General features: G+C 54.3%; 46 protein-coding genes, 1 tRNA gene and 2 pseudogenes (2 of these 49 cut by a window edge). 26 read left to right on the top strand and 23 right to left on the bottom strand.

The features are described 5' to 3' along the window. Positions 1–158, top strand: the final stretch of a protein-coding gene (locus DDZ13_RS05460) for an NACHT domain-containing protein (protein ID WP_110130426.1). It extends 4,177 nt beyond the left edge of the window; only the last 158 of its 4,335 coding nucleotides appear in the window; its start codon lies off the left edge, out of view; its stop codon occupies positions 156–158. A gap of 148 nt (positions 159–306) precedes the next feature. On the opposite strand, the gene DDZ13_RS05455 is transcribed toward DDZ13_RS05460, so the two are convergent. The 4 genes and pseudogenes from DDZ13_RS05455 to DDZ13_RS15915 all read right to left on the bottom strand — a co-directional run. Next, the gene (locus DDZ13_RS05455) at positions 307–936 is read right to left on the bottom strand and encodes a hypothetical protein (RefSeq protein ID WP_110130425.1); all 630 of its coding nucleotides are present in this window, start codon (positions 934–936) and stop codon (positions 307–309) included. A gap of 188 nt (positions 937–1,124) precedes the next feature. Further along, positions 1,125–1,472: a hypothetical protein gene (locus DDZ13_RS05450; RefSeq protein WP_110130424.1), complete on the bottom strand. Its 348-nt coding sequence runs from the start codon at positions 1,470–1,472 to the stop codon at positions 1,125–1,127. A gap of 432 nt (positions 1,473–1,904) precedes the next feature. Continuing rightward, complete coding sequence (locus DDZ13_RS05445; protein ID WP_110130423.1) at positions 1,905–3,821, bottom strand: hypothetical protein; 1,917 nt, start codon at positions 3,819–3,821, stop codon at positions 1,905–1,907. A 543-nt stretch (positions 3,822–4,364) separates the two neighbouring features. Beyond that, positions 4,365–4,553, bottom strand: a pseudogene (locus DDZ13_RS15915) (NAD(P)/FAD-dependent oxidoreductase); the annotation flags it as partial. 595 nt (positions 4,554–5,148) lie between these two features. On the opposite strand from DDZ13_RS15915, the gene DDZ13_RS05435 reads away from it, so the two are divergent. The 5 genes from DDZ13_RS05435 to DDZ13_RS05415 all read left to right on the top strand — a co-directional run bounded on the left by DDZ13_RS05435 (position 5,149) and on the right by DDZ13_RS05415 (position 9,283). Further along, complete coding sequence (locus DDZ13_RS05435) at positions 5,149–5,454, top strand: hypothetical protein (RefSeq protein WP_146209248.1); 306 nt, start codon at positions 5,149–5,151, stop codon at positions 5,452–5,454. Positions 5,455–5,511: 57 nt separating this feature from the next. Beyond that, positions 5,512–6,135, top strand: a complete 624-nt coding sequence (locus DDZ13_RS05430) for a hypothetical protein (protein ID WP_110130420.1) — start codon at positions 5,512–5,514, stop codon at positions 6,133–6,135. 13 nt (positions 6,136–6,148) lie between these two features. Further along, positions 6,149–7,264, top strand: a complete 1,116-nt coding sequence (locus DDZ13_RS05425) for a hypothetical protein (protein WP_110130419.1) — start codon at positions 6,149–6,151, stop codon at positions 7,262–7,264. Between the two features lie 75 nt (positions 7,265–7,339). Further along, positions 7,340–8,557: a HEAT repeat domain-containing protein gene (locus DDZ13_RS05420; protein WP_110130418.1), complete on the top strand. Its 1,218-nt coding sequence runs from the start codon at positions 7,340–7,342 to the stop codon at positions 8,555–8,557. Positions 8,558–8,590: 33 nt separating this feature from the next. Then, entirely contained in the window at positions 8,591–9,283 is a 693-nt protein-coding gene (locus DDZ13_RS05415) for a hypothetical protein (protein ID WP_146209247.1), read from the top strand. Positions 9,284–9,303: 20 nt separating this feature from the next. Here the strand turns inward: DDZ13_RS05415 and DDZ13_RS05410 are convergent. The 4 genes and pseudogenes from DDZ13_RS05410 to DDZ13_RS05395 all read right to left on the bottom strand — a co-directional run. Then, positions 9,304–9,567, bottom strand: a pseudogene (locus DDZ13_RS05410) (NAD(P)/FAD-dependent oxidoreductase); the annotation flags it as partial. Continuing rightward, positions 9,566–9,988 carry a PIN domain-containing protein gene (locus DDZ13_RS05405; RefSeq protein ID WP_110130415.1) on the bottom strand — a complete coding sequence of 141 codons (423 nt, stop codon included), beginning with the start codon at positions 9,986–9,988 and terminating at the stop codon, positions 9,566–9,568. The pseudogene DDZ13_RS05410 and the gene DDZ13_RS05405, both read right to left, overlap by 2 nt. Further along, positions 9,988–10,233 carry an AbrB/MazE/SpoVT family DNA-binding domain-containing protein gene (locus tag DDZ13_RS05400; protein ID WP_110130414.1) on the bottom strand — a complete coding sequence of 82 codons (246 nt, stop codon included), beginning with the start codon at positions 10,231–10,233 and terminating at the stop codon, positions 9,988–9,990. The genes DDZ13_RS05405 and DDZ13_RS05400 overlap by 1 nt, the downstream gene beginning before the upstream one ends. A 53-nt stretch (positions 10,234–10,286) precedes the next feature. Further along, on the bottom strand, positions 10,287–11,570 hold the full coding sequence (locus tag DDZ13_RS05395; protein ID WP_110130413.1) for an aminoacetone oxidase family FAD-binding enzyme: 1,284 nt from the start codon (positions 11,568–11,570) through the stop codon (positions 10,287–10,289). 175 nt (positions 11,571–11,745) lie between these two features. Between DDZ13_RS05395 and DDZ13_RS05390 the strand changes: the two genes are divergently transcribed. The 3 genes from DDZ13_RS05390 (at position 11,746) to DDZ13_RS05380 (ending at position 14,879) form a co-directional block, all read left to right on the top strand. Then, positions 11,746–11,836, top strand: a tRNA-Ser gene (locus DDZ13_RS05390). Positions 11,837–12,127: 291 nt separating this feature from the next. Then, on the top strand, positions 12,128–13,708 hold the full coding sequence (gene cimA, locus DDZ13_RS05385; RefSeq protein WP_110130412.1) for a citramalate synthase: 1,581 nt from the start codon (positions 12,128–12,130) through the stop codon (positions 13,706–13,708). 391 nt (positions 13,709–14,099) lie between these two features. Then, entirely contained in the window at positions 14,100–14,879 is a 780-nt protein-coding gene (locus tag DDZ13_RS05380; protein ID WP_233246087.1) for a YqjF family protein, read from the top strand. Between the two features lie 170 nt (positions 14,880–15,049). Here the strand turns inward: DDZ13_RS05380 and DDZ13_RS05375 are convergent, their stop codons facing one another. The 3 genes from DDZ13_RS05375 to lexA all read right to left on the bottom strand — a co-directional run bounded on the left by DDZ13_RS05375 (position 15,050) and on the right by lexA (position 17,726). After that, positions 15,050–16,306 (bottom strand): MgtC/SapB family protein, encoded by a 1,257-nt coding sequence (locus DDZ13_RS05375; RefSeq protein WP_110130410.1) that lies wholly within the window; start codon positions 16,304–16,306, stop codon positions 15,050–15,052. A gap of 305 nt (positions 16,307–16,611) precedes the next feature. Next, positions 16,612–17,001 (bottom strand): VOC family protein, encoded by a 390-nt coding sequence (locus DDZ13_RS05370; RefSeq protein WP_110130409.1) that lies wholly within the window; start codon positions 16,999–17,001, stop codon positions 16,612–16,614. An 83-nt stretch (positions 17,002–17,084) separates the two neighbouring features. Further along, positions 17,085–17,726: a transcriptional repressor LexA gene (gene lexA / locus DDZ13_RS05365; RefSeq protein ID WP_110130408.1), complete on the bottom strand. Its 642-nt coding sequence runs from the start codon at positions 17,724–17,726 to the stop codon at positions 17,085–17,087. A 163-nt stretch (positions 17,727–17,889) separates the two neighbouring features. Here lexA and DDZ13_RS05360 point away from each other — a divergent pair, with 163 nt between their 5' ends. The 3 genes from DDZ13_RS05360 (at position 17,890) to DDZ13_RS05350 (ending at position 23,395) form a co-directional block, all read left to right on the top strand. Beyond that, positions 17,890–19,677, top strand: coding sequence for an ABC transporter substrate-binding protein (locus DDZ13_RS05360; RefSeq protein WP_158279803.1), 1,788 nt, complete (start codon positions 17,890–17,892; stop codon positions 19,675–19,677). Positions 19,678–20,139: 462 nt separating this feature from the next. Beyond that, positions 20,140–22,449 (top strand): ABC transporter permease subunit, encoded by a 2,310-nt coding sequence (locus tag DDZ13_RS15600; protein WP_199221054.1) that lies wholly within the window; start codon positions 20,140–20,142, stop codon positions 22,447–22,449. 103 nt (positions 22,450–22,552) lie between these two features. After that, positions 22,553–23,395, top strand: a complete 843-nt coding sequence (locus DDZ13_RS05350) for an ABC transporter ATP-binding protein (RefSeq protein ID WP_110130649.1) — start codon at positions 22,553–22,555, stop codon at positions 23,393–23,395. 30 nt (positions 23,396–23,425) lie between these two features. Here the strand turns inward: DDZ13_RS05350 and DDZ13_RS05345 are convergent, their stop codons facing one another. Next, positions 23,426–25,222, bottom strand: coding sequence for a DUF4153 domain-containing protein (locus tag DDZ13_RS05345; RefSeq protein ID WP_110130406.1), 1,797 nt, complete (start codon positions 25,220–25,222; stop codon positions 23,426–23,428). A gap of 329 nt (positions 25,223–25,551) precedes the next feature. Here DDZ13_RS05345 and menB point away from each other — a divergent pair, with 329 nt between their 5' ends. The 3 genes from menB to metG all read left to right on the top strand — a co-directional run bounded on the left by menB (position 25,552) and on the right by metG (position 30,060). Beyond that, positions 25,552–26,385 carry a 1,4-dihydroxy-2-naphthoyl-CoA synthase gene (menB, locus tag DDZ13_RS05340; RefSeq protein ID WP_110130405.1) on the top strand — a complete coding sequence of 278 codons (834 nt, stop codon included), beginning with the start codon at positions 25,552–25,554 and terminating at the stop codon, positions 26,383–26,385. Positions 26,386–26,853: 468 nt separating this feature from the next. After that, positions 26,854–28,314, top strand: a complete 1,461-nt coding sequence (locus DDZ13_RS05335; protein ID WP_110130404.1) for an endonuclease/exonuclease/phosphatase family protein — start codon at positions 26,854–26,856, stop codon at positions 28,312–28,314. Between the two features lie 210 nt (positions 28,315–28,524). Further along, a complete protein-coding gene (gene metG / locus DDZ13_RS05330) occupies positions 28,525–30,060 on the top strand; it encodes a methionine--tRNA ligase (RefSeq protein ID WP_110130403.1) in 1,536 nt (511 codons plus the stop codon). A gap of 296 nt (positions 30,061–30,356) precedes the next feature. Here metG and DDZ13_RS05325 read toward each other — a convergent pair whose 3' ends face one another. Beyond that, the gene (locus DDZ13_RS05325; protein ID WP_110130402.1) at positions 30,357–30,605 is read right to left on the bottom strand and encodes a DUF4032 domain-containing protein; all 249 of its coding nucleotides are present in this window, start codon (positions 30,603–30,605) and stop codon (positions 30,357–30,359) included. 80 nt (positions 30,606–30,685) lie between these two features. Next, positions 30,686–31,765: an Mrp/NBP35 family ATP-binding protein gene (locus DDZ13_RS05320; RefSeq protein WP_110130648.1), complete on the bottom strand. Its 1,080-nt coding sequence runs from the start codon at positions 31,763–31,765 to the stop codon at positions 30,686–30,688. 486 nt (positions 31,766–32,251) lie between these two features. Here DDZ13_RS05320 and DDZ13_RS05315 point away from each other — a divergent pair, with 486 nt between their 5' ends. From DDZ13_RS05315 to DDZ13_RS05275, 10 genes are all read left to right on the top strand, one after another. Then, positions 32,252–33,445: a PD40 domain-containing protein gene (locus DDZ13_RS05315; protein WP_110130401.1), complete on the top strand. Its 1,194-nt coding sequence runs from the start codon at positions 32,252–32,254 to the stop codon at positions 33,443–33,445. A gap of 63 nt (positions 33,446–33,508) precedes the next feature. Continuing rightward, on the top strand, positions 33,509–33,814 hold the full coding sequence (locus DDZ13_RS05310) for a hypothetical protein (protein ID WP_110130400.1): 306 nt from the start codon (positions 33,509–33,511) through the stop codon (positions 33,812–33,814). Positions 33,815–34,298: 484 nt separating this feature from the next. Next, a complete protein-coding gene (locus DDZ13_RS15315; protein ID WP_146209245.1) occupies positions 34,299–34,550 on the top strand; it encodes a hypothetical protein in 252 nt (83 codons plus the stop codon). 159 nt (positions 34,551–34,709) lie between these two features. Further along, entirely contained in the window at positions 34,710–35,543 is an 834-nt protein-coding gene (locus DDZ13_RS05305) for a hypothetical protein (RefSeq protein WP_110130399.1), read from the top strand. 67 nt (positions 35,544–35,610) lie between these two features. After that, a complete protein-coding gene (locus DDZ13_RS05300) occupies positions 35,611–35,904 on the top strand; it encodes a hypothetical protein (protein ID WP_110130398.1) in 294 nt (97 codons plus the stop codon). Positions 35,905–35,962: 58 nt separating this feature from the next. Continuing rightward, on the top strand, positions 35,963–36,763 hold the full coding sequence (locus DDZ13_RS05295) for a glycerophosphodiester phosphodiesterase (RefSeq protein WP_110130397.1): 801 nt from the start codon (positions 35,963–35,965) through the stop codon (positions 36,761–36,763). A gap of 68 nt (positions 36,764–36,831) precedes the next feature. Beyond that, positions 36,832–37,257 (top strand): Fur family transcriptional regulator, encoded by a 426-nt coding sequence (locus DDZ13_RS05290; protein WP_110130396.1) that lies wholly within the window; start codon positions 36,832–36,834, stop codon positions 37,255–37,257. Positions 37,258–37,341: 84 nt separating this feature from the next. Beyond that, on the top strand, positions 37,342–39,501 hold the full coding sequence (katG, locus tag DDZ13_RS05285) for a catalase/peroxidase HPI (protein WP_110130647.1): 2,160 nt from the start codon (positions 37,342–37,344) through the stop codon (positions 39,499–39,501). 167 nt (positions 39,502–39,668) lie between these two features. Continuing rightward, on the top strand, positions 39,669–40,988 hold the full coding sequence (locus tag DDZ13_RS05280) for a Gfo/Idh/MocA family protein (RefSeq protein ID WP_110130395.1): 1,320 nt from the start codon (positions 39,669–39,671) through the stop codon (positions 40,986–40,988). After that, positions 40,981–41,934, top strand: coding sequence for a ThuA domain-containing protein (locus tag DDZ13_RS05275; RefSeq protein ID WP_158279801.1), 954 nt, complete (start codon positions 40,981–40,983; stop codon positions 41,932–41,934). The genes DDZ13_RS05280 and DDZ13_RS05275 overlap by 8 nt, the downstream gene beginning before the upstream one ends. Before the next feature lie 441 nt (positions 41,935–42,375). On the opposite strand, the gene DDZ13_RS05270 is transcribed toward DDZ13_RS05275, so the two are convergent. The 7 genes from DDZ13_RS05270 to DDZ13_RS05240 form a co-directional block, all read right to left on the bottom strand. Further along, positions 42,376–44,859: a ribonuclease R family protein gene (locus tag DDZ13_RS05270; RefSeq protein ID WP_110130393.1), complete on the bottom strand. Its 2,484-nt coding sequence runs from the start codon at positions 44,857–44,859 to the stop codon at positions 42,376–42,378. A gap of 81 nt (positions 44,860–44,940) precedes the next feature. Further along, entirely contained in the window at positions 44,941–45,279 is a 339-nt protein-coding gene (locus DDZ13_RS05265; RefSeq protein ID WP_110130392.1) for a Sec-independent protein translocase subunit TatA/TatB, read from the bottom strand. Between the two features lie 42 nt (positions 45,280–45,321). Further along, a complete protein-coding gene (locus DDZ13_RS05260) occupies positions 45,322–45,729 on the bottom strand; it encodes a hypothetical protein (RefSeq protein WP_146209244.1) in 408 nt (135 codons plus the stop codon). Between the two features lie 4 nt (positions 45,730–45,733). After that, a complete protein-coding gene (gene rpoD / locus DDZ13_RS15875; RefSeq protein ID WP_110130390.1) occupies positions 45,734–47,815 on the bottom strand; it encodes an RNA polymerase sigma factor RpoD in 2,082 nt (693 codons plus the stop codon). Between the two features lie 47 nt (positions 47,816–47,862). Then, positions 47,863–49,683, bottom strand: coding sequence for a DNA primase (dnaG, locus tag DDZ13_RS05250; RefSeq protein ID WP_158279800.1), 1,821 nt, complete (start codon positions 49,681–49,683; stop codon positions 47,863–47,865). Between the two features lie 49 nt (positions 49,684–49,732). Continuing rightward, complete coding sequence (locus tag DDZ13_RS05245; RefSeq protein ID WP_110130388.1) at positions 49,733–50,083, bottom strand: four helix bundle protein; 351 nt, start codon at positions 50,081–50,083, stop codon at positions 49,733–49,735. A 39-nt stretch (positions 50,084–50,122) separates the two neighbouring features. Further along, the gene (locus DDZ13_RS05240; RefSeq protein ID WP_110130387.1) at positions 50,123–51,856 is read right to left on the bottom strand and encodes a tetratricopeptide repeat protein; all 1,734 of its coding nucleotides are present in this window, start codon (positions 51,854–51,856) and stop codon (positions 50,123–50,125) included. Here DDZ13_RS05240 and DDZ13_RS05235 point away from each other — a divergent pair. Continuing rightward, positions 51,855–53,069: a DUF362 domain-containing protein gene (locus tag DDZ13_RS05235; RefSeq protein WP_158279799.1), complete on the top strand. Its 1,215-nt coding sequence runs from the start codon at positions 51,855–51,857 to the stop codon at positions 53,067–53,069. The genes DDZ13_RS05240 and DDZ13_RS05235 overlap by 2 nt on opposite strands. Before the next feature lie 237 nt (positions 53,070–53,306). Here the strand turns inward: DDZ13_RS05235 and DDZ13_RS05230 are convergent, their stop codons facing one another. Together DDZ13_RS05230 and DDZ13_RS05225 are read right to left on the bottom strand one after the other, a co-directional pair. After that, positions 53,307–56,546: an efflux RND transporter permease subunit gene (locus DDZ13_RS05230; protein ID WP_110130386.1), complete on the bottom strand. Its 3,240-nt coding sequence runs from the start codon at positions 56,544–56,546 to the stop codon at positions 53,307–53,309. Positions 56,547–56,639: 93 nt separating this feature from the next. Further along, a protein-coding gene (locus DDZ13_RS05225) for an efflux RND transporter periplasmic adaptor subunit (RefSeq protein ID WP_110130385.1) crosses the window boundary here: on the bottom strand, positions 56,640–57,671 show its 3' portion. Its footprint extends 84 nt past the window's final position; only the last 1,032 of its 1,116 coding nucleotides appear in the window; its start codon lies off the right edge, out of view — the gene reads right to left on this strand; its stop codon occupies positions 56,640–56,642.

Raw genomic sequence — 57,671 nt, 5'->3', positions numbered from 1 at the left:
GCACTGCTAACAGGTCGTGGCAAAGCCCTGATGGCGGGGCAGCCTTAAACTTTGATGAAGTCATTGAGCGATTATCTCTACGAGCTCAAGAAATCTATACAGATTCACCAGGAGTAGAGGGGTTGGAGGTCATCGGGGTCGATTTTAGGCAGGGTTGATTGAGTGAGGTTAAACTTTCGGTTCTAGCCATCCGAGGGTGGTGAATCGCTCCTCGTCCACATCTATAGATCGGTTTGCAAGGGCCGGTGTGGATGGAATTCATCGGGTTTGCTGCCGTATAACGTCCAGAGTGGGGGACTCATCAGATTAGGGAATAAACATGCCCTCAACGGATGTGGTTAACAGGACACGGCCGCAGACCAATTCGCTGGCGCAAAATGGTCCGAATTCACTATGCAAGTGATGAGTCTTTTTCGACCCAGTATCCTGGTTGCGCTCGAACTCGCTCCAGAGCTGTTGAAAAACCCCTTTACAGTCTCCTTCGAGGTAGGCGGCCAATTTGATGGCGAGATGCCTTGAGATTAGGATTCGGTCATTTGGCGAGACTGGTTCGAGCGCCCATTCGTCTACCGGCGATATTGCATTGTCGCCAAATGCGTCAACCAATTCAAGCGGCTGGAGCTGCGTTATATTTCCGTAGCTGTCGACTGAATATGCCACACCGTCTTCGCTCATGACTTTGACTTCAAAAAGACCATCAGTGTCTTGGTTTACACAAGAAGACTCAAGAACCACAAAATCACAGATGGTCGAGGATATCGAATTCAAGATCATCGAGAAATCAAATGACTGGAAGGCGAATACAGCTCCCTCATACGGCGGCAATGTGACCGCGTAAGAGTCTAAATCAAAACGAAGAAGACGGTTTTTAAATTGATCCTCGGCGACGTAGAAGGCCGCTGAAAGATCGAGGTTTGAGGTATTTAACTTTTTCATATTGTGTTGTATTAAGCACAAAAGGCCGCCCCGTATGGGGCGGCCTTTTGTAATCGTTTATGCTTTTGGTGGCTGCAGTGGGCACGTCAAAGGCGTCGCCAATAGTTAGCATTAATAGCACTTAGTAGGGCTAAAAGCTGGCGGATCGTAGCTTTGGGCAAGTCCAATGAGTCGATTAGCTGGGGAGTTTAATCAACAATACTAATGTTGATAAGCATAGTGAGTTCCGCAGATTCAGATATCTGGTATTTGTTTCCTTCTTTTGTCGAGATGGTCAGTACTATTTCCTCAGACACGCAGTCGCAGCACAGACATATATGCTCGTGAGCTTTAATATCCACGATCGGACTGGGTGGATTTTTCACAAACTTCGTGAAGGCCTCAGACTCAAAGCCAATTGCAGGAACAGCGATGTCAGTGTTGAAGGCTATGGCGTATTTGTGTGCAGAAAGGTGAATGATTTTGGCAACTTCACAGTGAGGCGTCATGTCACGCCCAATCTTCATTTCGGATTCTCTTACTTCTATTAGTTTCATGATTTTTAGGTGTTAATAAGAAAGGACAGCCCGCCGCGGGCTGTCCTCTAAACGGCAATGCCGTCCCTGGTTAAAACCAGTCGCCAAAAGAAAAATTATAACGGCCTTGCGACGGAACGTCGCGGGGAAGGCCGTAAACCAATTTATTTGCACCCTCTAGTCACATATCACCCGAGAAATGAGCTGAACTGAGTTGAACCCCGGTCGTTTTTAGTGCGGATCGGCTGACTCATGAGAGATGCTTTCATTGCGCAGTTGATTCAAAGTCAACATTAGCGCATTTTAGGATTAGTGAAGTGTTGATAATCAACAAATCTAATTCGCGGAATCTCGCTAAAAAGTCGCTGAAGTCGTAATAAATTACTGGAGCCAATCTGGAGTGAAAAAGGGTTACCTTACTTTGATTTCTATATCAGCTCATCTCGGCAATTTTTATGGTTCAGTTGGTATGGGAGTATATCTGGCCTCATCAACAATGTAAAACATCTTAGGCTGAACATTAGCTTTCGGGTCTATTGTAAATTCAACAAGAGGGCCTTCAGCTGAAACTGTTTCAAGGACTTTAAAGTTTTCCAAACTCTCGCTGAATAGTAGGTGATAAAATGCACCAACCGTTGCTTCTAAATTCAGTGTCATGACTGTATCGGCATTCTGAGTTAGTTGCATTTCCAGTTTCTCAGATTGCGTTGTAATCAAATTCTCAAGCCCAATGACATATACGCCTTGGCGGCCTCCTTCGAAAACAACTGAAACGGCAATCTGATCAGCATCGAGTGCATAGCGTGACAGTGAAATCGAGTTTATACGGTCGTGATCGAGTAAATCGCCTGGGCTTAGAATCCTGTAAATTAGACCATTCCTTAAAAGAAAAACTGAATATCCAAGTTCACTCTGAGCATTGAACAGTAGGGAGTCGCGATCCAAACTTTTCGCGCTAGGATTGCCGTTAAGCATGGTTCCATCATGTGCTTTGACGCCTGTTGTATTCAATTCAAACCATCGGTTACCTGACCATCCCAGAATCATGCCGCCATAGGGTAGAAAGCGAACTCCTACATAGGCCCACCTGCCGTTGGCCATCAAGGAACTGATTTGAATTAACGCGCCTTCAGGAATCATCGCACTGAAACCAGACTCGAATTCTTCCAGGACTCCAAGATGGTCTCTGCGAAATAGTTTAGTTTGATCGCTATCCTTCACTATTGCAAAACCTTCACTATAAACCTCGTAGTCGTCATAGTAAGCGATTTCTGATGGCGACAGTGGGCTAGGTGAGTTGATCAATGATAACTCGCTGTCATAAGCGATAAGCCATTTTTGGCGTGGATTGCTGGTGTCGACCATACGAACGATGCGTTCGTCATCTGTCATTCGAATTTCATGTCCAGCATACCAGTTCGTATCCGATCCAACTAGTTGCTCGACATCAAATTCATCAAAGGCCAATGACAGATTGTCTTCCGAAGACTTTAAAACGCCATGATGACTGCCAAATAATACCTCAAGGTAGACTTCGCCGTTAGAATTCACAAGAGGTGTAGACTCTGAGCTGACCCCAAAAGTACCGTTATTCGGAATGCTTGTAGAAAATTCGGTAGCGACATGCTTTAATTCGCCTGCATGCGATGCGTAGATTGACTTTCTAGTGAAGCCATATTCGTAGCTTTGAAAAGCAACTGTTTCACCTTTGAGAGATGCCTTGCTCAGAGAAATAAGCTCTTCCTGTTGAAGTGGTAGCTGGCTGTTCGTATCAGCGATCTTTTCGACCACTAGGTCAACCGAGCTTCCCCTGATCACATTCAATAAGAGGTCGTCCATAGAAAAGCCCCCTGATTCATTGCTTAATTTGAGCGCCCTTAGGTTCGTAAATTCGGGCGGGAAATTGAATATTTCAAAGTCAGTTAAGTTCTCGCCTATTAGCCCATCTGTAGTGAATGTTGTTGTGACTGTGGAACCGTCAGCCAGCTCTCCTGTCGCGGTGATCACTTGCGGTGTCGCAAACGAAGTCGAGTATTCTGATAAACTTACTGCATTCGCATCGAATCGCTGGTTGGTGAGTGATTGTATCTCAATTTCAGCAATAATGCCTGTTAGGTGTGCGCTTCCGCTATCGCTTTGGTTAGTGACTCCAGACCCGCTGAGTCCCATTAAATATGGCGGTTCTTCTGAAAAAGCCCCAACGGGCTTGATATGGATGCCGTCTTCTTCGTAGACGGAAATTAATCTGGTAGAACCATATGGTTGGCTCCCATCAAAGTTAATCGTTATGGCTTCTCCATTTGCGACGCTCGATATCGTCACAACTAAACAAAGAATTTGAACCGTTGCTTTGATGAGGTTATTTTGCATGGAAAGCGTATGTTATGGTTATCATCAGTTCCTAGTCCTGGCGCCTTCGCTTATACGATCTGTTCAGTATTGATGCGCCTTGACGGCCTTTTCTCAAGATTCTAATCTTCGTGCGCTTGAATAAACAAGTCCAGATCTCTATTCAGCGGTTTTGGCGGGCTGGATGAACTGCAAACAACAGAAGGCGATTGAGTATCTTTTGGAAGAGAACCAAATTTTGCAACAGCAGTTTGAATCGACTGGTTAGAAGCTCTGTTTGGACAACCATCAGCGCCGTGAATTTGCCAAGCGAGGCAAAGCCATGGGTTGGGCACAGTTACAGAAATACGCGACTTTGATTCGACCAGAAACGATTCTTGGATGGCCCCGGAAGTTAATTGCCCTCAAATATACGGGTAAACGCGTGGTTAGAACTGATCGTCAGGAGCAGCTAGAATGCTGATACGAATAATTCGGCTATTTTCCGGTATAGCCTTCATTTAAATCAATAAATTCAGGTGGCGCTGACGTTTCTGAAATATATAGACTGTGAATTATTTCAATTTATGGGTGAGCCATAGAAACGCCGGCGATACGCCCAGTTGTCCAAGCTCCCTGGAAGTTAAAGCCGCCAGTGATGCCGTCGTAGTCGATACACTCTCCTGCGAAGTATAGTCCGGGCACTATTTTCGACTCCATTGTTCTCCAGTCGATTTCCTTTCTGCAGATGCCACCACAGGTCACAAACTCACTGGGAACGACCTTCGGAAGGCCATTTGATCTTACCAGTGAAATATTGACATTTTCTTTGGATGAGCCGTTTCCCGTTGCCTCAGATCAATCCCTGCTCTCGGAGTTCCATGAGCCATTCACCGGGAGTCCGAATAGCGATGCCATAGAATTGTGCTCCAAGTCGTTCGTGGAAATCTGCACGGTCCAAAGTAACTAGAACATCCGGTTTGCAGGCGAGGGCACTGATAAGGACAGGGCGGTCTTTTGCTTTCTCAAAAACGATGATATCGTCTGTGGTGAGAGCGTTAAGTTGCCAGTCAATCTTTCTGTCGAGTGACTTTGAGAAGTAAGCTACGGAACTGGCTCCGGGTTGGTTTCAATTAATAGATGGTGAAAGTCGGCTTTTGGTCAGCATTGACATGTTACGGAAATCTCGCGGAGTCAGACTGCTAGGTGGGATAAGTGAATGTCGAAGTGCCCACATCCTTTGAGGCTTCCATTATGGCCGAGCTTGCAAACGCAGAGGACGGATGGATTAGGGAATTTTACAGCGACGAACTCGCTCTTGCAATACTGATCAAAACCAGCTGCTTTGATCAGTGTGCGGTAAATGAAAATGCAATATCTAACTGTTTTTGTAGTATTGATCCTCTTGGGTGGCTGTGCCTCTCATCAACTATCAACTGACGAGAATGCCATTGCCGAAAAATCCGTAAAGATTGGGATGGCACCATCTCAGGTTATTAGTATCAAGGGGACTCATTATAAGAAAGTTAACCACGCATTGGAAGGTCATTATACCATGGTTTACCCAGATATCGCTGTCAGGATTCGAGGTGGTCACGTGTATGGGATTGAACAGAGCAGTTCGGGTTGGTTGCAGCAATTGAAGGATGTTCCTTATGGCGGAGAATACCCCTAATCCAAGACAGATGTGGCATCGACATAGATGCACCTGTCTCGGCATACATTGAAAGAAATGAAAATATCTGTTTATAGTTTGTTGCTCCTATCTCTTACCTTGGTATCATGTTCACAAGAGAAGTCTGGAGATGAAGCTCCGCAGGACCCAGTCTTGGCATACATCCAAGCAGAGAAAGAGTATTTAAAATCACTGCCAGATGAAGTATACGTTCCTTTGATCAAAGAATTAGCGAAGAACAATGAATATGTGCTAGAGTTTTTAGCCCGTTTCCCGAATGCTTATCAGGTGTCCAGCAGAAGTTTAATGAGGGCTGGGATGTTGGTTCCTAATTTATCGCGATCAGGCATCCCCGAAGATGATTTCATATTTGTTGCGGAATTACACGGAAGATACCGATTCCGATGCTTTGTGCCGTTTTATCTCTGGAAGGACTTCAAAAGAGTAGAATGTTATGGAAAACCCAGCTTTGACTTAATCGAAACGGTAAGCGTTGAGCGAATTAACGGCATCCAAGATCGGATACGCTCAAGAAGAGTAGAGCTTCCGGACGGGAGCCAGCGTTTTGAATTTAAACATTGGGAGTTACTAAAGGAATCAGATTTTGACTGGAGCCGATTAGGGATACGGCTCACAACCGAGGAGCCTATTGATGGCTTTGGGCCCGAAAATCGTATTTAAAGAATAGTCACTTATGAAAAATAAATTCATTCCAGCAACTCTGGTAATTCTACTCAGCACAATCCATGGAGAGATATTCATTAAAATGGATGCCATGAGAACGCTGGATCCTCAGCGCGAATTTGCTGAATGCGTCGCGATGGTAATGACCAATGAATTTGAAGAAGAACTTCTCGGAGAATTCGCGGATAAAACAGGGACGAGAGAATTTGAACAGATCGGCGATATTTTAGCGCTTTCATTTGATCCACTGGAATATCAGATCGTTTGCACCGGAATACCCAACTTTGAGAAGGAGGCAGAGCTTAGCTTTTGGACTGTATTTTTAAACAATCGCAGGGAAATTCTAAGGGCGAGATTTGACGATAAGATGAGGCATATTACAGAGTTAGTGGAGGCTAAGAATTCATCTTATCGGGATGCTATATCTGATGTATCCGATGAAGATCGGCTCGAAGCTATAAGAGAAGCGCACAGGAAAGAAAGCGTGCAAATAATAGAGGCCAAGCGTGCTTTTTGGAGATCTGGCTATCATTTGGCACATTGGACTTTCAAAAGGGTTTCAGGGGACGAGGAGGAGCATCTAGAAGCAGTGACGCAAAGCGATCCCATACATTTTATGCATTATCCCTTTAAAATGACAGAACACTATCAAAAACTTCTGGGTGCATCAGACAAGCAGGTCTCAGAGTTTAACCGCTTGTCCCAAGAGTTATCGGAAGAGATTTCTGAGTATGAAAAGAAATCTAAAAGAGTACAAAAAATAGATGGGGGTGTGCAGGTGTATGTACCAACGAATGAGGAGTACATTGATAAACTTAGAGACGATTTTTTAAGAGCGTCCAGGGAAATATTTGATCGGCAGATTGTTGAAGCTAAATATACCCGGACATTCTTAAAAAACTTAAAAGAGCCATTTTGGGTTTACAAAAAAGATCGTGTGATTTCGATGAAGAATTACACTGGTAAAAGGGGTCGTCCTGGTTCGGTATCGTTTAAAGCACATTGGATAAACGACAGGGGCGGCTGGAATACTTACAGCACTACAGATGGGCACAAGGTCCCTGAAGAGTATTCTCATCTTTTTGACGGAATACAGGTGGATAGTGAGGCCGGAAAGAGTGAGTAAAATACGCCGTCTCTCTTCATGTTCAACTAATGGAAATATCTTCTTCCTTTAAAGTAGTTAAAACCACCTATACTTATGCGCTATTTCTTACTCTACGCTAGTTGTCTTGTCGTGGTTCTGGGGCACGCTTCCGATGAGGCAAAAAAGTATCCTCTCTTGAGCAATAGAGCGGCTATAGCCGTATTGATTGAATCGTTAAAGAGTGAAGATTTCGATACACGTCATCGTGCAGTTGAATTTATTGGTGGACGCGGGGCAGAGGCTAAAGTAGCGGTTCCTTCGCTCATTGAACTGATGGAAGGCGACGTGATGGCTGACTCGGCGGCGCGTGCTTTGGGCCGGATCGGTCCAAAGGCGGAGGCTGCGATACCCACACTTATTAAAGGACTGGAAAAGCGGAAGACGCGCTGGAACTCCATTCATGCGTTAGCGAGAATAGGGGATGCATCCATACCAAGCCTCGAGGCGAGCTTGCAGCACGAACGAGTGGCAGTGCGATTTGCTTCACATACTGCTCTCGCATTGCTGCGAGGTAAAGACACGGAGCACTTTCAATTTTTACTGGATGGACTTTTGTCGGAAAGTCCGGCTACTGTTGAGTCTGCGGTGAGGGGATTAAATGCTGTGGGCCCATTGCCACAAACAGTGTTGCCGAACTTATTGGAAGCCTTGGAGAGCCCAGCAGTTGATGCATATTCATTGCGTGAGTTGATCAGCATTATTGCAGTTATGGAAGGCAATGCTGCCGCTGCTGTTCCGAAAATTATCGAATACCTGGAGCATTCCCATCGCATGACTCGTCTGAGGGCGCTTCAAGCGATTGATACCATGGGTGGAGAGCAATTCGCCTCAGCGGTTCCGGTTCTAATTGAGATTCTAGGAGATGAGCAGGAATTTTTCCGTGAATCTGCTGCTGATGCTTTGGGTGCTATCGGCCCAAAGGCATCGTCCGCAGTTCCATACTTGATCGAGCAAGTGAAAGCAGTCAATCCGTCCATGAAAAGGGCACAGACTAGGGCTGTGCAGGCTTTACTTGAGATCAACTCTTCCGATCCAGAAGTAATAAGCGCATTGGTGGATCAGATCCGAGGGCCGGATAAGCAATTTGCGTATACGGTGTCACGGCTAGTTGCACACGAATCTACCGCGCCGGAGAAATGGCTCTTGCACTATAATCTACTCTACGAAGAGGGTCTAATTATCGAAGAAACACTGCGGGTGCTGGAGCTGCGATCAAATCCGGGAAACCAAAGCGTTTTTGAAGAAGGACGTTTGATTTTTGATAATGGCTGATCTGTACCAATATTAACCTGACTTTCAAAGGGTATGAAATTTCTGATATCCATCTCATGCTTGTTTTTTGTAGCTTTAGGTTGCAGTTCAGAGAATTCGCGTGTGGACGATCAGCGTAAAGAAACAGTGAACTCATCACTTAGTTTAGTTGCTGACCTTGAGAGTGCCAGAGACATAGACCTCAATCTCATAGAACGGCACCATAAGCTTCGCATTAGAACTCTTGATAAAAGCCTGGTTCGGGCGGCATCCGCTAAGACTTTTTTTGAGTCCAGTGAAAGTCCCGATGTTATTCTTCTGAAAGTAAGATTTTCTGGCGGGACAAAGTCTACAGGCGCTTCAGGAGGCTTCCCTATTCTAAAAGATTGGTATAGGGATAATTATTTCAATGGATGGCGAATATTCGAAGTAATTAAAAAATATTCGGGTGAGTGCCCGCCTATGATTGTCATTGATGTCAAACAATCGCCTTCTTTTTTTGAGCATAATTACAAATTTTTGAAATTCCGTTCAACAGAATGGGTAGTGGCTCTTAAGCCTAAGCCAAAGGGGGAACTTGGTTCAGCTCCGGAGGATATGGTTTACGACTTTTATGGTCATTCATTATTCAGCGCAATCCCGGTTGCGTGGCCGGACGGACTCAGTGTGGGGCCTTACTTTGGGGGGATATTCTCGCTAGAGGAGGCCGAGAGATTAATCGAAATTATTCTAGCCTCCAAATTGTAAAATTCATCTATGGCTGTGACCTAAAGCCTGCATATTGCGGTCCCTGCTATACGAGCTGTTGTCCACGCTCCCTGGAAATTGAAGCCCCCAGTAATGCCGTCGTAGTCGATGCATTCTCCGGCGAAGTGGAGCCCGGGGACAATTTTCGATTCCATCGTGCGCCAGTCGATTTCCTTCCTAGATACTCCACCACATGTCACAAACTCAGGGTAATACTTAGCTTCTTTTCCTACAAGTGAAATATTGAACTTTTCCTTAGTGCAGGATTTTACATCCATTTGACTACAGCAAGCCCGTATCACGTTGCTCCATTAGCCACTCGCCGGGTGTTCGAATGGCGATGCCATAGAATTGTCGCCCGAGTCGGTTATGGAAGTCGGCTCTGTCCAAGGTGAGTAGCGCATCCGGCTTGCTGGCCAGCGCGCTGATCAACACGGGGCGATCCTTGGCTTTCTCAAATACAATGATGTCGTCTGCGGTAAGGGCGTTGAGTTGCCAATCAATGAGTCTGTCCAAGTGCTTGTCGAAGTAGTCTTGCGCACTCTCGCCGAGTTTGCACAAGTTACGGGAAGTTTCCTCTCGGCAGTAGTGGGCACTGATTAGGTTCCAGTCGTAATCATTCGCCGATTCGAGAATGTAACGACTTGCTCCTTTGTCGGACCCGCAGGCAGAAAGAAGCACACTTGTGTCCAGAAAGAGATCCACTACTTGCCCTTCTGGGTGCTACGAAAAGCGGCCATTTCTTTTTCGTCCTCTTTGATCCAGCTCCGAAGCGTTGACTTTGGAATGTCTCGAACTGGAATTGCTGCGGCTGGCTCCAGATAGAGTTTTCCGTCGCGTTCTTCAATCAGAAGCATCGGGTTTCGTAACTGGTCGACTCCGAGACGTTTCCGCATCTCTGGTGGTATCGTTACGGTGCCGCGCTTGCTGATAGGTATTGCTGTTGCCATGCTGTAACACTGCAATGCGGTAAAGCGAAAGTCAAGCCGTTCGGGCTTAATAGCTATTCAGTTATCGCCAGTCCGGCAATCCGCCCAGTCGTCCAAGCCCCTTGGAAGTTGAAGCCTCCTGTAATCCCATCGTAGTCGATGCATTCACCGGCAAAGTGGAGCCCGGGCACGATTTTCGACTCCATTGTTCTCCAGTCGATTTCCTTTCTGCAGATGCCACCACAGGTCACAAACTCACTGGGAACGACCTTCGGAAGGCCATTTGATCTTACAAGTGAAATATTAACATTTTCTTTGTTGGTGGTCTTCCCCTGGACGGAATAGCAGCCCTGGATCAGTTCCCCGACAAGGGCACTTTCCTTATCCTTGGGCAGCTGGGCCCATTTCTGCTCCTCGCCGACTCCGCAGGTTTCGACCAGTCGCTCCCAGAAGCGGCGGGGGAGTGCCTCAAAGACCTTGCTCTTGACCTGGGTTTTGCCTTTTCGCAACTGACTGAAACGTTCGCGCACCTGGTTTTCGGAAGTATCGCCCAGCCAATTGATCCAAATCTGGAAATGATAGTTTTGGGCCTGCAGCTCGCGGGCTTCCCATGCCGACAATTTCAGGATTGCGGGGCCGCTCAGGCCGCGATGGGTCATGAGGACGGGGCCTTTCTGGTCGGAGCCCTTGCGGGCGGTCTTGACGGAAGCATTCTGGACGGAGAGCCCTGCAAGCCCGTGGGTGCGTTTGTCGGCCAGATTGAAGGCGAACAGGGAGGGGGCGAGCGGTTCGATGTGGTGGCCGAGGCTCTCCAGTGAGCGACTCAGCTTCGATCCCTTGAGGGAGCCCGTCGCGAGGCAAACCTTGTCCGCATGCCGGAAGCTGCCGTCGCTGAATTCGAGGGTCATCCGGCCATCGGGCTCCACCGCCATTCCCTGGAGGCCGAGGTTCTTTTCAAGCCGGATACCGAGCCGGTTGGCCTGCTGTTCAAAACATTGAATGATGGTTTTCGAGTCGTCCGTGACCGGGAACATGCGCCCGTCGGCTTCGGTTTTCAGGGACACGCCCCGGTCGGCAAACCAGTCGATCGTGTCCCGGGGCTGCCAGCGATGGAAGGCGCCGAGAAGTTCGCGGCTGCCGCGCGGGTAGTGACGGGTCAATTGTTTCGGGGCAAAACAGCTGTGAGTGACATTGCAACGGCCGCCGCCCGAGATCTGGACCTTTGTCAATGTCCGCCGGCTGGCCTCATAGATGGTGACCTCCGCCGACGGATCCAATTCGGCCGCCGTCAACGCGGCAAAGTAGCCGGCCGCCCCGCCGCCGATGACGGCGATCGATTTTTTTGTCTGCCCGGTCATGTCTGCTCTTCTGAAAACTTTTATCGGCCCCAATGCCACCCAAAAACCACATCGCTGGTTTTTCATACCGGATCGAGTCTTCAAAATTGAGCCCCGATTCGGGGGGCGGTTAAATTTTCCAAAAAGGGGGTTGAACTCTGTGGTAATCCACTGATAACTCTTTGTCTTCTGGTATGGAGACGTGGCTGAGTGGCCGAAAGCGCTTCTTTGCTAAAGAAGTGAGCCTCAAAAGGGTTCCATGGGTTCGAATCCCATCGTCTCCGCCAGCCTTCGCAGGAGCGAAGCGAGAGGGAAGGCTGTCACGCCGTAGCCTTCACACCGTGAAGCGGAGGGTCTTGGGTCTACACCAAAGTTTGGGGACCGGAGCATTTCCTTTCTATTTTTTATGTTTTGTAATTATCCGCACTGAGCGATGACTCTGAGTCGGGGGCGCTTTCCAGCCGTGCTTGTCTATCCGCTCGGAAGCTAAAATCCAGCGGACAGGAATGTCCGCTCTCTGTTTTTGAGTTTGCCCCGAAGCGGGCATCACTTTGTTTTCTACGGCTTTCCTATTTGCTATGAGTCAAGCCATCCAAATCTACGATACGACCTTGCGTGACGGCACGCAGGGCGAAGGTGTGTCATTCACCGTTGCCGCCAAGCTGCGTGTGGCGGAAAAACTGGATCAGTTCGGGATTGATTATATTGAAGGTGGTTGGCCGGGCTCGAACCCGCGGGATTTGGCTTTTTTTGAGGAAGCCAAGAAGCTGAAGCTTCATCATGCCAAGATTGCCGCCTTCGGCTCCACCCGTCGCGCCAGCTTGCCGGCCGAGGAAGATCCCCAGTTAAAGTTGCTGCTGGAGGCGGACACGCCCGTGGTCACTATTTTCGGGAAGACCTGGTTGCTGCATATCACCGAAATCCTACGCACCACCGCGGAAGAGAATCTGAAAATGATCGAGGACTCGGTGCGCTTCCTGACTGAGAATGGCCGCGAGGTGATCTATGATGCGGAGCACTTTTTCGACGGATACTGCGACGATCCGGACTATGCGCTGCAAACGCTCGAAGCCGCCAAGCGTGGCGGGGCGATCAACCTGACGCTCTGTGATACCAACGGTGGCAAGCTAGTCAGTGAGGTTGAAGCAATTGTCGGCAAGGTCTGTGCGCATTTCCCGGATACTCTGGTCGGTGTGCATTGCCACAACGACTCCGGACTTGGTGTCGCGGTTTCCCTCGCGGGGATCGACGCCGGTGCGACATTGGTCCAGGGCACGATGAACGGCGTCGGTGAGCGCAACGGAAACGCTAATTTGACCACGATCATTCCCAATCTGGTGTTAAAGATGAAGCGGGAGATGAACTGCAAGAGCCAGCTCAGCAAACTGCGCGACCTTTCCCTTTTCGTCGACGAGATGGCCAACCGCTCCCACGATATGAAGGCGCCTTTCGTCGGGGCCAGCGCCTTTGCCCACAAGGGAGGGGTCCACGCCGACGCCGCTGCCAAGGTTAAGGAGAGCTACGAGCACATCGAGCCCGAGCTGGTCGGCAACCGCACGCGCGTACTCGTTTCGGACATGTCGGGTCGCAGCAGCGTCATGATGAAAGCGAAGGAAGTCGGGGTCGACCTCGACGCCCATCCAGACGAGCTCCGGGAATTTCTGGGCAAGCTCAAAGAGCTGGAATACAAGGGCTACGAGTACGAGGCGGCCGATGCGTCCTTCAAGCTCCTGCTGAACCGTTACCTGAACGGTAAGAAAGATGATGTCGAATTGATCGGCTATCGGGTCATGGTCGGCCACCAGACCGCAATGAATCGGACTGTCTCCGAAGCGACCGTTCAGTTGAAGGTTGGCGACGAGATCCACCACACGGTAGCCGAGTCGAATGGACCGGTGGGAGCGTTGGACGCAGCCCTGCGCAAAGCGATTGCACCGGTCTTCCCGGAGATTTCCGAAGTCGAGTTGATCGACTTCAAGGTTCGGATTTTGGACAGCCAGCATGGCACGGACGCGATTATCCGGGTGCAGATCGAGTCCACCGACGGTAAGGAAATCTGGGGCACGGTCGGTGCCAGTGATAATATTATCGAAGCCACTTGGGAAGCCTTGATCGATTCGGTAGAGTATAAGATCCTGCTCCATTCCGAGGGAAAATAAGCGAATCCGATAGCGCGTGTTAACCGCAATTGGGGGATACGCTACTGTCGGGATATCGCTGTGCGCCGCACGATTCCCGTAGCCGAAGCCCTTAGGCTTTGGTCGAAGCATGCGTGGAGTCGGAATACGGTACCATCAAACGCGACCTGTCCCGCCGTAGCCTTGGCGAAGGAGGAAGGCGTTCGGCTACAAATTAAAGATGGTTGGCAGTGGATTGAAGAAGTTGAGTTTGGAGTGGTAGTACGGGTTATCCCGTAGCCGAAGCCCTTAGGCTTTGGTCGAAGCGTATGTGGAGCCTGGAATTCGGTACGACCAAACGCGAAGGCGTTCGGCTACGACTTGGAAATTCAGTTGTGTTGTTATGATCCGAAAGTTGCGGCGATGCTTTAAGATGACGGATTACAAGTCAGAGCTGCCGCTGGAAGCGCGTCGTCGGGAAAGGCATCGGCCGGACAGTCCAGTTGTGATGTACCAGCGCTGGTCGGAGCTTCTGTTTTTGCATTGGGCGGTTCCGCCTGAGGTGGTGCAGGCGGGGCTGCCGGAGGGGCTGACCGTCGATACCTATGAAGGGCAGGCCTGGATTGGCGTGGTGCCTTTTCTGATGCACGGGGTCCGACCGCGTGGCTTGCCGCCGGTGCCTGCGCTTTCAAACTTTCCCGAACTGAATTTAAGGACCTATGTCTACGATCACATAGGCCGTCCCGGAGTCTGGTTTTATTCTCTGGATACGCCTAACTCAGTCGCCAATTGGATCGCGCGGACGTTTTTTCATCTCAATTATCGGACAGCCCGTATGGAGGTGAGACATGGTGAACGGGAGATTGATTGCCGCTCGGAACTGAAGCAAGATAACCGGTTCGACGAAGCCCAACATTACCGCTGGCGTCGCGAGGGCAGGGCATTCGAAGCGGAGCCAGGCAGCCTCGAATTCTTTTTGGCAGAACGCTATCGACTCTTTGCCTATGACTGGAAGAGCCGCCGCCTTTTCAGTGGACGGGTGCATCATGTGCCCTATCCGCTGCAAGCTGCAAAAGTTTCTCAATACTCGAAACGCCTCTTCAGCCTCAGCGATTTGGAAGAACCGGATGGCGGCCCGGATCACACTCTTTGCTCCGCAGGCGTGCCGATTACGGTACATCCACTGGCGCGTGTCGCCCCGATTCAGGGTTAAAAGAGAATCGCGTTAAGTTAAGCAGTAGAAACGTGTTTTCCTCGTTATGGAGGTAGGTGGCCCGCTTCAGCCGGTCACCCGAGTGTGGATGCGGTTCCACAGGGCCGATACGAGTCGCACGGCTAAAGCAGAGCGACTACGATAAATACTCAAATGTTAGTCTAATCGGGTTAAACGATAAAGAAAGCGCCCGCGCCGGCCAGAACGGTGGCACCCAAGGCAATTGCAATGTGTTTCCTAAGCTGCGGGGCACCAATGCTGAAAACCAGTCCGGCTTTTAGAATGGTGTTGGCGATGGCCGAAAGAATGAGTGCCTGAGTGGCAATTTTCAGCACGACGCTACCGTCTTTCAGATTGTTGGTAATGGAAAGGGCGATCGCATCCATATCGGTCAAGCCGGAGAGGAAACTCAGCGCCAGCAATCCGTCGGAAAGATCTGTCTGGCTAAGCAATTTGACCAGGAAGGAGACTACCCCGTAAATCAGTGCGAACTTGACTGCGATGGACAATCCTAGGGGATTCTTCAGGTCGGGAATGTCTGTCGCTTCTCTGCTTTGCCGGCTGATGATGCCGACAAAAGTGGCGTAGATCAGACCGGGTAGAGCCATGATGGTGAAGGGTAGCCAAAGGCTTTGAATAAAGGGCGGGTAGATAAATCCGAGTATGATTAAAACACGGCCCAACATGATGGTGCAGGCGAGTACGATTGCGAGTGAGAAGCCGCCTGAAAGCTCAGGGTAGGTCTTGGACTCCCGACTGAAGGCCAGAGTCGTGGCCGTGCTGGAAGCCAGGCCACCGACGAGGCCGGTCAAAATTACGCCAGCCCGGGCGCCCAGTAAACGCATCAAAATGTAGCCCACGAAACCAAGGCCGGAAATCAGCACCACCATCAACCAGAGGGAGTAGGGATTGATGGCTTCGTACGGACCATAGCCTTGGTTGGGTACGAGCGGTAAAACGATACCGGTGACGGCGGCGAACTGTAAAGTCGAGCGGATATCCTCGTCCGTAAATCGGCGCGTCCAGGCATGGCTCATCTGCTTGATCCCCAGTACGATCATGGTCAATGCCGCCAGCATGACGGCAAACATAAGATGCCCCCAATAAACCAGAGCACCCAGCATGATCGTAATAATTGTGGCCGCACCGGTCGTCAGTCCGATCATCTCACGCTCTTTCGACGACATGCCGTGAAAGATCAGATGAAAACCAATCAAAGCCATCGCCATAAGAAAGGCATAAGGCACGTGTTCCGTATCCACGTAGGCGGCCGTGTAGCCGATGAGCGCCCAAAGCACGAATGTACGCAGGCCCGCGAAATGATTGGCACTCTTATGGTTGTCCTGCTGTTCGCCCCACTGCCGGATCATGCCGATCAGAGCGCCGAGGCTGGCGCTGACAATGAGCGATTGAAGCAAGTCGTCCATAGCGTGTGATATAGTTAAAGACTCCTAGTCGTTTCTCAGCTCATGGTCAATGGGGCGTTTCGCCTTAATCGCCGCAATGCCTCTGTCGCACAGGCGTCTCGCCTGTGTTTTTTTAGGCATAAAGGCACCTCGTCGGTGGCCAATCTTGGAGGTAACAGCCGAGACGGCTGTTCTACTTCTACATGAGGAGCTACGACAGTATAAGCGAATGGTCCGTGCCCCAATAAGTTTCACGGGTGCCGCAGCATGTCCGCCGTAGGCCTATGGCGAAGGAGGAAGCTGCACCCCCTACAATTTAGAAGGGTTTACTCGTGTTCGAGTATCTCGACTTCGTAACCGTCCGGATCGGTGATGAAGGCCATCTTCTTACCTTCGGCGAATTTCTCCCGCCAGTTGGAAGGCCACAGGTCCATTTCCAAATCCATCTTTTCCAGCTCCTCACAGTAGACGACCACGTCATCGACGCGGATGCAGGTATGGACCAGATCTTCCGGAAATTTGACTTCAAAGTCAGGGGAGTAGGTAAGCTCCAGTTTGTGGGCGCTGCCGGGAATCTGCAGGTGCGCCAGTTGATTGCCGCTGGGGGATTTGTCCGTGCGCTTGAGCACTTCAAAACCGCATGTGCGGCAATACCAGTCGATGGATTTTTCCAGATCGGATACGCGAATACGGGTGTGGTCGAAAGTGATGTTCATGGTACGTGTTGTCTGTTGAGGGTTACAGATTGATTGTTATCTGGATAAATATCAAATAAAGCCCAACTTTCAACTATCAACCCTTACAAACTCCGCACTACGGCCTTCGCCACCCCCTGCACGCTGAGTTCAGCGACGGGATAAAGCTCGGGGTAAAATTTATTCTCGGCTTTGAGGTAGGGCGGCTCACCGGCTTTCTGGATGTAGCGCTTCAGGGTGGTCTCGCCATCGATAAGGGCGGCCACGATATCGCCATCGCGGGGATCCCGTGGTTCCACGACCACCATGTCGCCTTCGTAAATTTCGGCGTCGACCATACTGTCGCCGCGAACCTGTAAGGCAAAGGAACGGCGGCGGTTGTTGAAGCCGGCGTGTTGGATATCCACCTGCAGTCGCCCGATTTCACCGGCGGGCTCGACCCGGTCGGGATAACCGGCTGCGATGTCGCCCATGACCGGAATGTCGACAACTTCGCTGGCATCACTGGGAATCTCATCCATTTCCGGGGCGTCCGGACGGTTGATACGGAAGGTGCGTGCCTGCCCGGGAATACGTTCGATCTTACCTTTCTTTTCCAGAGCGCGGAGGTGGCCCATGACGGCGTTGGTGCTCCTGAAGCCGAATTTGTCCTGTATCTCTCTGATGCTGGGCCAGTAGCGGTTACGCCACTCATAGTTTTCGATGAAACTAAGGATCTCTTGTTGTCGTGCAGTCAGGTCTTTCATTGTGTTCAATTGTTTAGGTGAACACTTGAACATTGTCAAGCCTGTGAATAACTTGTTCATAACCCGCTCGGGAATGTGACAATAAGCGTTGAACATTAATGCGACCACGCTTTCGTGAAGAGCTTCGATGAATTTTAACCGGGCTCCAATCCACTCACGAATCATGCCGTTTCTAGGGCTCTTGGGCGTTCTATGGTTCACTGCCTGCGAGGGGCCGCCGAAGGTTGAGCGCGGCCAGCACGAGCTGCCGGAGGACGTGGAAGTGGTCGATTGGGAGCCGGGGGAATACGGCGGTATCTTCGTGCTGAACGAGATCACCCAACCCACCACCTTCAACCCGCAGGTTAAGAATAACGTCACCACAAGTTTTATTCTTTCTTACATGCTGGCCGCGTTGGTCGAATACGATCCGCGCCGTTCGGAGTTTGTGCCGGCGCTGGCAGAGTCCTGGGAGGTGAGTGAAGATAACCGCTCCTATACCTTTCACCTCCGCAAAGGCCTGCGCTGGAGTGATGGCACGCCCTTGACCGCCGACGATGTGATTTTCACCTTCGACTGTATTCTGGCAGAGAAGACAGATCCCGAAACCGGTGAGGTGCTGCCCAGGTATCCTTCCCGCTATTACAAACAATACCACATCGCCGGGGAGAAGCTGCGCTACAAAAAGATCGACGACCATACGGTCCGCTTCGATCTGCCCACGGTCTATGCCCCGTTTATTTACGATCTCGGCCAGCCGATTCTACCCAAGCACAAGCTGCAGAGCGCCTACGAAGACGGGAGTTTTTTAAAACAATGGTCCACCCAGACGGCGATTGAATCACCCGAAGAGATTATCGTGACAGGGCCCTTCAAGATACATTCCTATCGGCCGGGCGAGCGCCTCGTGCTGCGGCCCAATCCCCACTATTGGAAGGCGGACCGTGAAGGGCAGCGCCTGCCTTATCTGGACTATTTCGTCCTGAAGTTCGTCGCGGATTCCAATACGGAGATTGCCCATTTCGCTACCGGCAAAAGCGATGCTGCCGCCATCGGAGCCGACGATTACGCCTGGGTGAAGCAGGCCGCGGAAACCTACGACTTTACGATTTATGACCGGGGCCCTTCGTCGAGTGTGAACTTCTTCTGGTTCAACCTGCATCCGGGCAAAAACGAGGACGGTGAGCGCTATGTCCCCGAGCACAAGTTTCGATGGTTCAGTGACAAGCGCTTCCGGCAGGCCGTGCAATACGGCACGAACCGACAGGGGATCATCAACGCCGTCCTATTCGGGAAGGGCGAGCCGCTGACCTCGATCATTCCCCCGGCTCAGGGGAAGTGGCACAATCCGGATTTGCCGCGCTATGGCTACGATCCGGAGAAGGCTAGAGAGCTGCTGAAAGAGGCAGGTTTTCGTTGGCGCGAGGATGGACGTCTTGTCGATGTCGAAGGAGTCCCGGTTGAGTTTACCCTGCTGCTGGTCGAGAGTCCGATTTTGGATAAAATCGGTCTGACTTTCGTGGAAAATATGAAGGCTCTCGGGATGGCCGTGAACATTGAGCGTACGGATTTTGCCACGCTGCTTCGCCGCACGGATGATACGTTTACCTACGACATTACGATACTCAGTTGGGGGTCGAGCAGCGCGGCCTACGATCCTTCCGGGAGCAAGGCGCTCTATCTGAGCAGTGGGGAATACCATCAATGGTATCCCAATCAGCCCGAGCCCGCCACCGAATGGGAAGCCCGCATCGATGAACTGATCGGCCTCCAGGAGCGGACGCTGGATATGGAGAAACGTTATGACTATATGCATGAGGTGCAGGCCATCCTGGCAGAGCAGCTGCCGCTGCTTTATGGCTTCACGCCTTACGGTTACAGCGGGATCAAAAACAAGTGGCGGAACATTTATGTGCCCTCCGCCGGAAGTAGTCTCTGGAACATTGAAGTGATTTGGGAGGGGAAGGACTAGCTATGTTTCAACTGAATTGGCGCCGCAAAATCACCGTAAGTGTAGCCGAAGCCCTTAGGCCTTGGACGAAAGTGCGTGCGGACTCGCTTGTACATACGACCAAACGCGAAGGCGTTCGGCTACGTGGCCGAGGGAGTGGTAGCTACGACCAGACGGGCACCCTTTCGGCTTGGGGTTTTGAAGGCCGTGTACAAAACTCGAATCGCATGCTGCCAGGAATCTTGAATGTAGCCGAAGCCCTCAGGCTTTGGACAAACGTCCTTGCGCTTCGTAATGCGCCTGCGACTTCGATCTTCCTGTTCCCATTTCGTAGCGAACTTGCGCCAGCAAGGTCGATTGTTTGCTTGCCGCAGTCGTGTTCGACGGCACTCCGCCTTCGCTCAACGAGACTACGGCGTGACATGTGGCGTGCCGTCGCTACCATTCGGTTACAGTTAACAAACGAGGAGGCTGCCTGAGCCAATGACGGCCTTCATTCTCAGACGTCTGCTCGCGCTCATTCCCTTGCTTTTGGGGGTGAGCTTACTGGTGAACCTGCTGATGTATCTTTCTCCGGGCGATTTCCTGACGCAGGCCCGGGCGGCCCGTGATATTGATCCCGCTGTTATCGAGCAGCAGGAACGCCAGCTTGGGCTTGTCGATGCCGAGGGCGAGCCGACCCGCTGGTATGTGCGCTATGGGCACTGGTTGGCCAACGTGTCCCCTATTAAATACGGTCCCTGGGTAGGGGAGGACGACCGGGGCCTGCATTTCGGCTGGCCTTATTTTGGAGAGTCCTGGACCTACAAGGTGGAGGTCTTTTCGCTGCTCAAGCAGCGCGTGCCTGCGACCTTCATGCTCTCGCTGACCTCGCTCATGTTTGCCTGGTGTCTGGCGATTCCCCTCGGTGTGCTGGCGGCGATCTACAAGGACTCGATTTTCGACCGGATCAGTAGCCTGTTGGCTTACGCGGCCCTTTCGATACCGGAGTTCTTTCTCGCCATTCTGGCGGTCTATTTCGCAGCGGTTACCGGTATCTTTCCCGAGGGTGGGCGCTCCTCGGTCGAGAGTGAGTTTTATCCCTTCGGACTTCGAATCCTGGATTACGGCTATCACTTGATCCTGCCCAGTATCGTTTTGGGTGTCGGCAGTGTGGCCGGGATGATGCGGGTGATGCGGGCCAACTTTATCGATTACATGCGGGCCGAGTTTGCCACCGCGGCCCGGGCCAAGGGGCTGCGTGAGCGCGTAATCATGTTCAAGCACGTGCTGCGCAACGCCATCAATCCGCTCATTACGTCCTTCGGCTACTCCTTCGCCAGCCTCCTGTCCGGAGCCCTGTTGGTGGAGAACGTCATGAACTATCCCGGTCTCGGGCAACTGATCTTCCAAGCGCTGATTCGGGAAGATCAATATGTGGTCATGGCCGGTGTGCTGGTCGGTGTGGTGATGCTGGTACTGGGCAATTTACTTGCGGACCTCCTGCTGGGCTGGTCCGACCCGCGAATCCGGCTCGAAGGGGGCAGCAGGGCCAAAGGCGCGGTCAGGGGCAGCTATTGGATCTGGATTGGTCTCATCGGGATTCTCCTGCTGGAGATACTTCTGGAAGCGTATGCCCCGGGTATTCTTGCCGTGATCGCGACCGGATTGAAGTATATCGGCATCTTGCTGGTGGGGCTGCTCGCCCTGGCCTGCGTCGGTCTGGTTGGTTATGTCGTTTATGTTCTCTTCAAACAACTACTGGGCAAGGTGCTGCGCCGCCCGCTGGGCTTGTCTGCGCTGTCCGTTCTTGCAGTACTGTACTTCGGTGCGCTCTTTGCCCCGTTCATTGCCCCGTATGAGGTGACCACGCAAAATCTGGACAAGCCCTACCATCCGCCAAGTGGAGTGGTCTGGAAAGAGGGCGGATTACACGCGAAGCTCTACACGCAGGAAACGGTGGGCTCGGCCGAGTACAAGCATGTCGAAGGTGATACCGCGCCCATTCAGTTCTTTGCCAAAGGAGAGCCTTATAAACTTTTTGGCTTTATTCCAATGGAGCGGAAACTCTTCCAACTCGATACCGACGATCCCAACGCCAGCTTCTACCTACTCGGTGCGGACGATACCGGACGTGATATTTTCAGCCGGCTGCTGCACGGTTCACGGGTTTCGCTATCGATCGGGTTTATCGGGATCTCCATTACTCTGATGCTGGGCTTTGTGGTGGGTGGTTTGGCGGGCTACTACGGGGGCACGGTCGACTTTGCCGCCATGCGCCTGGTCGAGCTACTGATGTCGATCCCGGCACTTTATCTTCTTCTGGCCCTGCGTTCCGCACTGATGGGGCCCGGGCTGTCGCCGACGCAGACCTACATTGTGATTATTGTCATTCTCTCGGTGATCGGTTGGGCCGGCACCGCACGGATCATTCGTGGGATGACACTGTCGATTCGTAATCGCCCCTTTGTGCTCGCGGCGGAAAGTATGGGGCAGTCCGTACCGCATATTCTAATCAAGCACATCCTGCCGAACCTGGCCAGCTACCTGCTGGTCGCGGCGACACTGGCCATCCCCGGTTATATTCTCGCCGAAGCCGCGCTTAGCTTTCTCGGCCTCGGTATCAGCGAGCCGTCCACCAGTTGGGGCCTCATGCTGAAACAGTCGCAGGGCAACATGATCGTCTTCTTCATGAACTTCTGGTGGATGCTCACGCCCGGTTTCGCCATATTTGTCACCGTGATCGCTTTCAACGTACTTGGCGATGTGCTCCGCGATATCGTCGATCCGAAAATGCAAACCGGACGCGGCTAGTGCCGCTTGAACGTCGAATGAAAATAGGAGACTGCCCGGTATGGACCGGTAATCATAATTCAATGTTGGACGTTCGATGTTCGATGTTCAATGTTCTCACAAAATGAGCGCGCTACTCGAAGTCAAAGACCTCCGAATCGCCTTCCACTCGCGTGGTGAGGCCAATGAGGTCGTGCACGGGATCGACTTCACTGTCGGCGGTGATGGCAAGACCGTTGCGATTCTGGGGGAGAGCGGGAGCGGCAAGAGCGTCACCTGCCTGGCCCTGACCAAGCTGCTGCCGCCCGATTCGACTTGCTCGGTGCAAGGGGAGATTCTTTTCGAAGGCAAGAATGTGCTGACCATGTCAGCCGATGAGGTTCGTTGTTTGCGGGGCGAGGGGATTGCCTACATTTTTCAGGAACCGTCGGCTTCACTCAATCCGGTCTTCACGGTGGGGCACCAAATCGCGGAGGCGGTTAAACTGCACCGGCCTGATATCAGCGACACCAAGGGGCGCGTCATCGAGTTGCTCGATCTGGTCGGTATTCGCGACGCGGCTAAACGCTACAAAGCCTACCCGCATGAAATGAGCGGTGGCATGCAGCAACGTGTGATGATTGCGATGGCCCTGGCCTGCGAGCCCAAGCTGCTGGTGGCGGATGAGCCGACCACCGCCCTGGATGTGACGATCCAGGCACAGATCATGAATCTGCTGCGTGATCTTCGGGCCAAGCTCGGGATGAGTATCGTGCTGATCACCCACAACTTCGGGATCGTCAAAGGCTTCGCCGACGAGGTCATCGTCATGTATCGGGGGGACATCGTGGAGCACGGGCCGGTTGAAGAGGTGTTGAACAATCCGCAGCACCCCTACACCAAAGCCTTGATCGCCTGTATTCCCAAGCTCGGGGTTAAACAGCGCCGCCTGACCACGATCGATCAGGAAATGGCGGCGGCGGAGTAGGGGTTCGGTTCGCCCTGCCAGTCCCTGCGGCTAGGGAGAGATTGGCTCCGGTAGCGTCAAAAAGACGGTAAATGTCGCACTGCGGAAGCGGTTTTCACCAGCAAGCTGTGCGTTCGTGCAGACAAAGCTGAAGCGGTAGTCCTTATTTTCAACATGCCAGACAAGCGGTTCATTATTCCGGTTGCCGTTGGTTTTGACGGCTTCTTTGATTTCGGCCGCCCACGTGGTCATTTCGATGTCGATCACCTCGATCCCGTTTGACTGAACAGACAGGTAATTGGCTTCTTCGCTTATCTCAACAACAAGCTCGTCCGTTCCAAGCTCGTAGCTGCGTTTCGCATTACGATTCCGGCTGTTGTAGAAATTGTAGTCGATCATCCATTCATGGCCGTAGGTTGAGGTGACGTTGCGGGCCGCATAGAACTGGGTGGATGTCATCTCCAGTTCATCGTTCAATTGGAGATATTCCATGACTTTATTGGTCATGTAATAGGACGAATTTCTGTACGAGGCTTGAATGTTTTTTCGGGTAGAGAGGAAGGAGGCGAGTTCCTTCTCCATGGATTCGGTGCCGAAATTTTTCAGAACATAGCTCAAAGCACTCTGTAATTCCTCCACGACTTCCGCGTCCTGTGGTGCTTCGGTGGGAATTAGGACACCTTTTTCCATCACGCCCAGTTCGGTGGCCAGGGCTCGAATCCGTTCCAGTTGTGCCCGTTCACTCCAGCCGAAAGCACCGAGCGGTCCGGCATAAATGGAAAAGAGCGAGACGATAAGAAGACTGAAAGGCATCCACCCGATTTTCAGTGCGGGGCGAAGGATGTAGGCCAGCGAGAGGCCAAAGAGCCAGATGGCCAGCGCAAGGCCAAGGTAGCGGTTGATCGTCATGCCGTAATCGCTCAGTCGGACCTGTAGGGCCATAAAGAGCACGATGGCAAGCGGCAGCAGCAGGCGGAAGAGCCAGCGGTGGTAGAGGCGTGCCCAGTTTTCCGATTTGGGGAGCGGCAGACTGAGCACGTAGGTCAGCAGGCTGATCACCGCCAGCACGAAGATCGGCATGGCGACCCAGCCATTGGGCCAGCTCCATTGGATTCCGATCTTGGCAATATAGGCGTATAGGATGGTCAGGTAAAGTGCGACCAGGGGCAGGCCGATAAAGCAGAGGCTGAAACGCAGAGGCTTGGGGAAATCGCCATGGTCCACCAAACTGAGAATCCGTGGTAGTCCACCGAGAAAGAGCATCGGATGGGCGAAGAACGCGCAGAGCACCCAGAGTCTCGGGTAAAATTCATCATCGAGGTCGAGTTCAAAAAGTTTGTCGACGCTCAGCATGGCGAGGGCGAGACCGCTGAAGAGCAGAGCGGCATTAACACTGCTGAAGAAGTAACGCAGAAAGCAGCTCAGATTGAAGCGCCATATCTTTTTCGAGCCATCCGGTGCCAGCGCGGGCACCAATGCAATGCCAAGGTGGAGCGCGAAGAGGAGGATGAAATAGCTGTAGAAAAAGGTCGGCCGCGGATCTTTCAGCGAATCCGGCATGATGAATTGGCCGTAGAGAATGAGCAGCACCACGACAAAGGCCTGGGTTGACAACCGCGTACCTCGTGAGCTGCCCCGCGCTTCGGCCGCCAGATCGCAGAGCAGACTGGCGACAAAGCCAAGTCCGGCCAGCAGGACGTAGTGCATGATGACCTCCTCGTCAAAGTTGCTGTCAAATAGATAGATCAACAGGCCGGTCACGATCGCTGCGAAGAGCGTGGGCACGGGGAAACGCAGAATCGTGGCGCGAAGCCCTTCGGAGAGGGCGGTGAGGCTTGGTAGACGCATGAAATGCAGATTATTATTTCCGGGTCGACTCACAAGCCGTATTCTCGGGATTTGAAATACTGGGCGGTAGGGGTGGTGCTCGCGCCACCCGCGGTTCACAAGCCGTATTCTCGGGATTTGAAATACTGGGCGGTAGGGGTGGTGCTCGCGCCACCCGCGGTTCTTGCGGGGCGTCCTGCAAGTTCCGAGGCGTGCCGTCCTTTCGCTGGCTTCGGCAAGCAAAGCCCCTACGCTGGGGCCGACTGTGCGCGACCTTGCCGGACGTTCAGGGGAGACTATAATACCTGATAGCAGTTGTCTTTCGAAAGCAGAGCGCTTTAGTCGCTATTATGAATTGGCAATCTGTTCGTGAGTACGAAGACATTATTTATGAGAAGTGCGATGGTATCGCCAAGGTGACGATCAATCGTCCGCACCGGCGCAACGCCTTTACTCCCGATACGGTATCCGAACTGATCGATGCCTTCGCCGACGCCAAGGACGACACCTCGATCGGGGTCGTCCTCTTGACCGGCTTTAACCCCCAGACGGACGGGAAGTTCGCCTTCTGCGCCGGCGGGGACCAAAAGATCCGCGGGCACAAGGCGGGCGGCTATGTCGGCAAGGACGGTGTCCCGCGCCTCAACGTGCTCGATCTTCAGAAACTGATTCGTTCCATGCCCAAGGTCGTGATCGCACTGGTGGCCGGCTACGCGATCGGTGGCGGCCACGTGCTCCACGTGGTTTGCGATATGACGATTGCGGCGGACAATGCGGTTTTCGGGCAAACGGGCCCCAAGGTAGGCAGCTTCGACGGTGGTTTCGGCTCGAGCTATCTCGCGCGGATCGTCGGGCAGAAAAAGGCCCGTGAGATCTGGTATTTGTGTCGCCAATACAACGCGCAGGAGGCGCTTGATATGGGCTTGGTTAATAAGGTGGTGCCGTACGATCAACTCGAGGCCGAGGGCGTGCAGTGGGCCAGCGAAATCCTTCAGCACAGCCCGCTTTCGATTCGATGCCTGAAAGCGGCCTTCAACGCCGATGTCGACGGCCAGCAGGGACTGCAGGAACTGGCGGGCAACGCGACACTTCTGTACTATTTGACGGAGGAAGGTGAAGAAGGGCGGAAAGCCTGGAACGAGAAGCGTGCGCCGGAGTATAAGAAGTATCCCTGGCTGCCGTAATGGGTGCTCAATTCTGTTTTTCACGTAGCTGACCGGTCCGTCCTGGTCTTGGCGTAGGAGGAAATCGTATCGGCTTTGGCACGTAGCTGAAGCCCTTGGGTTTTGGTATGTAGCCGAAGCCCTTAGGCTTTGGTCGAAGCGTGTGTGGAAGCCGGAATACGGTAGAACCAAACGCGACCTGTCCCGCCGTAGCCTTGGCGAAGGAGGAAGGCGTTCGGCTACGGTGTTCGAATGTCGCGGCCCTCCCTTCCATAACCCAGGACCTTGGACGGTCGAAGCGGCGAGCGCAGTTGAGGCGGTAGGCAAGTAATGTTACGCTCGAACGTTCCGGGAGTATCGCCTGGATGGCAATGCGGGCACGCGCGGGCACGGCCCCCACGGACGGCGGGTAGGGCGAGGTTTTTCCAGCAGATGGCGGGCTTTGGGTACTTGATTTTGATTCCGTTAGGGGGTATTGGTGGGGAAAACATGATCTTCCGATGGCTGGCTTTATTTTTTTCGATTTTCTTGGGCTGCACCGTTTGCGCGGGGCGCCCGGTGGAGTTTTCGGTGGTCGCCTATAATGTGGAGAATCTCTTCGACGTGGACGGCGTGGCTATTTTCGACGACTACCGGCAGGACGAAGCCGACGATCCGTTCACCTATTCGCGCCGCAAGCTCCTGACCAAACTCGAGAATGCGGCTTCGGTTTTGGCAGCGCTCGATCCGTACGGTCCGGACGTGATTCTGCTTCAGGAACTGGAGGGCGACTTTACACCGGGGAGCGCAGTCACCGATTTCGATGCTTTTCTCAAAGCACACAGCGCTCAAACGATAGAGGAGATGCTCGTTCGTGAATGGAAGCCGGAGTATGTCGGCATCCCCGCTGTGGCGTGGTTACTCAAGACGTTGGATGACCTGGGCATGAGCGACTACCATGTCGTGGTGGCACCGACCAAGCCCTTCGACTCGGGCATCGCCCACGTCAATGCCATCTTTACCCGTTTCCCGGTCCAGCAGGTCCACTTCCACGAGCTCAGTCAGGCGCGTGATATTATCGAAGCCGAGCTCGATATCGGAGGGCACTCTCTCTGGGTATACAACAACCACTGGAAGTCCGGCGCCTCCAATCTAAAGCGGGAGCCGATCCGCGTGCGGAATGCCAAGGTACTCAAATCTCTCGTCGATGACCGCCTCGAAAAAGACCCCCAAGCCGATATCTTGATTGGGGGTGATCTCAATTCGCACTACAATCACTCGATCCTCTATCCGGAACTCAAGACCGGGATCAATGACGTGTTGGGCTCCCAATTTCGCGAAGGTGAAGGGCACTATAATCTGTGGTATGAAGTGCCTCCACCGCAGCGCTATTCCGAAATCTGGCGGGGGCGCCGGGGAACACTCATGCACCTGATTGTGGCTCCGGGGCTTTACGACTCGAATGGGATCAGCTACCTCGATGGGAGCTTTCGTGTGGGGCAGATTATTGGTGTCAACGCTGATGCCATGGGGCGACCTTTGGAGTGGAATTTTGCCGGGCGAAAGGGCGGCGGGGCTTCCGATCACTTTCCGCTGATCGCCCGCTTCCGCATTGGGCCCTTTGAGGCAGAGGCACCTCTACACCAAAGCCAGGATGCGCTCGATTTTGAAATGCGCCATGACGCCGACCCGACGATCTTCCCCGAGCGCCTACCAGATGGCAGTTTTTTCGGTGGTGATTTGGAGCAAGATCCCGGCGATTTGGTGGGGCGCCTTTTTGCGGTCGAAGCCAAGGTCGTGGGGAAGCGGCCCTTGCGTCTGAGTGTCGGGGGCAGGGTATGGGCAGCCTATGCGCCGGCGCCGCATGTGTTCGAGGCACTTGAGGCCGGCGTGGAAACAGAGCTGATCGTGAGCTACGGCTACTGGAAGGGAAAGCCGCAACTCGTCGTGGCGGCGATTCGCCAACCGTAGATGAACATGGGAGTGGTGCTTCGTGCCACCCGCGAGCGTGGTTGGCGCGGCGGTAAGAGCGGTTCGGTTTGAGCGTCTCGGGGGGCATCGCCTGAACGGCGATGCGGGCACGCGCAAGCGCGGCCCCTACGCTAACGGCAGTTTTGTCTTCGAATTCCCGAATCACGCGCTTGCACCGTGCCGTCAAATCACCCAAGTTCCTCCGCTTCCATGAGTAAGAAATTCTACATCACCACCGCAATCGACTACGCCAACGGCTCGCCGCACCTCGGCCATGCCTACGAAAAAGTGCTGACGGACATTGTCGCCCGCTTTCGTCGTATGATGGGTGATGACGTTAAATTCGTCACCGGCCTCGACGAGCACGGACAGAAGGTGCAGATGTCCGCCCAGAAAGAGGGTGTGCCTCCGATCGAGATTTGCGACCGTCTGGCCGGAGAGTTTCAATCGCTCTGTCAGCAATTGGAAATTTCCAATGATGACTATATCCGCACCACGGAAGACCGTCACAAGAAAGTCGTGCAGGACATCCTGCAAAAGCTCTACGACAAGGGAGAGATCTACAAGGCCGACTATAACGGCTACTACAGTGTGCGGCAGGAGCAGTTTGTTACGGAAAAGGAAAAGGTCGACGGTGAGTGGCCCGAGATCTACGGCGATGTCGTCGAGGTCACCGAATCGAACTACTTCTTCAAGCTGGCGCAGTATCAGGACTGGCTTGTCGATTACATCAAGAGTAATACCGATGTGATTTATCCGCGATTCCGCAGCGCCGACGTGCTTCAATTCCTCAAGGAACCGCTGAACGACCTTTGCATCTCCCGGCCCAAGAAGCGGCTGGAGTGGGGCGTCGAGCTTCCCTTCGACAGCGAGTATGTGACTTACGTCTGGTTCGACGCGCTGACCAACTACATCACGGCAGCCGGATACGGAAGCGACGATTTCGACAAACACTGGCCGGTCGATTACCATGTGATTGGCAAGGACATCCTGGTGCCACCTCACGCGGTTTACTGGCCCATTATGCTGAAGGCCCTTGATCTGCCCATGCCCAAGCACTATCTGGTGCACGGCTGGTGGCTCAGTTCGGGCGCGAAGATGTCCAAGAGTACCGGCGATGTCGTCAATCCGCTTGATTTGATCGAACAGTTCGGAGCCGACGCCTTCCGCTACTTCGTGACGCGAGAGATGAATGTCGGACAGGACAGCGATTTCTCTCTCGACCTCTTCATGAGTCGCTACAACAGCGATCTGGCCAATGACCTCGGTAACCTGGTGAGCCGTCTGCTCAATATGGGTGGCCGCTACACCGAGGGTAAAGTGCCTGCCGCCGTCTTGGAAGAAGCTCCGGAGCAGGACCTGAAAAAGCTCTGGTCCGAAGTCTCCGGCGAGCTTATCCCGCTCTATGAGGACTTCCAGTTTCATAAGGCTTTGGACCGTATTTTCTCGTTCCTTTCCGGGATCAATCGCTACGCGGAAATCCGTGCCCCCTGGAAGCTGGCCAAATCGGAGGATCCTGCCGACCGTCAGGCCCTGGAAACTTCTCTGGCCACGATGGCCGAAGGACTGCGCCTTGCAGTGGTCCTGCTTACGCCGGTCATGCCCGCGGTATCGGACAAGGTGCGTGCCCTGATCGGTGCGAAGGAACTCGACACGGTCGAAGGCGAACTGGAGTGGGGCAACCGACTCGATGGCGCCGAGCTTGGCGAGAAGACCATTCTTTTCCCGAGACCGGAAAAGAAGTAGGGGCCAGATCTGAATGACGCTCACTTTAGCTTGATCAACGTAGTCACAGTGCTTTAGCCCTGTGACCTAGTAAAGGCAGGCGGTTCCGTTTGCACTTGCGGGCCGCCGGCTAAAGGGGCTTCGTTTAGACTACGCCCGCTCAAGAGCAGACTGCCTACAATAGCGAACTCTCATCTCGATAATGTTCCTAATGTTCGCGCCGTTCGGACAAGACTTTTTAAGACGACTTTTACGGGCACGGCTCCTGGGACCGGGGCGAAACACAGATCAATCGAACAGAGCTTTTTCTAGGCAGGCTACTTCGGCTGGCGTACTTCCACGTTGCGGTTTTTGCGCCAGCTCTCGCGGTGTTTGCGTATCCAGTCGAGTAAAGCACGTTCGAAGCCGATATCTTCGCCGGCTTTTTCCGACTCGATCCATTTATGCTTCAGGATTTCCTCCCGCTCAGCCAAAAACTCTTTGTAGAGGCTCGAACGTTCGGCAAAGCCTTGGTTTGAACTGCCTTTCGGGGCACTCACTCGCGTCTTTTTGTTTTCCTTACTCATTCGCTGGAAACACTAAAACTGATTAGTAGGGTTGTAATATAGCGTATTAGGGCGTGTTAGCTAGCCAAAATGATTAGAATCTAATTTTTATGAAGTTTGTCGAGGATTTGCCGGGCAATTGCGGTAAATTCTTTTGCCGCAGGCGATTCGGGATCGCTGATGACGATAGGAATGCCACGGTCACTCCCTTCCCGGATCGAAGGATCGAGCGGAATCTGTCCCAATAGTTCCGTGTCGAGGCCTTCTGCGATTTCGGCACCACCGCCTTCACCGAAGATCGCCTGACGCTCGCCATCCGGTGTTTCCAGGTAGCTCATATTTTCAACCACGCCCTGAATGGGCACATCGACCTTATCGAACATGCGCGCGCCGCGGCGGGCAACGTTGAAGGCGGCCGGTTGCGGTGTTGTTACGATGACCGCTCCTTCCAGTGGAATCGTCTGGACGAGGGACAGTTGGGCGTCGCCCGTGCCCGGCGGCAGGTCGATCACAAGAATTTCCAATTCACCCCAGTCCACATTCTGGGCGAACTGCTGGATTGTCTTCATGATCATGGGCCCACGCCAGACGACCGGCGTATCTTCGTCGATCAGGAAGCCCATTGACATAATCCTCACGCCAAAATTCTCGATCGGAACGATCATATCGTTGGCGATCTCCGGGCGACCGGCCGCACCCAGCATGAGCGGGACAGAGGGGCCATAAATATCACAGTCCATAATGCCGATGCCCGACTTGCCTTCTTCCTCGAGCAGGCGCTGGAGAGCACAGGCCAAATTAACACTGACGGTGGACTTGCCGACCCCGCCTTTACCACTGGCCACGGCGATGGCGTACTTCACCTTTTGCATCGAGGTGTTGTTCTGCGCCTGGGTTTCTGCTCCGCCGGGCGCGCCGGGAGAGGGTTGCTGCTGGGGTTTGGAAATTTCCATGCGCACCTTGACCTCATTGACTCCTTCCAGTGCGCCCACCTTCTCTTTGACCTCGGCGGCGATCTGCTCCGGCACTTCTTCGCTGCCGGTGGTGATTTCGATGCCGATCAGGGCGTTGCCCCCGCCGTCGACTTCGATCTCCCGCACCAGTCCAAAAGAGACGATGTCACGGCTGAAGCCGGGGAATTTCACTTGCTTGAGAGCGTTTTTGATTAAGTTGCTATCCACGTGTGCTTGAAATTTGAATGAACCGTGCACTCTGAATGTCTTCCGGTAAGACTCAACTTAGAATCCGAATTTTTTCTATGCCCGGATCCCGTGGCGTCTAGAGGTGGAAGGGCTGTCTCACGTAACACAGTGCCACCGTTCTGTGTCGGGCCTTCCGGTTCGCACGGCTGGCATCGTATGATTGCCTGACAATAGATGGCTCTGCTTAAAATTATGGCTGTTGGCAGATTGTTGTGAACAAATAGAGCGGAAGAAGGTGAGCTGGCAGAAGAGGATAAGCCTAAACGCACAGAGTGCCTTGCTTGCCCGACTACTCAAAAAAACTCCTACAATAACTTATGAAGAAGCAAAATTAAGTCAGCATCATTAGTTTATTCGTGCGCACATGAACCAAAGATCTTATTCGAGGTCCACAGATGTGGAATTCTCGCAACAAGTCATGTTTGCGTTTGCGCTTTCTCCGTCTTTCCCGCTATTACTTTTATCATGCGTTTATCTACTCTCTTTCTTCTTCCTTGCTTACTCATCGGCTCGTTGACTACGGGTCTCCACGCTCAAATTAACATAGGTGAGGCCATTCGACAGGGAGAGGGAAGAGTCGCCATCGCCGTCGACAGTTCGGACGCAGCGACACGCACGCTGGCCCGCCGCGCCTTCGGTCTGCATGGTGGGATTACCGTGACGACGCCGGCTAATGCCGCTTTTGCCGTCCGTATCGAGCGCGCCGGAGGTGGTGATGCCGCACTCGTCACCGTGGGCTCCGGACAGCCTTACAAGGAGCAACTCCGGCGCACGGTGCCCGGTCGTGATTACAAAAATGCGGTACTCCGGGCCTGTGATCTCGTGGTCCAAGCCACGCTTGAAAGCAATGGATTTTTTGCCGGTAAACTGGCCTTCGTGGGTAAGCAGCGCGGGGTGTCCGAGATTTACGTGAGCGATCTTCTCTTCAGTGAGGTGCGGCCTCTGACCCGCGATCGTGCACTGGTGACCGGTCCCCGGTGGGCGCCTGACGGGAGTCGCTTACTTTATACCACTTATTACAAAACCGGGTTTCCCGATATTTATTCCATTAATCTGGCGACCGGGCGCAAGCAGCCCATCGCTACCTTCAAGGGAACCAACACCGGCGGGGCCTACAGCCCGGACGGCCGCCGGATCGCCATGACGCTATCCGGTACCGGTAACTCGGAAATCTACATCTCTGATACCCGGGGCAAAAACATCCGCCGGCTTACGACCAATAAGAGCAACGAAGCCAGCCCCAACTGGTCGCCGGACGGTCGCCGTCTGGTCTACACTTCCGATGCACCGGGGAAACCACAGCTCTATCAAATTTCGGTCAATGGCGGGGCGCCTCAGCGCATCCCGACCAATATCAGCAGCTATTGCTCCGAGCCGGTCTGGAATCCTGTTGATCCCAACAAGATCGCCTTCACAGCTTCTATCGGCGGCGGCTTTCAGATCGCGGTTTACGATTTCAAGACCCGCCGCAGCAAGCAGATCACGTCCGGCGCCAGTTCGGTCGAGCCCTACTGGCTCGGCGACGGTCGCCACCTCGTTTTCACCAAACGCGAGGGTGGTCGCACCCGTCTGATGATTGTTGATTCCGAAACCGGAAAAGTCGCGGCCCTGCATCAACCCGGTTTCGGCGATGCTTCGTCGGCGAGTTTTGTCTACTAGACACTTTCATCTCGGGTGAATGTTCCAAGTATTCACTCATTTTAGCTAAGAAAGGAGTCAACTATGGGTTGGGGGAGAACACTACTGCTCGGGGACATCGGCAATCGGCTTGATATCGAAGACACCGAACGTGAAATCGGTGAACTCAAGCGCAGCATGCGGGGCGCCTTTCGCAAGGACATGTCGCAGGACGAGAAAATCGAGGCGCTCATCGCGGATAATGCCGAGTTGAAGCTCTACCTCGCATCCTTGGTACGCCTGTTGGTGAAGCACGGGACAATCGCTCCGGAGGAACTCAGGGAAATTGTCGAAAAGGTGGACGCCGAGGACGGCCGTATCGACGGTAAATACGGCGGCGAAATGCTTTGAAAAGCGGGTTGCCAAGAATGGCACTTAATTAAGGTCTGATATCGGTTGTAGAAGCGACACTCTTGTCGCTTTTTCAGTGAGACCAGCGGCGATGAGCCGCTGCAAATTGTTGCTTAACAAAGCCATACGGGCTGCCAATGATTTCATGAGCTCTAAGGGATGCTTCACGCAACCTTGAGTCCTGGCGTAGAAAAGAAGTATGAGTTTACAACCGCTGCGCTCGAGGCAGAGAGGAAGGGTGCAAGAAAATAAATTTTCGTCATGAATAAACCACCACCCCATCCTCGCCCGACTTGTCCCGGCCTAGTCCCGCAAGGCGAAGGCGGAAGGGCCCTCTGGCGCAGCGGTTGTGAAAAAGAATGGGATGCCTAAACAGAAGGCACTTGCCGTAATCGTCCTCACCGGGCATTCTATAAGCTAAACCCATACGGAGTTCTCAGCTTTGTTCACTCCTTTGTGGCTAATTATTTGAGGCTACTCGACAATGACTCTCCTTAAAACAGTGCCGTTGAAAACTCGAGGTGATCTGGCCTCGCGAGCTGTATTCCGGGCATTATGGCTGACAGTGGGTTACTTGCTAGGCTGCTTGTTTTTTCGTTTTCTCGGAGGTGATGATTTTCCACATCGTTACGTGCTTCCCATCCTGGGCTTTGTTCTGTTCTTCGGCCTTCTCAGTGACGGGTTCCGGTTGAAAAATGCCCGTGGGGCGCGTGCGCCGAAAACCAATTTCAAATGAGTCTGCTTGAGGCCGGAACGGAAGAGAGTAGTGAAAATAAATCAAAACAGCGTCATTGATTACAACGCTTGGGAGATCAAAAAAATTGCTCCAGATTCCTTTGCTCTACGGCTTTCTCATCCTCGCCATTCAATTTTTCTGGTCGGAAGGGGACGCAAAATGATTCTTCGTCAAATGCTACGCTTGTTCGTGCGCAGGAAACAACTCGGGCTTTTGACCGGTCTCGCGGTGAGCCTGTTTCTGTTGCCGGCATGCAGCGAAGAGGCTACCGAAAGTCACTATCCCTATGACGAGGAGTTGTCGACCGTCGCAGGAGTCAGCATTGTCAAAGTCGAGTCGTCCCACGCTCATGGTTACAGTTCAAATTCGCAAAAGCTGGATGCGCACGGGATCGACCTTTTGACGGCTCTCTGTGTCGCCACGGAAGTGCTCGACCCCATCATTCTTAAAAAAGACCTTCCGCAGGGGGAATTCAACGTGGTGGCCCGGGTCAAATCGGAGGGACGGGATGAATTGCCCCGGCGTCTGTGCCGGGCCTTTTCGGAAGCCTTTGCCTGCCGGGTCACGCGCCGGATGATCGAGGTGGATGCCACCGTCGTGTCCTGTCCCGACCGGGAGGCCCTTTCCTTGGAATGGGGCACTGAGAACAAAGGCATTGTACGGAATGAGGAGTTGCCCGACTTATTGTGGCGGACCCGCTTCAGCGCCGACCTCGATACGATTATCAAGTTCGCGAACTACACCAGCCGGACGCTGGCGAAAAGTAATGATTTGCCGGACCGTAAAGCGCTCTTGAGCCAAGTGTTTGTCAACGAGACCGGAATCGAAGATATCGTGCGGCTCAGCTTAGTGAGAGATTCGGGGGATCCTGGGCGAATAAAAGCCTCCTTGAGAGACCTCGGCTTTACCGTGACGGAGGCAAGGCGCAGGGTACCGGCGATCGTGGTCGAGCCCGAAGTGGAGGGAAAGGAATGGAGCTATCTCTCGGACTAGACCGGTGAGGCGAGCCATGGATTCATTTAGATAAAAATCAAAACGATGAAGGAGAGGACGAGACATTATGGGGGATATTGATACCTGGGCATCGATCATCGGGGTGGGGCTCGTCGCTCTGGCCATCTGTGCCAAATACAGCGACCCCCGAAACCACACGCATACCAAACTCCTCGTCGCAAGCGCTCCGGCTATCTTTGTCATGATGGTGATTTACGGCATTGCCCGCTATGACAACGCATGGTGCTTCGTCTGGGCGGTAGGCGGCATTTTCGTCTCAACCCCGCTCGCCGCCGTGGCGCTGGCGCGCTTGACAGCTCATTATGTCAGTGATGCCTCAAAATCGGATATGGGAAAGTGAGTGTGCCTCCGCCCCCGGCTCAATGACTCTGGAAAACGAAGAACAAAAAGTAACCTGAATGAAGAAGACTTCTCTTGCAGTCATCTTAAGCGGTATGGCCATTCTTCCCATCAACGCGCAGGACCCGATGATTGTCGCCCACCGGGGCGCCTCCCAGGATGCTCCGGAAAATACGCTGCTGGCCTTTCGTTTGGCCTGGAAGCAGGGGGCGGATGCGATTGAAGGAGATTTTCATCTCAGCAAGGACGGTGTTCTTGTCTGTATACACGATGCAAAGACAAATAAGCTGGCCGACAGAGATCTGGTGGTTGCCGAGTCCACGCTGTCTGAGTTGAGAGTGCTGGATGTGGGGGCTGGATTTGGCGCAGATTTCAAGGGAGCGATGATACCGACGATTGCCGAGGTTCTGGCTACAGTACCGCCGGGTAAAACCATCTATGTCGAAATCAAGTGTGGCCCCGAGGCGATTCCGATCTTGATGAAAGAGCTAGAGCAATCGGGACTGCCTGCGCAGCACGTCGTGGTGATTTCGTTCAACGAAGTGGTCATTCGAACGCTCAAAGTGGCTGCGCCCGGGCTGAAAGCATACTGGTTGCGCTCTTTCAAGACTGATCGATTTGGCAAAGCGACTCCGTCGCTGGAATCAGTTTTGCATACTTTGCACGAGAGCGAGGCAGATGGTCTCAGCTCAAATGTTAAAATTCCGGAAGTATATATTCATGCCCTGAAGCAGGCAGGTTTTGAGTGGCATGTTTGGACGGTGAACGATTCTGGAACTGCCAAACGGATGAAAGCACTTGGTGCTCGGTCCATTACGACTGATGTTCCCGGCAGGATGAGGAGCTCACTCGCCCCGTGAACTCCTGATAAGAATATAGATAGAGTCCAAGTCTTGACACGATCCAGAATCATGTCTTGCTGAGCTATATGTCGCAAACGCAAACAGATGCCACTACGGCTTTAAAAGAGGCGGGCCTGCAGGTAACGGCCCAGCGTTTGTCTGTTTTGCGCTGCGTGGATACTTTGTCGCATGCCACGGCGGATAGCATCGCCGAATCCGTGCGCGGCGAAATCGGCACGGTCTCTCGACAGGCGGTCTATGATTCCCTGGCGGCCCTGAGCGAGCACGGATTGATCCGTCGCTTTCAGCCGGCAGGCTCCTCGGCACGTTACGAGACCCGCACAGACAACCACCACCACCTTCTTTGCCGCACCTGTGGGGCTATGCTCGACGTCGACTGTGCGAAAGGAAAGGCGCCCTGCCTGCATCCGGTGGAAGACCACGGTTACAAGATCGACGAAGCCGAAGTTATTTACTGGGGCCTGTGCCCCGACTGCCAATCACAAGATTAACCCAAAAGACGACTAAATATGGACGCATACGAAACGAATGAAGATAAGAACAGCGGCGGCAAGTGCCCATTCCCTCACGGTGGTATGGAGGGTGGCGACACCTGCCCTGTGATGCATGGTGCCAACACCACCATGGAGCAGAAGCCCCTGCACTGGTGGCCCAAGTCCCTGAACCTGGATATCCTGCACCAGCACGACACGAAGACGAACCCGATGGGCGAAGACTTCGATTATCAGGAGGAAGTTAAAAAGCTCGATTTTGACGCGGTGAAAAAAGACCTTACTGAATTTATGACTGACAGCCAGGACTGGTGGCCGGCCGACTGGGGCCACTACGGCGGTCTTATGATCCGCATGGCCTGGCACGCAGCCGGCTCCTATCGTATCGGCGACGGCCGTGGTGGCGGTGGCACCGGCAACCAACGTTTTGCTCCGCTCAACTCCTGGCCGGACAATGCGAATCTCGACAAGGCCCGCCGCCTGCTCTGGCCGATCAAGAAGAAGTACGGCAACAAGCTGAGTTGGGCCGACCTCATGATCCTGGCCGGTAACGTGGCCTACGAATCCATGGGTCTGAAGACCTACGGCTTCGGCTACGGCCGTGCCGATATCTGGCACCCGGAAAAAGACACCTATTGGGGTGCGGAGACCGAATGGCTCGCGCCCAGCGACGAGCGTTACGATGAAGTGGAAAAACCATCAACGATGGAGAACCCGCTGGCCGCCGTGCAGATGGGGTTGATTTACGTGAACCCGGAGGGTGTGAACGGCGTGCAGAATCCACTGGAGACCGCCAAACAGATCCGCGAGACCTTTGCCCGAATGGCGATGAACGACGAGGAAACCGTCGCACTCACCGCGGGCGGTCACACCGTCGGCAAATGCCACGGCAACGGCAATGCGGATGATCTCGGACCGGAGCCGGAAGGCGCCGACGTGGAAGAACAGGGGCTCGGCTGGAACAACCACAAAAGCCGCGGGGTCGGTCGCGACACTGTGACCAGCGGGCTCGAAGGCGCCTGGACGACCAACCCGACGCAATTCGACGACGGCTATTTTGACCTTCTGCTCAATTATGAATGGAAGAAAACCGTAAGCCCGGCCGGCGCCAAGCAGTGGGAGCCGGTGGATCTCCCGGAAGAAAAGAAGCCGGTCGACGTGGAGGATGGCAAAACACGGTACAATCCGATGATGACCGATGCGGACATGGCCATGAAGATGGACCCGACCTATCGGGAAATCTCCGAGCGCTTCGCCAAGGACCAAAAGCTCTTTGAAGAGACCTTCGCCCGCGCCTGGTTCAAGCTGACCCACCGCGACATGGGGCCGAAGGTCCGGTACATCGGGCCGGAAGTGCCGGATGAAGATTTGATCTGGCAGGATCCCGTTCCGGCCGGTTCCAAGGATTACGATGTGGAGGCCCTGAAGGCCAAGATTGCAGACAGCGGTCTTAGCATCGGCGAACTCGTGGCCACGGCCTGGGACAGCGCCCGCACCTTCCGCGGATCCGATATGCGCGGCGGCACCAATGGTGCCCGTATTCGTCTTGCTCCGCAAAAGGACTGGGAAGCCAACGAGCCCGAGCGACTCAACAAGGTGCTGAGCACCTTGCTGCCCCTGGCCCGCGAGGCCGGAGCCAGCATCGCCGATACCATCGTACTGGCTGGCAACGTCGGGGTGGAGCAAGCCATCAAGGCCGCTGGCCTCAGTGTGGACGTTCCCTTCTCAGCCGGTCGTGGCGACGCCACCGCCGAGCAAACCGATGTGGACTCCTTTGAGCCGCTTGAACCGCTCTCTGATGGCTTCCGCAACTATCAGCCGAAGAACTACGCGGTTAAACCGGAAGAGCTCATGCTCGACCGCGCCCAGCTCCTCGGCCTGACTGCGCCGGAGATGACTGCCCTGATCGGTGGTCTGCGCGTGCTCGGGGCCAATTACGGCGGCACCCCGTTCGGTGTGTTGACCGAACAGCCCGGTGCTTTGACCAACGACTTCTTTGTCACGCTCACTGACATGGCCTACACTTGGAAGCCGGTCTGCGAGAACGGTTACGAGATCCGCGATCGCAAGAGCGATGAGGTCAAATATACCGCGACACGCGTCGATCTGGTCTTCGGTTCCAATTCGATCCTGCGTTCTTACGCCGAGCTTTACGCTCAGGACGACAACAAGGAGAAATTCGCCAAGGACTTCGTGGCCGCCTGGACTAAAGTGATGGAAGCCGGCTGTTTCGAACTCGCATAATCGCTTAAGATTCCAGGACGGTTTCTGTCCTGAACACTCTGTAGCGCGCCGGGAACCGGCGCGCTATTTTTGTGTCTGCTCCGAGCACAGGCTTAAATATTATGTTGTTAAAATCATTTGGTTAAAGTCATATAGGACCGTCGTTGTCAGTTTACCTTATTAACATTATGAAGCGAAAAACATTCCTCAAAACCTCCCTCGCTGCCGGTGCCTCGTTTACGATCCTCCCGTCCGGTCTTTGGGGCAGCAGTCAGAAGAATTCGACCATGCGCTTGGCGCAGATCGGTACCGGTCGCATGGGGCAGGGCGATATGATGAATGCCCTCAACAACGGGCATAAAAGTCATGTTAATGCACGGATGGTTGCAGTGTGTGATGTCGACCGCTCCCGGGCCGAGGACGCGCGTAAGAAGGTCATCAGGAACTACGAGAACAAGGGCGAGAGCGATGTCGATTGTGACCTCGAAACCGATTTTCGGAATATTTTAAGCCGCGATGACATCGACGGGGTGGTCGTGTCCACGCCGGAGAACTGGCACGCCCTGATCGGAGTGGCCGCGGCCAATGCGGGTAAACACATTTACCTGCAAAAGCCACTGACTTACTCGATTCCCGAGGGCAAGGAATTGGTTAAAGCGGTGCGAAAAAACAATGTGGTTCTGCAAACCGGTTCTCAACAGCGCTCCAGTATCTACTTTCGTCAGATCTGCTCCATTATTCGTAACAACTGGCTGGGTGAGCTGAAGAAAATCGAAGTGGAGATTCCGACGGACAAAGGTCGAGCCGATGGCGAGGCGACGGCCCCCCCCGCTGATTTCAACTATGACATGTGGCTCGGCCCTTGCCCGGAAGCCCCTTACATTGAGTCACGGGTACATCCGGAAAACAACTACAGCCGTCCCGGTTGGCTTCAGGTCAACCGCTACTGCCTGGGCATGATTACCGGCTGGGGTTCGCACATGTACGACATCGCCCAATGGGGCAACGGTACTGACGTGGATAGCGGCCCGACCAGTATTCAAGCCAGCGGCCAATTCCCCGATCGTGGGCTTTTTGACGTGCACGTCGGCTACGAGGGCGAGGCCCACTACGGCAACAGCGTGGTAATGACGTCGAGCAACGGTCGGCCCGGTGTGAAGTTTATCACCGAAGAGGGCTGGGCTTACTGTGAGCGGGGCGGTATGGACTGCAGCGACAAAAAACTGCTTCGCCGCAAACCGAAAAAAGACGAAGTCAACCTCTACAACAGCTCAAACCACATGGAGGACTTTTTGGTTTCAGCGCGTGAAGGTACGGATCCGATTTGCCCGGTCGAGGTGGGGCATCGTTCCAATACCATTTGTGTGCTGCACGATATCTCCATGAAGCTCGGTGGCCGGAAGCTGAATTGGGATCCTACGAAAGAAGAAATAGTGGGTGATGTTGAGGCCAGTAAACTCATGCATGTGCCCATGCGCGCGCCCTATAACTTTGAGAATTATGCTTAAATACATTATCTATTTTCTGCTCATCGCCGGGTTCACCGTTCCGAGCCACGCGAAACTGGATGCCATCCGTCTGGACCAGAACTGGAAGCAGAATATCGCCGAGCGTGCGCCGAAAAAGGTCCAGGCGGAGCCGAAAAAGCCCCGAAAGGTGCTGATTTTCTCATTGGCGACGGGGTACAAGCACTGGTGCATCCCGCACACGCAGGCTGTGATTGAAATTCTCGGAGACGAGAGCGGCGCCTATGAATCCGTCACATCCAAGGATGTGGAAGTCTTCCGTCCGGAGAGCCTGAAGCAGTATGATGCGGTTGTGCTTAACAACACTTGTCCGCAACGCGGGGAGCGAAACCTGTTTCACGATGTGATTATCGACAAGATTGGGGAAGAGGGCAAAAAATACGCGGACATGCCGCTCAAGGCTCGGGAAGAGCTGGCACAGCACCTCTACGAAAGCCTCGTCGATTACGTGGCAGAGGGGGGCGGACTGGTCCTGCTACACGGGGCAATCACCAGTTTCAACTATTCGGATGAATTCAGTCAGTTGGCAGGGGGGAGTTTCGACTACCACCCACGGCAGCAGGAAGTGACGCTTCACCCCGTGGTTCCCGATCATCCGATACTGAAACCATTTGGCGGTGAGCCCTTCGTGCATTACGATGAACCCTATATTCTGGGCGGTGCTTATGAAAAAATGAATTTTGCCCCCATGCTGGAAATGGAAACTTCGAGTATTCAAGTGAATTCCGAAAAACAAAAGAAAGCCATCGCCGCCATTCCCCGTTATGTCGCCTGGATTAAGACGCATGAAAAAGGCCGTGTTTTCTTCAGCTCGCCATCGCACAACGCGCAAAGCTTTCACCAACCGGAACTGCTGTCCTTCTTACTCAACGGGATGCAGTATGCCATCGGTGACTTGGACTGTGATGATGCACCTTTAAATCAGTAGTTTTTGAAGAGGGGATCCCGGATCTGTTCCGATTTTTCGAAGTGGTATTAGACACGAAGGATGGCAGAGGACTCCCATAACTACAAAAAGATCTGATGATGGCAGAGGACCCGAACTACGCCCTACGCCGGGGCGTTGCTGCCATAGGTACAAATCGCTATTTATACCAGTTTGAAGAAGGTTTGTCCTCGTAGCGACCTTGCGAGAGCAAGGTCGATCGATCTATTCGAGCGATAATCGACGGCACTCCGCCTACGCTCAACGAGGCTTCCGTCTTCACCGGGTTACGCCGGACAAGACGGCGTGACATGTGTCGTGCCATCGCTACAACCATTAAGTATCAATTCTTTTTTAAATTTGTATAATAATACCGGAAAAAGTTACGCACTGGTATGGAACATACACCGGTCGATTCGGGCTGGGTTCGCAAGTGTGCCCGGCTCACTTTTTCCTTCTGTGTTTTTGGGGGCGCTTGGTCAGGACTTTGCCTTTTTTCGCTTTGTCTTTGGGGTTCGCTTTCGAGTCCGCTTTTTTGACGGTCGGACCGGATCGGCGTGATTTGGAGCGCTTGGCGAACGGCCGTCCTGCGCGGGCCTGCTTCTTGGCCGGTTTTTTTGAATCGCTGGAGCTGATCGCTCGAAAGTCGATTTGTCGCTTGAAGCGGTCGACTCGTTCCACCTTGACCATGATGTGTTGCCCGAGCGCATAGGATTGGCGCGTGCGGCGTCCTATGAGCGCGGTGCCGTCCGAGTTCGGGTGGTAGAAGTCATCGTCGAGGGTGGAGATGTGGACCATGCCGAAAGCGAGGGAATCGGTGAGCTCAATGTAGAGGCCATGATTTTTGACGTCGGTAATGACGGCCTGAAAATGCTGCTGATCGTCTTTTTCCAACTGCCGCTCGTAGAATTCCAGTAGCTTGGTTTTGACCGACTCGCGCTCGGCATCGACCGAGTTGCGTTCGGTAATACTGAGGTGGTCGCCCAGTGCTTCCAACTTACTCGTGCTATAACGCACCTCCGGGTTGGGTAGGGCGGAGTCGGCCCCGATCTTATGCAGGTAGGTGTCGATCACCCGGTGCACAACCAGGTCGGCGTAGCGTCGGATAGGGGAGGTGAAGTGAGTGTAGTCGGGCTTGGCGAGGCCGTAGTGGCCATCGGCACTGGCGCGGTACTGTGCCTGCTTGAGGCTGCGCAGGACATGGACTTTCAGGGTATAGCCCTGCGGGTGCTCTTTCAGTTTTTTGAGCAGGGCAGTCATCTCGCGAGGTTTGCTGAGATTACCGCAGGGCACGCCGAAGGTGATCATGGTCTCGCGGAGTTCCTGCAGTTTTTCCTCTTCCGGTTCATCGTGCACACGATAGAGGCTGGGGAAGTTCTCCCGTTTCATCACGCGGGCCACTTGTTCGTTGGCCGAGAGCATAAACTCTTCAATCAACTGGTGGCTTTCGTCGTGGCTTTGTTTTTCAATGCGGTCGGCAAAGCCTTCTTCGTCGACGTAGATTTTTACCTCGGTCATTTCCAGATCGAGCGAGCCCTTGCGAAAACGCTTCTTGCGAAGCTGCGAAGCGATGTGCCAGAGATCCTGGATATGCGTTTGCAGCGCCTGCATTTCCTGATTGTTCAGTTCCGAGAGCGGGCGCCCGGTCGATCCGGTCTGGTGCTTGGGGGGCAGGGGGGTGGCGCGGATCTTATCGAAGCTCTTTTCCGTCATGAAGGCGAAAGCCTGGGCATAAGTCAGGCGTTTCTTGCTCCGAATCACCGTATTGGCAAATTCCACATTGGCGATTTCGGCCTTGTCCGTGTAGGTGATGAAGCAACTCTTGGTCAGCCGGTCTTCGGCCTCGACGAGAGAGCAAAGTCCGTTGGAAAGGGCATGCGGCAGCATGGGAATCACCGTGCCGACGAGGTAGGTGCTGTTGCCCCGCTCCTGCGCTTCGACATCGAGTGGGCTTCCGGGTTTTACGTATCCGCTGACATCGGCGATATGGATGCCAATGCGCACCTTCCCGTCCTCTATTTTCTCAACCGAGAGGGCATCGTCGAAGTCCTTGGCATCATCGGGGTCGATTGTGAAAGTGAACAGGTCGCGACAGTCCATACGGTTGCCGATATCTTTTTCCCTGACCTTGTCCGGGATGTTTTCGGTCTGCTTCTCCACGGCGGCGGGGAACTTCGGATCGAGGTCGTACTTGTAAAGGATCGCCTTGAACTCGGCGTCCGGTTCGTGGGTCTCGCCCAGTACTTCAATGATCTCACCCTCCGGATTGAGGTGGCGCTGTTTCCATTCCAGCATCTTGACCACAACTTTATCGCCCTTTTTCGGGATTGGCCGGATGCCCGAGTTTTTCGGGTCCGGGACCAGCAGGTCTTGTATGATGCGCGGATCATCCGGGATGACGAAGCTGGCGTGCTGGCCCTGATCCAATGTGCCCACGATGCTTTCGCGGGCGCGTTTGAGGATACGAATAACGCGTACACCAGGCTTGGCGTCGGGGTCCTGATACTGGGCCGGGCCTTTACGCCCTTTGCCCTTACCGCGTTTGTCAAATTTTCGACGCGGACGTTCGTTGATCCGGGCCAGCACCTGGTCGCCATGCATGGCGACGCCGGTGTCTTCGGCGGACACGGGATAGCCTTCACGAACGCCGAGTCCGGGTTGAGCGTCCGGCATCAGAGTGGCGGCACCGCTTTGACGAAATAGGATCCGGCCGCTGATCAAGTCGGCCTGCTCGGGGATGCACAGGCGGTCCTTTTTAATTCGGGCGATTTCGCCGCGTTCCAGCATGGTGTCGAGCAGGGTGTGCAGTTCCCTGGTTTCGTCCTTGTTTAGCTTAAGCACCGCGACGATTTCCATGCGGCGCAGAGGGATGTAATCTTTAGCTCCCAGGAGCTGAAGAAGTTTTTGTCGGATACCGGTCTTACTCATATGATTGAAAATAAAAAAAAGCGCACTCCTGCGGAAGCACGCTTTTTGGGAAATTATGTATGGTCTGTGTTTTTGATAAGACTAGGCCTTGGAAGTCTCATTGTCTTTTTTCTCTTCTTCCGTTTCCGGTTCTGTATCGCTCTCATCGGTTTCGGAGGAAGCTTCGACCTGCTTCGGGTCGGTGGTGGCCTCTTTTTGGGCTGGGTGTTGTGCGTGCTTGTTTTCCTCGGGCTCTTCTTCCATCGCAGTGCGAATGTCGTCCTCTATCTCGGAGGTGGCCTTTTTGAATTCGCGGAGCGACTTACCGAAGGAACGGAAGAGATCCGGAAGACGCTTGGCGCCAAAAAAGAGCAAGACGACCAGGAAGATGAGAATAATTTCCCAGCTGGATAGGTTTTGGAGAAAGGCGAGTGGTTGCATGATCGATGTCCTATTAAAGCGTTATAAGTAAGCGTAGCCTTATTATTGTTCCGCGTCACGATATATTTTCGAGAGCCGAGATGCCTCGGCATCACTAGCACGGGTCACAAGGTCATTGATGTCGGGCCTGCCTTCAAGGACGTCGGCCGTGCGCAGACCTGTCGCCCGCTTCGGCAGTGCTTTGAGCACGCCTGTTTGGGTGCCGTCGTCTTTATCTTTAACCATGAGAAAGGCACCGTCCTCAAATTTGTTGCCATTACGAATCGTGGCAAGTCGTCCGGATAGGTCGACGTGGACGATCGACGCTTCTTTGGTCGTAAACAAGGTGCCCGAGGGCGCATTGCCGATCGTTTCGGTGCCTTCGGTAATGCGCACGTTGTTGCTACCGCCGCAGGCGGCAAGCATCAGCGCGCCGGCCAGTGCGAGGAGAGTGAAGGATGTGTTTTTCAAAGACTTATTTTTTGGCTTGTTCGTGTTCACGCTTGATACTGTCCATGCCCGGCTTCTCCAAGTTAATATCACCTTCAAAAAAGCCGTGAAGTTGGCGAATACGGGTGGGGTGGCGCATCTTTCGTAGCGCTTTTGCTTCAATCTGCCGGATACGCTCACGGGTGACCTTGAACTGACGACCCACTTCTTCCAGAGTTCTGGAATAGCCGTCGGCCAGACCGAAGCGGAGGGAAAGCACACGGCGTTCGCGCTCGGTCAATGAGTCGAGCACGTCGGTGATCTTTTCCCGCAGCAGGCTATAGGCGGTCATGTCGTACGGGTTTTCCGCCCCCTTGTCCTCGATGAAGTCACCGAAGTTGGTGTCGTCGGAATCCCCGACCGGGCTCTGCAGGGAAATAGGCTGCTGGGCCATCTTCATGATGGCTTGCACGCGCTCAAGCGGCAGACGCATTTCGTCGGCAACTTCTTCAGCCGTCGGCTCGTGGCCGAGTTCCTGAAGCAATTGCTTCTGCACCTGCATGACCTTGTTTAAGGTCTCGATCATGTGGACCGGGATACGAATGGTGCGCGCCTGGTCCGCAATCGAGCGGGTGATGGCCTGACGGATCCACCAGGTCGCGTAGGTGGAGAACTTGTAGCCGCGGCGATACTCGAATTTTTCCACAGCCTTCATCAGGCCCATGTTGCCCTCCTGAATCAGGTCGAGGAAGGAGAGACCACGGTTCGTGTATTTCTTCGCGATCGAAATAACCAGACGGAGGTTGGCCTCGACCATCTCGGTCTTGGCCTTGTGGGCCTCACGCATGCCGGTGCGCACTTCGCGGATGATGTCGCGAAACTCCGAGGGCTCCATCTTGAACTCGGCCTTGAGTTCTTTCAGGCGCTTGTTGACGGCGCGGACGTCGACCTTCTTACGGCGGCGGGCCGTGACCTGCTTGGCGGTATCCAGGTCATCGTAAAGGTTGCTGATCTCGCGGAAGACCGGGCTGAGGCCGTTGAGGAAATCCTCAAAGCATTTCAGCTTCAGGCAGTATTTACGCAGCACCTTGCGCAGTTCCTCCTCGTATTTGCGCATTCGGGTGCGGGCACGCTTGGCGTTCGATTCGTTGGAGGCATTCTGACAACTGTCCCAGGCCGAGTAAATCCGCTCGCCCAGCTTGTGGGCTTCTTCGAGTAGCTTGGGCAGACTGTTGAAATAAGCTTCGCGGCTTTCGATTTTCTTATCGAGCACGACGCGGTCAAAGCGCTCCTCGCGGTTGAGGAGTTTTTGCACCACGTTGTTCTGAAACTCCAGCGTCAACGCCGTGGAGAAGAGGGCGTCCTGTGCCCGAAGTTCGGCTTTTTCGATGCGCTTCGAAATCGCGACTTCTTCTTCACGGGTAAGGAGAGGCACCTGGCCCATCTGCTTCAGGTACATGCGGACGGGGTCGTCCAGAATGTCGTTTTGTGAACTGCGGACTTCCTTTTCTTCGCTTTCTTCCTGACGGGCCTTGAAGGCTTCGACTTCGGAATCATCCAGAATATCGACTTCCAGGTTTTGGAGGATGGAGATGACGTTCTCGATCTCTTCCGGATTATTGACCGAGTCGGGCAGGGCTTTGTTGATATCCTTGTAGGTGAGGAAGCTCTGTTCCTTGGAAAGGCGAATCAGTCCCCGGATGCGTTCGTTAAGTCGCTCCTGGGCTTTGGTGGTCAGCTTGCGTTTGCGGCCGACTTTCTTGGTCGCGGCTTCGACATCGAGGTCACTGGCCGTCGTCACCTCCTTCTTGGCGGGTGCTTTTTTCGCCGCAGTCTTTTTAGCAGCGACTTTCTTGGCCGGGGCCTTTTTCTTGGCGGCTGTCTTGGCGGCCTTTTTTGTTGTCTTCTTGGCTACTTTTTTCGCCGCAGTCTTTTGGGCTCGCTTGGAAGCAGCTTTCTTTTTCACCGCCTTTTTCTTGGCCGGAGCTTTTTTGACAGCTTTCTTGGTCGTCTTGCTGACGGTTTTCTTTGCCGGTTTTCTGGCAGCGACTTTCTTGGCCGGGGCCTTCTTTTTTAGAGCTGTTTTCTTCGCAGTCTTTTTCGCGGTTTTCTTTTTAGCGGCTGACATAGATCGTGTGATGTAGGTTAGGAGAGTGTTGTAAAATTGGTTTTGTCCTAGATTTCCAGTGGTTTGGAGAGTTCGGAGACAAGTTGCTTGCGCTCTTTCATGAGCCCGACGCGTTGTGCCGGTTCGGCGTTGAGGATCGTTTGTTCCAGTTCTTTGATGCGCGTTTCGTGATGTTTACGACGTAGTTTATTTAAGCAAATTTCGATTTGTTTAACTGGTTCTTCAACCTCGAGATCTCGGGAGTGAATATCGGCTAACAGTTGTCGGTCTTCAGTGCTGTCGAGGAGCTTATCGATCTCGCTGGTATCATCAATCAGGCCTTCGCGGAGTTCGGCCAATATTCTGGAAAGCATGCACGCTGCTGGAGAATCCGAGTTAATCCATTCGTAATCAATAAGTTCCGGAAGAGTCTTTGTATGTTCGGGATGATGTAAAACGAGCCAAAGTAGCTCCCAAGTGGCTTGTGTCAATAGCGGGTCTTTCGCGGCCGGAGGAGCGGATGTTTCCTCTTTGGGGCCGGATGACCGGGGACGCATCCGTTGGGCGGCGTTGTAGTCACGCAGGGCTGCCTGTGCATCGACCTTCAAAATACGGGCGGCTGACTGGATATAATCCTCCCGGGCCACTTCCGAAGGGACGTGCACGAGAAGTTCAAAGATATTGCGGAGGGCGACGCTCTTGTCGTGGGTACTGGGGGCATGGTCCTCGGGTAGGGCATCTTCGATGCTCAGTTGAATTCCGGATTTGGCGTTTTGGCGCAAGGGTTCCAGAGCCGCCGCGCCTTCGGTCCGTAGCAGGTCATCGGGGTCCGCCTTCTCCGGCAGCAGGAGGAAGCGAAATTCCAGCCCCGCTTTAAAGGCGAGGGGGAGGGCGCGGAGGGCGGCTTTGCGCCCCGCGGCATCGCCGTCGAGCAGACATTCGACCGAGGCGGGTTCATAGCGGCTGAGCAGGGCCAGCTGTTCTTCGGTGATGGCCGTGCCCTGGGGTGCGACGGCCGTATGCAGTCCCACGGTCCAGCAGCGGATGGCGTCGAGCTGTCCTTCGACCAGTAGAAAACTGTCACCTTCCTTAAGGTGCGTACGGGCATGGTCGAGTCCGAAGAGAATACGGCCCTTGTGAAAAATAGGGGTTTCGGGGGAGTTGACGTACTTGGCCTCACGGGCGGGGTCGTCTTGCGGAGTTTGTTCCAGCTGGCGTGCGGTGAAGGCGACGACCCGACCCTGAACATCACGTATCGGAATCATGAGCCGTCCGCGGAAGCGCGACTTGAAATTGGCGTGTTCCTGTTCCCGGTCCCGGGCGAAGAAAAGTCCGGACTGGTGCATGGCGGCGGTGGTCACGCCCCGCTCCTTGAAGTAGAGTGCAAGGGCGTTGATTGCCGCCGGAGCATAGCCGATCTTGAACTCCTTGGCCGTCTCGCCGGTAAAGCCGCGATTCTCCTTCCAGTAGGTCCGAACCGGTGCGGCTTCCTTGGATTCCACCAACTGACGATGAAACCAGTCGCAGGCGAGCTCATGCAATTCGAAGATTTGCTTGCGGAGTGACATCTCCTCACGCGAGGGACCGCCCTCCTCGTATTCGAGGGTGATATTGTATTTCTTGGCGATGAACTCAATCGCTTCGTAGAATTCGAGATTCTCCATCTTCATGACGAAGCTGAAGCAGTCGCCCCCTTCACCCGTGCTGAAGCACTTGAAAAAGCCCCGGTCGGGGTGCACGTAGAACGAAGGGGTCTTTTCCGTGGTGAAGGGGCTAAGCCCTTTCCAGGATCGACCGGCGCGCTTCAACTGAACGTAGGGCGAAACAATATCAACCAGGTTGACCTGGTGCTTGATCGCTTCGATCGACCTTTGTGCAATTCTTGGCAAGGGAAGGTGAGAGTGAAAGTGAGAGGGAAGGTGAAAATTGGCTAATATCTTATTTCGATTTCAGCGTGGTTATTGTCGCAGTCAGGATGCCGATGATTTCATCGCAAAGCGACTGTCGTGCTTCAATCTTTTCTGCAGAGAACCAGTGTTTCATCCTTCCATAGGGGCCTTTGGTTTCCTGGGCAGACCCCCGGGCGATTATCAGGAATTGAGCATACACGCGTTGACTGCCCCGTCCGTAGCCTTCTTCGATGTTCGCAGCAATGAAGTCGGCTGTACCTACCTGTTGATCGGCGAGCCGCCGGATGCCGAAGGATCTTTCGAGTGCTAAAATATCTTCGACTACCAGGTCAAAGAGTTCGTTTGCTTTGATAAGAGCACCGAATTCATCAAGTTTCATATTAAACGGTCACCTGCACTTTCACTCTCACTTTCACCCTCACTCCCGCAAGCGAGCTGCGGCTTGTCGTGCTTCGGGGACCAGGGGATGATTGGGCGCGATGTCGATGAAACGAAGGTACAGATTGCGTGCGACAAATTTGTCTTTGCTGATACGCTCGTGGGCGCGGGCGAGAGAGAGGGTAATCTCTGGGCTGGAAGGGAAGCGGTCGTAGGCTGTTTCCAGTTGGGCCAGAAATTCCTTGGCCGGACGGGAACGCTGGGCCACGCGTAAAAAGTCCAGCGTGTAGGCGACTTCCTTTGGTTTGAGACGAACCGCTTCGAGTGCGGCGGTATCGGCGTTCTGCAGTTGGCCGTCGATCAGGTAGGCACGGGAGAGCAGGTTCCAGACGTCCGCCCGGTTGTTCGCGATGCTGATGGCGGCCCAATACTTGCGAATGGCGCTCTTGTAGTCGCGGTCGACTTCAGCAGCCTCGGCTTCGGCGAGTAGTTCTTCCAGAGTCTTGGGCTGCTCGGCCGGGCGGATTGTAGGTGTCGCTTCGACCGGATCAATGGGCTCCGCGGGTTCGATGGCTTCGGCAGTGGCAATGTCTGCGCCTGGCTCTGTACTGAAGCTGGTCTCGGGGGCGCTCGCTTGCTCGTCGAAGCTGACAGAGATATCAAAGTCCGGATCGGCCGGTTGAATGGCAATGTTCGGATCAAATGCGATGGTTTTTGCTTCGTCCGGAGTTTCCTCTGCGACTGCCGTCGGATCAGGACCGGCTTGCCCGCCGGGTTCCGCTTCCTCCGCCGGCTTGTTGGCCAGGGCTTCGGCGGATTCGAGATCGGCAATCACCTGTGCCTTGCCGCTATCAGTTGTCTCTTCTGTAGAGGCGGCTCCTTCGGTTTGTTCCGGTGCTTCGCTATCGGCATTAGCCACCTCAACGACTTCATCCTCTTTCTCGGCTTCATCCGCTTTTTTCTTCGCTTCCTCGGCCGCGGCCAGCTCGGCCTTCATTTTTTCCTGGGCCGCTCGCCAGCGTTTGAGTTCGTCGCTGGCCTGCTTCCACTGACTGGCTTCGACCGCTCCGGGGAATTGTTTGTTCAGACGCGCGATCGTGGCTTCGGCTTGGGCCCATTCTTTTTGGCTGAGCTGAATTTGGAGCAGTCCGAAAAGCGCAGTCAGTGCGGAGGGGGCGTCGTTATCGGCGGCGATTTCGAGCCACTCCGCAGCTTGTGCGTTATTCCCCAGTCTGGCGAAAAGTTGTCCGATGGCAGCCGCTGTTTCCGGGGCCGGTTCTTTTTTTTCCGGGTTCACGCCCTTCAGGTAGGCGTCCAGTGCGGCTTCGGTTTGGTTGTTGCCAGCCCGATAGGCGCCGAGTGACACCCAGAGCTCGTCCGACATGGTTTCAGGGGAGAGTTTTGCCAGTTTTTCCAGGCTTTGCCCGCTGGGCTGCCCGGCAGCTTCGAGGGATTGATAGGCCTGGTAGAGAAGTTCGACATCCTCGGGGTTTTGCAAGTGTGCCTGCTCAAGATAGAAGGACGCCATGGTGTGGTCATCCTCCGACGTGTAAATCCCGCCGATGGCCTGCAGAATCTCGGCGTCGTTGGGGTATTGCTCCGTCAGCGACTCCAGGATTTGAAGTGCTTCCGCATTATTCCCCTGGCTGGAGAGTTCGAGAGCCTGATTGATTTGCTGAGCGCGTTTTTCTTCCGGGCTGCTGCAACCTGCCAGTCCGGCCATTGTCGCAATCAAGAGGATGAAGAGTATACGTTTGAGAGTTGCGTTAAACATGGCTGAGAATTTCGTGCAGTGTGTGCACCGTAGAATACATAACGAGGTCGAGGTTTCACTTTCGCGGCAGGTCTATGGCTGTCAAGTGGATAGGCTGCGGCATGGTCTCAGCTATGTCATACTGATGTTGTGCGCCGTGTCGATGGTTGGTGCGGCTGATCTGGTCAAAAAGGCCCCGCTCGGGCTGGTTTGGGAAGCGCCGCTTGCCTATCAGACGGACTACTACACCGAGGTGGAAGCCTTGCTCTCCGCTTACGAAACGTCACAGGGCGAGCAACTTGTGCCCGGGGAGCGCGGTCGGGTGGGGCTGAAGGTTAACACCCGTGGCGGGGCCGGCTTGAGCACCCCGCCCGAATTGTTACGTGCCATGATCGCTTCCCTCGAAAGCCGTGGCTTCGGGCGCAACGATATTTACATCGTGGATTATTCGGCGCACAGCCTTCGGTCCGCTGGAATTATGCCGTCGCTCAGCAGCCCGAATAAACGTTTCAACGGAGTCCGTGTTCTGGCACTGGACAGTGAGAAATATTACGACCCCGAATGGTTTTACGACAGCCCCCTGCCAGCTGCGTATCAACAAGAGCCCCGGTTGATGCTGGAAGGTCGAAACCGCGACTCTTTGAAGGAGGGGGACGAAGCGCGCAAAAGTTTTCTACCCGAGCCGCTCTTGTTTGAAGTCGATTTTTGGATCAACTTCGCTGTGGGTGTGGATGACCCGGCACTGGGTGTGGATGGCGCTCTGGCCAGCGCGACCTTGTGGAACGTCAGTAACAGTCGCCGCTTTTTGGTCAATCAGGCCACGGCTTCGGCGGCCGTCGCGGAGATCGCCGCCATTCCCGAACTGGCCGAACGCCTGGTGCTCAATTTCGTCTCATTGGAAGCGTACCAGTTTATCGGCGGGCCTTTTTTCAATGCCATCTACACGCGCTCCGAGCCCCGCCTCTGGATGAGCAGCGATCCGGTGGCCCTGGATCGTTTGCTTTACGACCGCATCAACCACATGCGTCGCCTCGAAGGCTTTCCCGAAATCGACCCGCTGCCTCGGCAACTGCCTTTTGCCACCAGCCTGGGACTCGGTGTGCATGAACGTTCCTCGATTCAAATCAATAAGCTGGAATTGACACACCCGGAAAAAGAACGGCCCAGGGAGACGCGCGAGCCGCCCAAATTTGAACAGGCTCCGGACTGGTTGAAGAAGATTACGCCCTGGTGAATGATCAGAGGGTGCACGGAGCGATTCACTCAGGCTGGCGGATGGACGCAGATTGGATTCAATTTTCTCTTTATCATCTGCGTGACGGAAGTCTGCCGGTGGTGGAGGATCATAAAGACCCGACGCTGAGCCCGCTGGGCTGCTTGTGAGCTGAAGGAGCCAGTCAGTGGCGAGGTCTGACTGTTGCGGCACCAAAGCCAGATTTGCCATCCGTCTGGCGAAGGGATACTAGGGGGTTCACGGGCCGGCTTTATGCAACAGCCTCGCGACGAAATCGTGCCCATCCTCGAGAATGGTGTAAAAGGCGGGGACCAACAACAGGGTCATAAAGGTGGCGAAGAGCACGCCGAAGCTGAGTGAGGTGGCCATGGGGATGAGGAACTGGGCTTGCAGGCTGGTCTCGAAGAGGAGGGGCAGGAGCCCGGCGAAAGTGGTGAGCGAGGTGAGGATGATGGGGCGAAAACGGGCTACGCCGGACTCGATGATCGCTTCGCGCAGGGGCATGCCTTCGGCCCGTTCCTGATTGATGAAGTCGACCAGAACGAGCGAATCATTCACCACGACGCCAGCGAGGGCGACGAAGCCGAGGATGGAAAGAATACTGACCGACTGGCCGAGGATGACGTGCCCGCCGATCGCGCCAATCAGGCCGAAAGGTATAACCACCATGACGATGAAGGGCTGCAGGTAGGACTTCAGTGGTATGGCCAGCAGGGCATAAATAATAAAGAGTGCGATCAATGTCATGCGGGCAAGGCTGGCGAAGATGTCCGCCTGTTCCCGGGCCTCGCCTTCGAAGCTCCAGCTGATGCCGGGGTAATCCTCGAGTATGCGGTCGATGGCACCGGGGCCGTTGTGTTTACCGGAAAGTTCGCGGATCCAGCGCTGGATTATTCCCGGAACCCCGTCCCACAGGTTCGGCGTGCTGAGTTCGGATTTGATCAGCTCCAGATCGGCGACCGACTTGTCGGCATCGGAGGTAATGTTGAGGACCCGTCGACGGTCCACCCGGTTGATGGTGGAGAAGCCGTCCGTGATCGCGACTTCCGCGACTTCGGCAAAAGGCACTTCACTTCCATCCGGCGTGCGGATGCGGAGTTCTTCCAAAGATTCGACCGACTCGCGTTCACTGCGCGGGTAGCGCACCATGACCTTGATGTCGTCACGCCCGCGTTGAATACGCTGCGCTTCCACGCCATAGAAGGCGGCGCGCACCTGTTGTCCTAAATCCTGCTGCCTCAGGCCCAGCGAAAGGGCGGTCGGTTTGAGCTTGAGCTGGATCTCGCGTTTGCCGCTGCTGAAGTTGTCCCGAATGTCGTAGAGGCCCTCATAGGTGGCCAACTTGTCGCGGATTTTTTTCGATGCCGCCTGCAACTGGTCGAAGTCGCGACCGTTGAGTTGAATGTTGATAGGATCGCCACCCTGGCCGGCGGCATTGGCATCGAAACTCAGACGCTTCACACCGGCGATGGGGCCGATGAGCTCGCGCCAGCGGTCTGCCAGATAGGGGGAGGAAAGTTCCTCGATATTTCCTCCATCCGCCAGGTCTTCACGTTTCACCATTTCTACCGCGATCTCCGCCTGGTTGGAACTCACGGTCAGATTCTGGCCCGGATTCGGCCCGCCGGCAAAAGGCTGGCTCCCGATTGTAATGACCACGTTTTCGAATGGATTGCCGTGTCCTTTGCTTTCGGTCTCCTCGACCAGTTTGTTCAAGCCGGCATGCATCTTTTCGATGGCGGCTTCCGTCAGTTCCACGGGCGTGCCTTCCGGCATGGTCAGGCGGGCCACGATGTAATCGGAGGGCACCTTGGGGAAGAAGACGAATGCGATATGCTTCCCGCCGAGCAGGGCCAGCATGACTATGAGCAAGCCGACGAATGCCGCCACTGTGCTGTAGCGGTGGGAAATCGCGAAATTCAGAACCGGGCGGTAGCGCTGCTCGACAAAACGTTCCAGGCCGTCGGCGACTTTACGCTGTTGGCGGCGCAACCAGCCGATTTTCTCACGCTGGCCCGCGCCCACGTTGCAGAGTGTGAGGTGGTAGGGCAGGATGAGTTTCGACTCGATGAGCGACCAGATCAGAGTGGCGATCACGACGACTGGAATCGGGAAAAAGAATTTACCCAGAAAACCGGGAATGGTCAGGACCGGGATGAAAGCGACGATGGTCGTGAGTACGGCAAAAGTGACGGGCACGGCCACCTTATGAGCACCCGCAACGGAGGCGGCTACGCCCGGCCCGCCGTGTTTCTGGAACTGGGTGAAAACGCTCTCGCCCACGATGATGGCATCGTCGACCACAATCCCGAGCACGAGGATGAAGCCGAAAAGCGAGGCCAAGTTGATACTGATCCCCAGTCCCGGGAGGAAGAGCATCGACCCAAGAAAGGAAATAGGGATGCCCAGCATGACAAAGAAAGCCAGCGAGGGGCGGAGAAAAAGGGTGAGGATGAGAAAGACGAGTATAAGGCCGTAGATGCCGTTCTCGATCAGCATTTGCAGGCGACCCTTGAGGTAGTAGGTAAAGTCGCGGAAGGGTTCGATCTCGATACCGGCGGGCACCTCGGCCCGGATCTCTTTGGCAAACGCCTGCACCCGCTCCGATACGTCGAGTGCGCTTTCATCGCCCACCGCATAGATGTTGAGCAGGACCGCGCGCTCGCCATTGAATTCCGTCTCCAGGCGGTCGTCAGTAAAGCCGTCATCGACCTCGGCGATATCCGCAACGGTCACGACGCCACCGTCCGGCAGGGTGAGCACCGGCATGGTTTTAAACTCGCTGCCTCGGTAGGCTTTGCCGGTGGTGCGCAGCAGGATCTCGCCGCCCTGCGACTTGATGACCCCGCCGGGAATGTCGACCGATGCGCTGCGCACGGCCTGCACCACTTCCGCAAAGGTCAGTCCGTAGCGCCGTAGTGAGTCTTCGGATACATTGATGGAAATCTCGTAGTTGGCGATCCCCTTAATGAAGACCTGGCTGATGTCTTCACGGGCGTTGAGTTCGTCGCGCACGTATTCCGCCACGTCTTTGAGAATGCGCAGGTCCGTGTCCCCGTAGATCGCCAGGGAAATGACATCGTTGCGAATCAACAATTCCTCGACGTTCGGCTCTTCCGCTTCTTCCGGGAAATTCGTAATGCCGTCGATACGGACCTTTACCTTGTCGCGCACCTCGGTGGCATCGTAGCCACGCTCCACTTCAATGTTCAGGGAGCCGAAGCCTTCGCCTGCGGTCGAGTTGATCCGCTTGATGCCGTCGATGTCCTGGATCCGATCCTCAATCAGTTCGACGATCCCGCTCTCTACTTCCTCCGGGGCGGCGCCGGGGTAGGGGACACCAACACTGACAATGTCGAGATCGAGCTCGGGGAAGAGCTCCAGCTTAATCGTCGAGGCCACAAACAGACCCGTCGCGATGACGATTCCCGCGAGTAGGTTGGCGGCGACGCCGTTTTCTGTGAACCATTTGATCAAGGTGTGTTTGTGGGTCGTTGAGTGGTGAGTGGCGGGTCGTTGAGTGGTTGAGTTGTTGAGTGGTGGGTGGTTGTGGGCCTTAGCAATTAGCCATCAGTCGTTATTAATGATTTCCACCGGCATATTTTCCACGAAGTAGGCGATCGGGCTGGTGGCAACTTGGTCGCCGGGGTTGAGACCTCCGGATAGGATGGCTTGCTCTGCGTCGGTTTTGACAATCTCGATCGATCGGGTGACCAGGGTCTTTTCCGGCGTGACGAGATAAATACTGTCACTCCCACGCAGTGCGTAGCGTGGCAGCACGTAGGCAGATTCCAATCGGCGTCCCTCGATTTCGGCTGTTACGAACATGCCGCGGCGCAGCCCGTTTTCGAAAGGAGCATCCACTTCGGCCACCGCATAGGTCAAGCGGCTGGACGGATCGATGGTGGCTTCGAAGCGAACCAGTCGGCCCGACCATTCCTGTCGCCCGGAGGCACCCTCCTTGTGGAGGGTGACGTCACTTTCACGCAGTTCGGGGTCGATCAGGTAGTCGATTTCGTCCTGCGCCAATGGTAGGCGGACTTCCGCCGTATCCGTGGCGTAAATACGCGCCACCGGATTTGCGGGGTTTGCCATGACATATTGCCCGAGGTCGACCGTCTTCGAGAGCACGCGTCCGTCGTAGGGTGCCCGTATTTCGGTCCTGCGCAGGTCACGCTTGGCCCGTTTCAGCGCTGCTTTCGCACTTTCGATCCGGGCGCTTGCTTGTGCCAGCTGAGGTTTGCGTAGGGTCAGGTCGCTGGCTTCGCCTTCCCCCAGGGCCGCCCAGTCTGCTGCGGCTTGTTCCGCCAGGGCTTCTTCCTGGGCGAGGCCGAGCTCGGCTGTCGCCAGATCCGCGGCGCGGGCCGCGACGGCGGCTTCGTAATCGGCCGGATCAATACGGAAGAGCACGTCATCCTCTTCGAAGCGTCCACCAGCGCGAAAGTTCGGCGACATTTCGATGATTCGTCCGCTGACTTCGACCGCCAACTCAGTCTCGATCTTCGGGAGCACCGTGCCCTGGCTGTCCACCGTCAGGAGGACGGATTCCGGCTGCACGCTCATCGCTTCGACTTTGGTCGCGGGCCGTTCCGGGGCGACCTC

The organism is Coraliomargarita sinensis, from assembly GCF_003185655.1.
Lineage (GTDB): Bacteria > Verrucomicrobiota > Verrucomicrobiia > Opitutales > Coraliomargaritaceae > Coraliomargarita_B > Coraliomargarita_B sinensis.
This window is presented reverse-complemented; position numbering and strand designations above follow the sequence as displayed.

What these genes read in the sequence shown, in the direction of transcription:
- DDZ13_RS05290 (WP_110130396.1), top strand. Translation starts at nt 36,832, where the DNA reads ATGTCGCAAACGCAAACAGATGCCACTACGGCTTTAAAAGAGGCGGGC.
- DDZ13_RS05430 (WP_110130420.1), top strand. Translation starts at nt 5,512, where the DNA reads ATGAAAATATCTGTTTATAGTTTGTTGCTCCTATCTCTTACCTTGGTA.
- DDZ13_RS05295 (WP_110130397.1), top strand. Translation starts at nt 35,963, where the DNA reads ATGAAGAAGACTTCTCTTGCAGTCATCTTAAGCGGTATGGCCATTCTT.
- cimA (WP_110130412.1), top strand. Translation starts at nt 12,128, where the DNA reads ATGAGTCAAGCCATCCAAATCTACGATACGACCTTGCGTGACGGCACG.
- DDZ13_RS05420 (WP_110130418.1), top strand. Translation starts at nt 7,340, where the DNA reads ATGCGCTATTTCTTACTCTACGCTAGTTGTCTTGTCGTGGTTCTGGGG.
- DDZ13_RS05245 (WP_110130388.1), bottom strand. Translation starts at nt 50,083, where the DNA reads ATGAAACTTGATGAATTCGGTGCTCTTATCAAAGCAAACGAACTCTTT.
- DDZ13_RS05445 (WP_110130423.1), bottom strand. Translation starts at nt 3,821, where the DNA reads ATGCAAAATAACCTCATCAAAGCAACGGTTCAAATTCTTTGTTTAGTT.
- DDZ13_RS05275 (WP_158279801.1), top strand. Translation starts at nt 40,981, where the DNA reads ATGCTTAAATACATTATCTATTTTCTGCTCATCGCCGGGTTCACCGTT.
- DDZ13_RS05315 (WP_110130401.1), top strand. Translation starts at nt 32,252, where the DNA reads ATGCGTTTATCTACTCTCTTTCTTCTTCCTTGCTTACTCATCGGCTCG.
- DDZ13_RS05305 (WP_110130399.1), top strand. Translation starts at nt 34,710, where the DNA reads ATGATTCTTCGTCAAATGCTACGCTTGTTCGTGCGCAGGAAACAACTC.
- katG (WP_110130647.1), top strand. Translation starts at nt 37,342, where the DNA reads ATGGAGGGTGGCGACACCTGCCCTGTGATGCATGGTGCCAACACCACC.
- rpoD (WP_110130390.1), bottom strand. Translation starts at nt 47,815, where the DNA reads ATGTCAGCCGCTAAAAAGAAAACCGCGAAAAAGACTGCGAAGAAAACA.
- DDZ13_RS05400 (WP_110130414.1), bottom strand. Translation starts at nt 10,233, where the DNA reads ATGGCAACAGCAATACCTATCAGCAAGCGCGGCACCGTAACGATACCA.
- DDZ13_RS05395 (WP_110130413.1), bottom strand. Translation starts at nt 11,570, where the DNA reads ATGACCGGGCAGACAAAAAAATCGATCGCCGTCATCGGCGGCGGGGCG.
- DDZ13_RS05265 (WP_110130392.1), bottom strand. Translation starts at nt 45,279, where the DNA reads ATGCAACCACTCGCCTTTCTCCAAAACCTATCCAGCTGGGAAATTATT.
- DDZ13_RS05240 (WP_110130387.1), bottom strand. Translation starts at nt 51,856, where the DNA reads ATGTTTAACGCAACTCTCAAACGTATACTCTTCATCCTCTTGATTGCG.
- DDZ13_RS05425 (WP_110130419.1), top strand. Translation starts at nt 6,149, where the DNA reads ATGAAAAATAAATTCATTCCAGCAACTCTGGTAATTCTACTCAGCACA.
- DDZ13_RS05435 (WP_146209248.1), top strand. Translation starts at nt 5,149, where the DNA reads ATGCAATATCTAACTGTTTTTGTAGTATTGATCCTCTTGGGTGGCTGT.
- DDZ13_RS05375 (WP_110130410.1), bottom strand. Translation starts at nt 16,306, where the DNA reads ATGGACGACTTGCTTCAATCGCTCATTGTCAGCGCCAGCCTCGGCGCT.
- metG (WP_110130403.1), top strand. Translation starts at nt 28,525, where the DNA reads ATGAGTAAGAAATTCTACATCACCACCGCAATCGACTACGCCAACGGC.
- DDZ13_RS05350 (WP_110130649.1), top strand. Translation starts at nt 22,553, where the DNA reads ATGAGCGCGCTACTCGAAGTCAAAGACCTCCGAATCGCCTTCCACTCG.
- DDZ13_RS05335 (WP_110130404.1), top strand. Translation starts at nt 26,854, where the DNA reads ATGATCTTCCGATGGCTGGCTTTATTTTTTTCGATTTTCTTGGGCTGC.
- lexA (WP_110130408.1), bottom strand. Translation starts at nt 17,726, where the DNA reads ATGAAAGACCTGACTGCACGACAACAAGAGATCCTTAGTTTCATCGAA.
- DDZ13_RS05345 (WP_110130406.1), bottom strand. Translation starts at nt 25,222, where the DNA reads ATGCGTCTACCAAGCCTCACCGCCCTCTCCGAAGGGCTTCGCGCCACG.
- DDZ13_RS05370 (WP_110130409.1), bottom strand. Translation starts at nt 17,001, where the DNA reads ATGAACATCACTTTCGACCACACCCGTATTCGCGTATCCGATCTGGAA.
- DDZ13_RS05455 (WP_110130425.1), bottom strand. Translation starts at nt 936, where the DNA reads ATGAAAAAGTTAAATACCTCAAACCTCGATCTTTCAGCGGCCTTCTAC.
- DDZ13_RS05325 (WP_110130402.1), bottom strand. Translation starts at nt 30,605, where the DNA reads ATGAGTAAGGAAAACAAAAAGACGCGAGTGAGTGCCCCGAAAGGCAGT.
- DDZ13_RS05310 (WP_110130400.1), top strand. Translation starts at nt 33,509, where the DNA reads ATGGGTTGGGGGAGAACACTACTGCTCGGGGACATCGGCAATCGGCTT.
- menB (WP_110130405.1), top strand. Translation starts at nt 25,552, where the DNA reads ATGAATTGGCAATCTGTTCGTGAGTACGAAGACATTATTTATGAGAAG.
- DDZ13_RS05360 (WP_158279803.1), top strand. Translation starts at nt 17,890, where the DNA reads ATGCCGTTTCTAGGGCTCTTGGGCGTTCTATGGTTCACTGCCTGCGAG.
- DDZ13_RS05270 (WP_110130393.1), bottom strand. Translation starts at nt 44,859, where the DNA reads ATGAGTAAGACCGGTATCCGACAAAAACTTCTTCAGCTCCTGGGAGCT.
- DDZ13_RS05415 (WP_146209247.1), top strand. Translation starts at nt 8,591, where the DNA reads ATGAAATTTCTGATATCCATCTCATGCTTGTTTTTTGTAGCTTTAGGT.
- DDZ13_RS15600 (WP_199221054.1), top strand. Translation starts at nt 20,140, where the DNA reads ATGACGGCCTTCATTCTCAGACGTCTGCTCGCGCTCATTCCCTTGCTT.
- DDZ13_RS05300 (WP_110130398.1), top strand. Translation starts at nt 35,611, where the DNA reads ATGGGGGATATTGATACCTGGGCATCGATCATCGGGGTGGGGCTCGTC.
- DDZ13_RS05235 (WP_158279799.1), top strand. Translation starts at nt 51,855, where the DNA reads ATGGCTGAGAATTTCGTGCAGTGTGTGCACCGTAGAATACATAACGAG.
- DDZ13_RS05280 (WP_110130395.1), top strand. Translation starts at nt 39,669, where the DNA reads ATGAAGCGAAAAACATTCCTCAAAACCTCCCTCGCTGCCGGTGCCTCG.
- DDZ13_RS05450 (WP_110130424.1), bottom strand. Translation starts at nt 1,472, where the DNA reads ATGAAACTAATAGAAGTAAGAGAATCCGAAATGAAGATTGGGCGTGAC.
- DDZ13_RS15315 (WP_146209245.1), top strand. Translation starts at nt 34,299, where the DNA reads ATGACTCTCCTTAAAACAGTGCCGTTGAAAACTCGAGGTGATCTGGCC.
- DDZ13_RS05380 (WP_233246087.1), top strand. Translation starts at nt 14,100, where the DNA reads ATGACGGATTACAAGTCAGAGCTGCCGCTGGAAGCGCGTCGTCGGGAA.